The organism is Micromonospora sp. NBRC 110038 (assembly GCF_020884815.1).
Classification (GTDB): Bacteria; Actinomycetota; Actinomycetes; order Mycobacteriales; family Micromonosporaceae; genus Micromonospora; species Micromonospora haikouensis.
Genome location: NZ_BBOL01000004.1, coordinates 1 through 56,646, shown reverse-complemented (window position 1 = coordinate 56,646; position 56,646 = coordinate 1). Strand labels below are relative to the sequence as shown.

The following is a 56,646-nucleotide window of genomic DNA, read 5'->3' as shown; positions in this document are numbered from 1 at the left end:
ACACCCATCGCGACCAGGGCTACGCCGTCGCCCGCACCTTCGTCGACCTGGTCGGGCTCGACATCCCGGTGTACGCCGGTGCGGGCACCGCGCTGCTGGAGCCGAGCGGCCCCTGGCGCAGCCGGCAGGACCAGGTCACCCGCAGCGACGCGGTCCGCGCCGCGTGGTCCGCCGTGCCGCCGCCGGACCCCCACGACCCCGGCACGGCGTTCGGCGCCGCGGCGGAGATCGTCCGGCACGTCCGCGCCCACCCGGGTGAGATCACCATCGTGGCGATCGGTCCGTTGACGAACGTGGCGCAGGCCCTGCAGCTCGACCCGGGCCTGCCGGAGGTCGTCCGGGAGATCGTCGTCATGGGGGGCGCGTTCGACGTTCCCGGGTTCCTGCAGGAGCTGAACTTCGGCATCGACCCGGACGCGGCCCGGGCCGTGCTGACCTCGGGGTGCCCGGTCACGCTGCTCCCGCTGGACGCGACGTCGCAGACGCTGCTGCGCCATGAGGACCTCGACCTCGTGGATGCGGAGCGCTCCGCGCTGGCCCGCTACGTGGTCCAGACGACCCGCCCCTGGATCGACCTGGCCGCGGCCTGGCGCGGCATCGGCGGCTGCCTGCTGCACGATCCCCTCGCGGTGGCGCTGCTCGTCGATCCGGGCATCGTCACCGTCGAGGAGATGATGGTCGACGTCGAGACCCGGGGCACGCTCACCCGGGGCCGCCCGGTCGCCTGGACGCGGGAGAACCTGCGGCTGCACGTCGGGCTCGACATCTCCCGGGCCAAGCCCGTGCGGATCGTGAAGACGGTCGACAACGACCGGCTCCTGCGGACCATGTTCGCGGCGTACCGCGGCTGGTCGGACCACGGATCCCGGGCGTAGCGGTCACCGGCCCGGGGTCGACGGCGCCTGCGGTGCAGGTCCGTCGGCCCCGGGCCGGTGTGCGTCGCGGGACCCCTCAGGCCGGCGCGGGCCGGAGGCCGGGGGCGCCGGGACCGGACGGCGCGCCGGCCCGCTGCAGGGCCCGGCGCAGCTGCCCCGCGCCCCGGGGATCGTCCACGAAGAGCCCGCCCACCACCTCGCCCCGGTCGTCGAGGTAGAGGCAGTGCCGCCGGCCGTCCGTCGGGTGCCAGTTGTCCGACACGATCCGGCCCGGCCGGGCCGGGACCTCGCCGACGGTCTGGAGCTTGTGGCCGTACTGGTCGGACCACGCGTACGGCACGAAGGTCCCGGGGTCGAAGGACGCCCCCTCGACCAGGACCCGGGCGACGGTCTTGGCCTGCTCGACGGCGTGCGACCAGTGCTCCGAACGTCGGCGGCCCCGGCCGGCGGGGCCCGGCCAGGCCGCGACGTCGCCGAGGGCGAGGATCGCCGGGTCGGCCGTCTGTCCGTGCGGCGACACCGGCACGCCGTCCGGCCCGGCCAGGCCGCTGCCGGCCAGCCACTCGACGTTCGGGACGCCGCCGATGCCGACGACGACCACGTCCGCGTCGAGGGCCGTCCCGTCGGCGAGCACCACCGAGGCGGCGTCGCCGCCGGCCGGCTCGACCGAACGGACGTGCGCGTCGAGCAGCAGCCGCACCCCGGCGTCGCGGTGCAGCCGGGCCAGGTAGCTGGAGACGTCCGGGCCGAACTGCGGCAACAGGGCGGGCTCGCGGGACACCAGGGTCACGGTGGTGCCGCGGGCCACGGCGGCGCAGGTGACCTCGCAGCCGATGAAGCCGGCGCCGATGACCACCAGGCGCCGCCCCGGGCCGAGCCTGGCCGCGATCAGCCGGGCGTCGTCGAGGGTGCGCAGCGTGTGCACGTGCGGGCCGCCGTTCGGGGCGGGCAGCTCGCGGGGGCGCGAGCCGGTCGCGACGACGAGGAAGTCGTACGGGATCAGGCTGCCGTCGGCGAGCGTGACGAGCCTGCGGTCGCGGTCCAGGCCCGTGGCCGCAGCGCCGAGCCGGGCGTCGACCCGCAGCTCGGCGAGTTGCCCCTCGGTCACCAGGTGCGTGCGGCTCGCGGGCCACTCCCCCAGGAGCACCTGCTTGGACAGCGGCGGTCGGTCGTACGGCAGGTGCGGCTCCGCGCCGACCAGCGTCACCGGGCCGGCGTAGCCGAGGGCCCGAAGGTGCTGCGCGGTCCGCAGCCCGGCCAGGGAGGCGCCGACGATGACCGTTCCGCCCGTCACGGCGTGGTCCGTTCGAGTCGGATCGCGACCGCCGGGCAGGACTCGGCCGCCTCGCGCAGCTCGCCCTCGTCCGTGTCGGGGAAGGTCTCCCGCAGCGCCACCGCCTTGCCGTTGGCGTCGAGATCGACGAGGTCCGGCGCGACCATCACGCAGTTGGCGAAGCCCTGACAGAGGTCGAGGTCGACGTGCACGCGGATCATGACAGCTCCTTGCGGTCGGTGGGTGCGGCGGCGGCGATCCGGTCCCGGAGTTCGGCCTTCTTCGCCTCGGCGAGTGAATCGACCCGCAGCAGGGCGTGGGCGCCGCTGATGTCCCTGCGGTCGATGAGGATGCGGTTGGCGTCGGCGATCGAGTAGCCGTGCGGCTCGCGGGCGACGAGGCGCATGGTGTCGCCGACGCGGACGACGCCTTCGCGGAGCACCCGGTAGAGGATGCCCGTCCGGTGGCTGCGGGCGACCTCGATCGTGAACCTGGGTCGGCGGTGGCGGGCGGCCACCTTGTGGCAGGGGGACCGGGGCTGCGCCGCCTGGACGACGGCCTCGCCGACGGCGAAGACGTCGCCCACGTGCACGTCGAACTCGGTCAGGCCCGTGGTGGTGAAGTTCTCCCCGAGGGCCGCGTACTGCGGCAGGTCGAGCCCGAGGGTGTCACGCCAGAACCCGTAGTTCTCGGTGGAGTAGCTCAGGACCACCCGGTCCGGGCCGCCGTGGGTCTCGTACACCTGCTCGTCGCCCGGCAACCCGGCGCGGCACACCCGGACCTCGTCGACCGGGGTCTTCAGGTATCCCGTGCGGATCTCCTGGTCGCCGCTGCGCAGCAGGGACGCGCCGCCCACGCAGAGCCACACGATGCGTCCCGAGAGGTCTTCCACCGGGGGGTCAGGACTCTCCATCGCCGCACCCTCCTTCCATCTCATGGAAGGCATGTTTCCACAGAATCGCGCCCACGCACCAGAGGCGATGAATCCCCTTCGCCCCGATCCCGCCCCTCCTGGGCACCGATCGGGGCTGTGTCGTCCGACACCGGCGCGGCGGACCGGGCCGCTGCGGGCGTGCCGGCAGCGCGGGAGGCAGCACACCACCCGGCGGCGAGGCACGGGCGCGCGCCGCCGGCCACGACGGCCGGGAGGCGGCGAGAGGGCGGGCCGACTACTCCGCGGGGGTCCAGCCGAGGTGCGCCGACATCCGGGCGGCGGCCTCGGTCACGCTCCGGATGGTCGCGCTCCGGACGGCCTCGGTGGCGAACCGGCCGGACGAACCGGCGAGCGTCACGCTGGCGGTCGCCCGACCGGTCGAGGTGAAGACCGGGGCGGCGACCGCCCAGACGCCCTCGTCGAGCTCGTCGGCGGCGATGTCGTAGCCCCGCTCCCGGATGACCGGCAGGCGCTCCAGGACGGCGTCGACGGTGTGCGGGCTCGACGGCGTGAACTCGCCGAGCGCGCTCGCGCCGAGCAGCTCCGCGGCGACCGTCGGCGGCAGGTACGCAAGGAGCACCCGGGCCGCCGCGGCCGCGTTCAGCGGCATGACCTGCCCCAGGCGCACGAAGAGCCGGAGCGGATAGGTGCCCTCCACCAACGAGACGCAGACGGCCTCGCTGCCGTGCAACTCGGTCAGGAAGACCGTCTCACCGGTGGCCTGGGACAGCTCGCGCACGACGGTCGTGAGCGACTGCATGCCGCCGGCACCGCTCACGTTCTTCTCGGTCAGATCGCGGACGGCCGGACCGAGGAAGTAGCGCAGATCGATCGGCGAGCGGCTGACGAACCGCTGTTCGCGCAGCACGGCGAGGATGCGGTGCATGCTCCCCAGTGGGATGTCGAGCGCCAGGTGGAGTTCCTGGAGGGTCATGCCGTCAGGCCGGCCGGACAGCGCCTGGAGGACCTGGAGCGCGCGCACGACGGGTTGCATCCCCCCACCCTATGGAGCACACGGCGGCCGGCCGTGCGGGGGTGGCCGGGTCTGCGGCAGACCGGGCGGCAGACCCCGCACGGCCCAGGCGATCGGACACGGGCCGCAGGAATCCGGACGGACGCACCCGCGCCGCTCGGGTCCGGCCCGCGTCCTGCGCCACCATCGCAGCCATGGGCATCTCCGACCGCAGTGCCGCGCCCCCGACCGACACCCGGGCCGGCGCGGCACGCCGACCGGCTCTGCTCCGCCGCTGGCCGAGCCTGCTCGGCCTGGCCGTGGCCACGGCGACACTGGCGGCCGGGGCCGACCGGGAGGGGCTGTCGATCACGGTCGCCGTCGCGGCCCTGTGCTACCTGGGCGCCGCCGCGCTGGGCCGCCCCTGGGTGGCCTGGGCCGGCGTCGGCGGCGGCGGGATGGTGGTGGCGGCGAGCGAACTGGCGGGGGCGCCGTGGTGGGCCGGCGTGGGCGTCGTCGCGGCGCTGCTGGTCGTCGCCGGCCTGGCCGGCGGGGTGCCGCGTGCGCCGCTGGCCGCCCAGGCGGCGGCCCTGCTCGGCTACGGGGGGCTCGCCGTCACCGCCGTCCTCGTCGACCCGCGCGTCGGGCTGGTGCTGGCCGGGCTCGCGCTGGCCGGGCACGGGATCTGGGACGCGATCCACTACCGGCGGGCCGCGGTCGTGCCGCGGTCGCTGGCGGAGTTCTGCATGCTGCTGGACGTGCCGCTGGGCGTGGGCTTCCTCGTCCTGGCCGCCGTCGCGGGGCCGCCGCAGTGACCCGGTCCACCCGGCGGCAGCGGGCGGACCCCGACGGATCGCCCGAGATTTACCTGACTAAAGTCAGGCACATGGACACGGAGCTTGTCGCGACGGTACGGCGGTTCAACCGGACCGTGACCCAACGGGTGGGCGCGCTGGACGACGCGTACATGGCGCGCGGGCGGCCCCTCGCCCAGGCGCGCCTGCTGTGGGAGATCGGCCCGGACGGCGCCGAGGTCGCGGCGCTGCGGAGCCGACTCGGCCTGGACTCCGGGCACCTCAGCCGGCTCCTGCGCGCCCTGGAGGGCGACGGGCTCGTCACCGTCGCGCCGGCCGGCGGCGACGGCCGCGTCCGGCAGGCCACCCTCACCGACGCCGGCCGGGCCGAGTGGTCCACGCTCGACGAGCGTTCCGACGCGTTCGCCTGGTCGATCCTCGAACCGCTCACCGGGCCCCGCCGCACCCGGCTCGTCGCGGCGATGGCCGAGGTGGAGCGGTTGCTCGTCGCGTCGATGGTGACCATCGAACCGTGCCCGCCGGGCGACCCGCGGGCGCGGGTGTGCGTGCGGGCCTACGCCCGCGACGTCGCCCGGCGCTTCGACGACGGCTTCGACCCCGCGCTGAGCAGCCCGCTCGGCGACGACGAGCTGAGCCCACCCGCCGGGGTGTTCCTGCTGGCCACCCTCGACGCCGAGCCCGTCGGCTGCGGTGCGGTGAAGCTGCACCCCGGCGCGCCGGCCGAGATCAAACGCGTGTGGGTCTCCGAGGCGGTGCGCGGCCTCGGCGTCGGCCGGCGGCTGCTCGACGAGCTGGAGCGGTACGCCGCCACGCGTGGCTGGACCGCCGTCCGGTTGGACACCAACCGCAACCTCACCGAGGCGCTCGCCCTGTACCGCTCCGCCGGGTACCGCGAGGTCGAGCCGTTCAACACCGAGCGCTACGCCCACCACTGGTTCGAGAAGCGCCTCGTCCCCTGACCGGCCGGGCCGACCGCCCACGCTGTCCGGTAGCCGACCCCCGACCGCCGCGAATCCCCGTACGGTGGGCGCGGGAAACCGGCGGGTGATCCGCCGGAGGACGGGAGCACGATGACCGGCACCCCGCAGTGGCACGCCACCGCCGACGGGATCGAGGACGAGCTGGTCCGGCTGGCGATCCGGGCGGTGGCCCCCGACGAGGAGCCGCTGCTGGCCTTCCTCGCGCCCGCCTACCGACGCCGTCCGGGCCACTGGCGGCGGGACCCGGCCCGGCTGGTGCGGGTGGGCGGCGGCGAGGCCGGGGGCGGCGGCTTCGACGAGGCCGTCGCGCCGCTGCTGCCGTACGTGCTGGTCCTCACCGGCATCGCGCTGGAGGCCCTGCGCGACGGCGTGCGGGAGCACGCCACCGACGCCGTCCGCGGCGGCCTGCGCACCCTGCGCCTGCGCTGGCGGGCCCGGCGGTCCACCGCGCTCCCCCCGCCGCCGGCGGCGCTGCGGCTGCGGCCCGGGCAGTTGCTGCGCATCGAGGAGGTCGTCACCGCCGCCGCCCGCGACCCGGCCTGGGAGCTGACCGAGGACCAGGTCGCGCTGCTGCGCGACGCGGTGCGCGACGCGTTCGCCCAGCGCTTCGGCGTCGACGGTGGCGATGCCGACGGCGACTGAGGGCGCCGGCCCGCCCGCCGGGCCGGCCGGCGCGGTCGCACCCCCGCTGCCCTCGGCCACCCTCGGCCGGTTCGTCGCCGCGGTGACCGCGGTGGTGGGCACGAGCATGTTCGGTTGGCAGACCGTGCTCGTCGACAGGGAGGCCACCCGCCAGCGCGCGGAGTGCGTCGCCGGGCTCAGCGACCTTCCGGCCCCCGTCGACGTGCGCACGGGCACGGTCAACGAGGAGAGCCTGGCCGCGGTGCAGCAGTGCCTCGGCACCCTGCGGGGGGACTCGCTGCGCCAGATGGCCGTGGGGCTCGCCGTGCTCGCGGCGGCGACCGCCGCCGTCTACCTCGCCGCGCCCTGGTGCGAGCGTTGGCTGCGCGACCTGCGCCGACTCGACCGGGTCCCCGGCACCGGGGCGCTGCGGTCCGCGCTGGCCGGCCTGGTCCGGGAGGCGGGCCTACGCCGGCCGCCGGTGTTCGTGGTGTCCCGGTCCGCCCGGGTCAGCGGCAACACCTTCGGCGCCGGTCCCCTGCGGTACGTCCGGCTGGACCTCGGCCTCGTGCACGCCCACCGGACCGCGCCACCGCTGTTCCGGGCCGTCGTCCTGCATGAGCTGGCCCACGTGCGCAACGCCGACGTCCACCTCACCCGGCTGGCCATCGCCCAGTCCTGGGCGTTCCCCCTGGCCGTCCTCGTCCCGGTCGCGGTCAACTACGTCGGCTCCGTGCCCGTGCGACGGCTGCTCGACGACGGCTGGAGACTCGCCGCCTTCGCGCTGATCGTGCAGGTGTCGGTGTGGTCGGTGCTGCGCGCCCGGGAGTTCGCCGCCGACGAACGCCTCACCGGCGACGACCGGGCGGCCGCGCGGGCGCTGCTCGCCGCCGACCGCCGCCGGAGCGGCCGGTGGGCCCGCCTCGGCTCGGTGTTCCGGTTCCATCCGCTCGCCCAGGCCCGGGTCGACACGTTGGCACACCCCGGACGCCGGTTCGCCGCCCGCCCGGTGGAGGCGCTCGGCGCGGGCCTCGCCGCCGGGATCGCCGCGCCGCCCCTGGTGGACCTGATGTCCAGCCTGCCCCGGCAGCTGCCGGGGCTGGACCGGCTGACCGGCGGGGCCGTCGCCGCCGGGCTGCTGCTCGGCGTGCCGCTCGCGCTGGTCACCACCGGCGCGCTGTGGCGCTGCGCCTGGTGGGCGCGGCACACCGGCACCGCCGCCGCCACGGGCACGGCGTTCGGCGCGGCCCTGGCCTGCGGCCTGGCCGTCGGCCGCCGGCTGTCCTGGGTCACCGCGTACACCGACCAGCACCGGGCCTGGTGGATCGAGATCACCCTCGGTCTGCTGTGGATCGTCGGCGGGGCGCTGCTCGGCCGCTGGGTCGCCGGCGGCGCGCGGGCGTACCTGCGACGCGTCGCGCCGACGGACACCCGCCGGACCCGGCTGGCCTGGGCCGGCGCGGTGTCGGCCACCTCGGTGCTCACCGCCGGCTACGTGGCGTCCCTGCTCGTGCTGGACACGGCGACCCTCGACGGTGCGACCACCATGCTGCGTCTGGTCGCCGCACGCGAGGGGCATCCGGACACGGTCACCCCGCTGACCCTGGTGGACCTGTTCGGCTTCCTCCTGCGTACCGTCTCCGCCCAGGCACCGTACGTGTTCGTCCTGCCGCTGCTCGCGCTGCTGTACCCGGCGCTGGCCGCCCGCCGCGCCAGCCGGCGGGCGGTGCGCCTGGGTGTCGTGGCCGGCGGCGTCGGCGCCCTGCTGGTGCCGCTGGCGCCGCTCGGCCTCGGCCTGGTCGCGCGCGACCCGGGGCTCAGCGCCACGACCACGGCGGCCGTGGTCGACGGGCACACCCTGGTCCCGGTCACGTTCGTCGAGCTGACCATCGCCGTCGCCGCGGTCGCCACCCGACGCCTGTCGGTGCCGCACGCTTTGCTCGCCGCCCTCACGGCGGGGCTGCTGCTGGCCCCGGCCATCCTGACCGCCGACACCCTGGTGTCCTGCGTGACCGGCGCCGCGATCGGCTGCGGCCCGGTCGTCGACCGGGTCGCCGTCGACCGGATCCTCACCCACGCCCTCGTCGTCGCCCCGACGGTGGCGGTGCTCGCCGCCACCGTCGGGGCCGCCCTGGCCGCCGGGCTGGCCGGCTCCGCGCGCCGCCGGCGCGGGACGGCGGCCGGGCTCGCCGTCGGGCTCGCCGCCGCCGGCACGGTCGCGCCGGTGCTCTTCCGCCCGACGGCCACGGCGACCGTGAGCCGGGACCCCTGCCTGGTCGGGGTGTGGCGGCTCACGGACGGCCGCTACCACCTGCTCGTCCCGGCCGACTCGCTGCTCGGCGGCCTGGCCGGCCTCACCCGCGACGCCACCCTCGACCTCGCCAGCGGGGCCGAGGACGGCTTCGCCACCGCCTACCGCGCCGACGGCACGGCGACGGACCTCTACGACCTGACCGCCGCCCGCGGCACGCTCGGCGGAAACCCCGTGCGATACACGCAGCGGGGCGTGCAGACCTACCGCTGGTCGACCGCCGGCGGGCGGTACCGCCAGTACGACCAGGTCAACCCGGGCGTCGAGACGGTGGTACGGGTCGGTGACCGCGAGGCGGACCTGCCTGTGGGGCCGGAGGAGAACACGGGCACCTACCGCTGCGACGACGACCGGCTGACCGTCCGCCTGGAGTACGACGACGGGGCGTGGAGCGAGGAGTCGTTCGTGCGCAGTCCCGCCTGAGTCGGGACGGCGCTGCGCGGCGGCGGGTCGAGAGGGCGGCGCGGCCGCCGGACGCGGACCCGCATGGAGCCGTGGAGCCATGGCATCGACGTGGAGACGGCACGGAGTAGTCTGGCTCCATGTCGGACGAACCCGGGCCCCGCCGGCGAGCGCGTGGCGAGATCGAGGAGCTGCCCAGCGGGTCACTGCGGGTCCGGGTGTACGCCGGGATCGACCCCGTGTCGAAGCGACGCCGCTATCTCACCCGGACCGTGCCGGCCGGGCCGGGCGCGGCCGAGACGGCCGAGACGGTGCGGGCCGAGCTGCTCGACACGGCAGGCCGGCAGCACCGGCCGAGCGTCCGCGCGCAGGCCGGCCCGGCGGCGGTCGGTTCGCCGGCCGCCCGCCCGCCGGCCGCCGCGCCCGTGCCGCAGCGGACGGGCGGCACGGCGGGTGCCGAACGGCGCGGGCGAAGGCGGGGGGAACACACGCTCACCACCATCGCGCGCCTCGCGGACGTGTCGGTGCCGACGGTGTCGAAGGTGCTCAACGGGCGGTCGGGGGTCGCCGCCCAGACCCGGTCCCGGGTGGAGGCCCTGCTGCGGGAGCACGGCTACCGCCGGCCGGAGCTGGGCACCCCGAGCGCCATCGTGGAGGTGGTCTTCTACGGGATGCAGAGCAACCTGGCGGTGGCGATCATGCACGGGGTGGAGCAGGTCGCCGGCGAGCACCGGCTGGCCGTCGGCTTCACCGACGCCCGGCGGCAGTTGTCGCAGGGCCGCTTCTGGTCCCGCGACCTGCTGGCGCGGCGACCGACCGGGGTGATCGCGGTGCACCTCGGCTTCACCTCCGAGCAGCACGCCCTGCTGCGGGCGAGCGCGATCCCGCTGGTGGTGCTGGATCCCACGGACGAGCTGCCGTTGCACACCGTCCCCTCGGTGACGGCGACGAACTGGAGCGGCGGCTTCGAGGCCGCCCGGCACCTGCTCGACCTGGGCCATCGCCGGATCGCCGTGATCACCGGCCCGACCGAGCGGCTCTGCGCCCGGGCGAGGCTGGACGGGGCCCGGGCGGCGATGGAGGCCGCCGGGGTCGGGCTGGAGCCGAGGCTGCTGCGCACGGGCACCTGGTTCTCCTTCGAGGACGGTCTCAGCCTCGGCCAGGACCTGCTGCGCCTCAACCCGACCCCGACGGCGGTGCTGTGCGGCAACGACCTGCAGGCGCTGGGGGTCTACGAGGCCGCCCGCCTGACCGGCCGACGCATCCCGCAGGATCTCAGCGTCGTGGGCTTCGACGACATCCCGCACACCAGGCTGTGCGGCCCGACGATGACGTCGGTGCAGCAGCCGCTGACGGACATGGGGGCCGCCGCGGCCCGGATGGTGCTGGCCCTGGCCACCAACCAGCGCCTCCCCCAGACCCGCGTCGAGCTGGCGACCACGCTCGTCGTACGCGACAGCACCGCCGCTCCCGGCACCTGGTAACCGACGCCCCGGCGGTTCCTCGGAAACCTCTCCTTGTCGTCGCCGACTTGTTTCGGTAGCATCCGAACCGATCGATACCACCCGTCCCATACGCACAGGCCGCCGAGCACGGCGGCACGGCGAAGAAGGAAGGTGCCTCTCCAGGCCACCCGCCACCGGCTCGGCGCCCGTCCGCGATCCGTGATGACGAACATCACGGTTTGCCGCCGTAGTCCGGCCGTTTTCTCCAGCCCACCCGACACCACCGCCGCGTAGACTCTCGCTGATTTGGCGTTGTCCACGGCGGTATGTCTGCGTGCCCCGAGGTCGATGCCCGACGAAGCATCGGTCCGGCCAACCGGCCCCCACGGGCCGGACGGGCGCACGGAGAGGTGGGTGGGATGACCGCACGCGGTCCTGCGATGAGGGACGTGGCCCGCCTCGCCGGGGTGTCGCACCAGACCGTGTCGCGCGTCCTCAACGGGCACCCCAACGTCCGGGAACAGACCCGGCTGCGGGTGCAGGCCGCGATCAGCCAGCTCGGCTACCGCCCCAACCGGGCGGCCCGCGCGCTGGTCACCGGGCGGTCCCAGGTGCTGGGCGTCGTGGCGCTCAACACCACGCTCTACGGCCCGGCGTCCCTGCTGTCGGCCTTCGAGCTCGCCGCGGCCGAGGCGGGCTTCGCCGTCAGCGTGGGCAGCGTGCGCAACCTGGACCGCGATTCCATCACCGCTGTCGTCGAACGACACCTGGCGCACCGGGTCGCCGGGATCGTGGTGATCGCGCCCGTGGAGTCCGCCGCCGAGGCGTTGGACTGCCTGCCCACCGACATCCCGCTGGTCACCGTCGACGGCGACCCCCGCCGGCCGGAGCCGCTGGTCACCATCGACCAGGTGGAGGGGGGCCGGCTGGCCACCCAGCATCTGCTCGACGCGGGCCACCGGACGGTCTGGCACGTCTCCGGTCCGGGCGACTGGTTCGACAGCGCCGGCCGGATCGCGGGGTGGCGGGAGACGTTGCGGGCGGCGGGGGCGGAGGCGCCCCCCGTGTTGCAGGCGGACTGGTCGGCGGCGTCGGGGTACCGCTGCGGGCAGATGCTGGCGCGGACGCCGGGAGTGACCGCCATCTTCACCGCCAACGACGATCTCGCCCTGGGCGTGCTGCACGCGCTGCACGAGCACGGCCGACGGGTGCCGGAGGAGGTCAGCGTCGTCGGCTTCGACGACGTGCCGGACGCGGCCTACTTCATCCCGCCGCTGACCACCGTCCGGCCCGACTTCGACACCGTGGCGAAGGCCAGCCTCACCCTGCTGCTGGCACAGATCGAGTCCGGCGTCGACCGCACGCTGCGGCAGACCGTCTCCCCGACGCTGATCACGCGCAGCAGCGTGGCCCCGCCGCCCGAGTGACCCCGACGCCGGCCGTGCCGCGGCGGCGCCCCTCCACCACGGGTTGATAGCGGTAACATGCCGGCCCGCCCGACGGCGAGCCCCCAGCGGCCTGGCCCGCGTCGGCGGCGTCAGCCCTCACAGCCGCGCAAGGTGGCCTTCTACCCGCGCAAACGCGCCCACATCGTAGCCGTAAGAACCTCGATATAGTCATCACCTTGAATCAATCCAGGCGTCGAACGTAATATGCCTGTCGTCGCATGTGAACGTTAACGCGAGCTGTTCCAGTCGGGCCCGGCGGCGTGCCGGCCCGACAACCTGTCCTCGGGCCGCAGTCCCCCGTCCCTGGCCCGGCACCCCTTGGAGGTCCGATGTCCCTGTCCATCAACCGACGACGGCTGTTGCAGGCCGCCGGCGCGACCGCGGTCGCCTCCGCGGCCGGCACCACGTTCGCCGACGCGCAACCGGCCGCCGCGGCGCTGGTGGTCCCGCCCGCCCGACCGGACACCGGCGTCTCGGCGTACCCGTTCGAGCTGGGCCAGGTGCGGCTGACCGCCGGCCGCTGGCTGGACAACCAGAACCGGACGCTGAGCTACCTGCGGTTCGTCGACGTCGACCGGCTGCTGTACAACTTCCGCGCCAACCACCGGCTGTCCACCAACGGCGCCGCGTCCAACGGCGGCTGGGACGCCCCGTCGTTCCCGTTCCGCACGCACATGCAGGGGCACTTCCTGACCGCCTGGGCCCAGGCGTACGCGGTCCTCGGCGACACCACCTGCCGCGACAAGGCGAACTACATGGTCGCCGAGCTGGCCAAGTGCCAGGCGAACAACGGCGCGGCCGGGTTCACCGCGGGCTACCTGTCCGGGTTCCCCGAGTCGGACTTCGCGGCGCTGGAGGCGCGCACGCTGTCCAACGGCAACGTGCCCTACTACTGCATCCACAAGACCCTCATCGGGCTGCTGGACGTCTGGCGCTACATCGGCAACACCCAGGCCCGCACCGTCCTGCTGGCCCTGGCCGGCTGGGTCGACACCCGCACGTCCCGGCTGAGCTCCAGCCAGATGCAGAACATGCTGGGCACCGAGTTCGGCGGCATGAACGAGGCGCTGGCCGACCTCTACCAGTACACCGGCGACGGCCGCTGGCTCACCGTCGCCCAGCGGTTCGACCACGCCGCCGTGTTCAACCCGCTCGCCAGCAACTCCGACCAGCTCAACGGGCTGCACGCCAACACGCAGGTGCCCAAGTGGATCGGCGCGGCGCGCGAGTTCAAGGCGACCGGCACCACGCGGTACCGCGACATCGCCAGCAACGCGTGGAACATGACCGTCAACGCGCACACGTACGTCATCGGCGGCAACAGCCAGGCCGAGCACTTCCGCCCGCCCAACGCGATCTCCGGCTATCTCACCAACGACACGTGCGAGCACTGCAACACGGTCAACATGCTGAAGCTGACCCGGGAGCTGTGGCTGATCGACCCCAACCGGGCGGCGTACTTCGACTTCTTCGAGCGCGCGCTGGCCAACCACGTCATCGGCGCCCAGAACCCGGCCGACGGCCACGGCCACGTCACCTACTTCACCCCGCTCAAGCCGGGTGGCCGGCGGGGCGTGGGCCCCGCGTGGGGCGGCGGCACCTGGAGCACCGACTACAACTCGTTCTGGTGCTGCCAGGGCACCGGCCTGGAGGTCAACACCAGGCTGATGGACTCGATCTACTTCTACAACGGCACCACGCTCACCGTGAACCTGTTCGCGCCGTCGACGCTGAACTGGTCCCAGCGCGGCATCACGGTCACCCAGAGCACCAACTACCCGGTCGGTGACACCACCACCCTGAGCCTTTCCGGCACCATGAGCGGCTCGTGGAGCATCCGGGTGCGCATCCCGGCGTGGGCCACCGGCGCGACGGTCGCCGTCAACGGCGCGACGCAGAGCGTGGACACCACGCCCGGCAGCTACGCCACGGTCACCCGCACCTGGGCCGCGGGCGACACCGTCACCGTACGGCTGCCGATGCGGGTCGCGCTCTCGCCCGCCAACGACAACGCCGCCGTGGCCGCCGTCACCTACGGCCCGATGGTGCTGGCCGGCAACTACGGCAACACCACCCTGAACGCCCTGCCCTCGCTCAACGCCACGTCGGTCACCCGGACCAGCACCAGCTCGCTCGCGTTCACCGCGACCGCCAACGGCGCCACGGTCAACCTCGCGCCGTTCCAGGACGCGCACGGCTACAACTACACCGTCTACTGGAGCGTCAGCGGCGGCACCGGCACCACCACCCACAAGCTGGTCAACGTCGGCAGCGGCCTGGTGCTCGGCATCCAGAACATGTCCACCGCCGACGGCGGGCTCGCCCTCCAGTGGGGCGACACCGGCACCGCCGACCACAACTGGGTCGTCGTGACCGAGGGCGGCAACGTCAAGTTCCGCAACGTCAACAGCGGCAAGGTCCTCGGCGTCGAGAACATGTCCACCGCCGACAACGCCCGCGTCCTGCAGTGGGCCGACAACGGCACCGCCGACCACCTCTGGACCCTGCTGAGCCAGGGCGACGGCACCTACAAGATCCGCAACGTCAACAGCGGCAAGCTGCTCGGCATCCTCAATGGCTCCACGGCCCAGGGGGCGCAGGCCGTACAGGATTCCGACAACGGCAGCGCCGACAACCGCTGGCGGCTCGTCGCCAACGGCTAGGTCCCGCCCGCGGATCGTGAGCGGGTCGCGCCGGTGGCGTCGTAGCCGGCGTGGCCCGCTCCCCCACGCGCGGTGCGGGCCGGTCGGACCTCGCCGGCCCGACGGTGCGCCCCGGCGCTGACGGTCCGCTTCCTGTCGGCCTGCGCCGCTACGATGGCCGCCGTGCAGTTCGGGGTGCTCGGGCCGCTCGCCGTCACCACCGACGCCGGCGAGCCGGTCCTCGTTCCCGGCGCGAAGGTCCGGGTGCTGCTGGCCGTGCTGCTGACCAACCGCAACCGGGTGGTGTCGGCGGACCGCCTCATCGACGACGTCTGGGGCGCCGACGCGCCGGCCAACCCGGGCGGCGCGCTGCAGGTACGGGTGTCCCAGTTGCGCCGGGCGCTCAACGACGCCGAGCCGGGCGCCCGCGGCCTGGTCGAGTCCCGCCCGCCCGGCTACCTGCTGCGCACCCGGGCGGTGGACGCCGACCGGTTCGCCGGGCTGGCCGGGTCGACCGACGTCGAACGGCTGGCCGCCGCGCTCGCGCTGTGGCGCGGCGACGCGTACGCCGACGTGGCCGACGCCGGGTTCGTCCACGCCGAGGCGACCCGGCTGGCCGAGCAGCGCCTCGCCGTGCACGAGCGGCTCGCCGCCGCCCGCCTGGCCCGGGGCGAGCACGACCTCGTCGCCGCCGACCTCGCGGAGCTGGTGACCCGGCACCCGCTGCGGGAGGGCCTGCGGGCGCTGCACCTGCGCGCGTTGTACGCGGCGGGCCGGCAGTCCGAAGCCCTGGACAGCTACGCCGACCTGCGCGACCGGCTCGCCACGGAGCTGGGGCTCGACCCGGGGCCGGAGCTGGTCGCCCTGCACCGCCGGATCCTCGCCCAGGATTCCGGCCTGAGCGCGCCGCCGCGCGCCGCGATCGTGCGCGACAGCCTGCCGGCTCGGCTCGACGAGCTGGTCGGGCGGGCCGGGGCCCTGGCGGAGCTGCGCGCCGTGCTGCCGGGGCGGCGCCTGGTCACGCTGGTCGGGCCGGGTGGCGTCGGCAAGACCCGGCTGGCCACCGAGGTGGCCCGCGAGCCGGCGGGGCCCGACGGCGGCTGCCTGGTCGAGCTGGCCCCGCTGCCGGCCGGTGACCCGCGCGTCGCCGACCGGGTGCTCGACGCGCTGGGCCTGCGGGAGCCGCCGGGCGCCGCCGTCCCCGCCGCCGACCGGCTCTGCGCCGCGCTGCGGCACCGGCGGGTGCTGCTCGTGCTCGACAACTGTGAGCACGTGGTCGACGCGGTCGCCACGCTGGTGGCCCGGCTGCTGCGGGACGCGCCCGCGGTCACCGTGCTGGCCACCAGCAGGGAACCCCTCGGCCTGACCGGCGAGCTGCTGTGGGAGGTGCCGCCGCTGGCCCTGCCCGAGGACGACGGCGACGTCGACGCGGTCCGGCGCTCGGCGGCGGCCCGGCTGTTCGCCGTCCGGGCCGCCGCGCGGCAGCGCGGATTCCGCCTCGACGAGCGGACCGCACCCGCCGTGGCCCAGCTCTGTCGTCGGCTGGACGGCCTGCCGTTGGCCCTCGAGCTGGCCGCGACCCGGGTGCGCGCGCTCGGCCTGTGGGGCGTCGTGGACCGCCTCGACGACCGGTTCCGGCTGCTCACCACGCAGCAGCGCGACGTGCCGGCGCGGCAGCGCACGCTGGCGGCGGTGATCGGCTGGAGCTGGGACCTGCTGGCCGAGGCCGACCGGCACGTGCTGGCCCGGCTCGTCGTGTTCCGCGACGGCTGCCCGGCGGAGGCGGCCGAACGGGTGTGCGGGGCCGACGTCGACACGCTGACCCGGCTGGTGGACCGTTCGCTGGTGGTGCTGGACGAGACGCCCGACGGCCCGCGCTACCGGCTGCTCGAGTCCGTCGCCGCGTTCTGCGCCGAGCGGCTCACGGACGCCGACGACGTCCGGGCACGGCACGCGGCGTACTACACGGAGTTGACCGAACGCGCGGACCCGCAGCTGCGCGGCGCCGACCAGCGGCGGTGGCTGTCCCGGCTCGACGCTGAGGCCGGCAACCTGGCGGTGGCGCTGACGCACGGCGGCGGGCTGCGCCTGGCCACGGCCTTGAGCTGGTACTGGTTCCTGCGGGGCAGGCTGACCGAGGCGGGGCGGGCGCTGGCGGCGCGCGGCGAGCCGGCGGAGGAGGCCCGCGCCGCGCCGTGGCGGGTCGGCTTCGCGCTGTTGCGGGGCGAGCCGATCGTGCCGGGCGAGGTCCGCGCCGCGCTGGCCGGCGCGGTCGACGGCCGGGCGGCGTGGTTCGTCGCGCACGCGCTGATCGACCGCGGCGAGCTGGCGTTGGCGGCGGAGTTGCTGCCCGTCGCCTGCGCCGACCCCTGGGTCGAGGCCGCGGTGCTCTGCTCCCGGGCCAAGCTGGCGCACGCCACCGGAGATCTCGCCGGGCTGGAAGGCGCCGGGGGCCGCAGCGCGGCGCTGTTCGCCGCGATCGGCGACCGATGGGGCCGGTTGCAGGCCACCGACTGGGTGGGTGGCCTGGCCGAGATGCGCGGCGAGCACGAGCGCGCGGCTGCCCTGCACCGGGAGGGGCTGCGCTGGGCCGAGGAGCTGTCCCTGCGGCCGGAGGTGGGCAGCAAGCTGTCCTGGCTCGCGTGGCTCGCGGTGCAGACCGGCGACCACGGGCGCGCCCGGGAGCTGGCCGGGCGCGCGTACGCGCTGGCGGCGGAGCAGGACGCCCCGGCCGCGCTGGTCTTCGCGGAGACCAGCCTCGGCATCGCCGCCCGCCGGGCGGGCGACCTGGGCGTGGCCACCGGTCACCTGACGCGCGTCGCCGAGCGGGGTCGCCGCGAGGCGCGGCCCGCGCTCTACCTGCCGATGGTGCTCGTCGAGCTGGGCTACGCCGCCGAGCAGGGCGGTGACCGGGCCGCCGGGCTGGCCCTGCACCTGGAGGCGTTCGACGCCGCGCGGGCGATGGGTTCACCCCGGGATGCCGCCGCCGCCCTGGAGGGGATGGCGTCGGCGGCGGGGCCGCCCGAGGTCGCCGCCGCGCTGCTGGGGGCCGCCGCCGCTGCCCGGCTGGCCGCGCAGGCCCCGGCCGCGCCGGCGGAGCGCGCCGAGACCGACCGGGTGGCCGGGCGCCTCGCCGCCACGCTCGGGCGGGAGCGCTTCGACGCGCTGTTCGCCGAGGGTGGGCGGCTGGGCACGGACGAGGCCCGGGCACGGACGGCCGTCACCCGACCGGCCCTGGCCGGTACGAGGCGATGACCACGCCGCTCTTCATGACCCTGGTGTCGATCAGCTCGAACGACGCCGTGAAGTCGGCCAGGGGCGTCGTCATGCTGGCACCGCCGGTGAGGACGGGGTGGATCCAGAACCGCACCTCGTCCACCAGGCCCGCCCTGACCAGCTGCGCGGTGACCGAGCCGAAGCCGTACTGGATGATGTCCCTGCCCTCCTGGGCCTTGAGCTTGCGGACCTCCGCCACCAGGTCGCCCCGGAGCACCCGGGTGTTGTTCCAGGTGGGGTCGGTCAGCGTGGTCGAGGCGACATACTTGCGGACGTTGTTGAAGTAGGCCGCGCCCGTGGTCGGGTCGCTCTCGTCCTGGGCCGGCCAGGCGACGGACATGCCGTCGTACGTGACGCGGCCCATCAGCACCGCGTCGGCGGCGTCGGTCTGCGCCCCGGCGAAGGCGCTGGCCTCGTCGTCGAAGTACGGCATGGTCCACATGGGATTCTCGATCACGCCGTCGAGGGTGACGTACGTCGAGTTGATCAGCTTACGCATCGGGGCTCCCGTGTCGGTGGCGCTCGTGGTGACACCCCACACCCTGCCGGATCCCGCTTACGGTTCGCTTCAGGTCCGCGCGCGGGGGCGACGCGTTCATTGACAGGCATGAGAACCCGGGCTACGGTGCGCCAGGAAAGCGCTTTCACGCACGGCATCCGCCGACCTCCCCACCCCGTCCCCCGGAGGTTCCTCCACCATGCGCAGAAGCCGCCGACGGTCCCTGCTCGCCGTCGCCACCGCCGCCCTCACCACCGCCCTGCTCGGCCTGACCCAGCTCGGCGGCGCCCAGTCCGCGTACGCCGCCACGCTGTTCAGCGACGACTTCGCCGACGGCGACACCGCCGGCTGGTCGAAGTCCGGCGGGACCTGGTCGGTCGTCGCCGACGACAGCCCCGCCCTGCAACAGGCCAAGGCCGACACCGACAACGCGCGCCTGTTCGCCGGCACGTCGTCCTGGGCCGACTACACCGTCCAGGCCCGGGTCAAGGCCCTGACCCTGCCAGCCGACGGGGCCGTGGCCCTGCTCGCCCGGGCCTCCGGCTCGACCACCTACTACCGGCTGGCCCTGCTGCCCGGCAACCAGGTCCGGCTGGAGGCGGTACGCAGCGGCGCGGCGACCACCCTGGGCACGCTCTCCCGGACCGTCGCCACCGACACCTGGTACACGCTGCGCATCGAGGCCGCCGGGTCGACCGTGCGCGGGTGGGTCGACGGCGTCCAGGTCGGCTCCGGCAGCGGCAGCATCGCCACCGGCCGCATCGGCGTGCAGACCCGCTACGCGACCGCCCGCTACGACGACGTGACGGTCACCAGCGGCACCACCACCCCCACCACGCCACCGACGGCCACCCCCACCGCGACGCCGACGACCACACCCCCCGCCTCGCCGACCCCGACGCCCACCGGCACCCCGCCGGCCACCGGCACGGTGGTCGTCGCCAAGGACGGCAGCGGCACCTACACCAGCGTGCAGGCGGCGGTGGACGCCGTGCCCGCCGGCAACACCATCCCGCGCACCATCGTCATCCGGCCCGGCACCTACCGGGAACTGGTCACCATCCCCGCCGACAAGCCCCACCTCACCTTCGTCGGCTCCACCGGCGACGCCCGCGACGTGGTCATCACCTACGACAACGCCTCGGGCACCCCGAAGCCGGACGGCGGCACCTACGGCACCTCGGGCAGCGCCTCGGTGACCATCGACGGCAGCGACTTCACCGCCCGGCACCTGACCTTCGCCAACAGCTTCGACGAGGCCGCGCACGACTACAGCGCCGAGCAGGCCGTCGCCGTGCTCACCCGCGCCGACCGGCTGGTCTTCGACAACGTCCGGTTCCTCGGCAACCAGGACACCCTCTACCACAACAGCGCCAACAGCAGCACCATCGGCCGCGCGTACTTCCGCAACTGCTACGTCGAGGGCGACGTCGACTTCATCTTCGGCCGGGGCACCGGGGTCTTCGACCGCTGCGAGATCAGGTCGCTCGACCGTGGGTCGTCGAGCAACAACGGGTACGTCACCGCGCCGTCCACTATGATCGGCAACCCGTACGGCTTCCTGTTCGTCGGCTGCACCCTGACCACCGACTCGGCCGCCGCCCAGAGCGTGCACCTCGGCCGGCCGTGGCACCCCAGCGGCGACGTCAACGCGATCGGCCAGGTCGTGTTCCGCGACAGCGTCCTCGGGGCGCACGTCAAGGACTCCCCATGGACCGACATGTCCGGGTTCTCGTGGCGCGACGCCCGGTTCTTCGAGTACCGCAACAGCGGCCCCGGCGCGACGGTCACCGCCGACCGCCCGCAGCTGACCGACGCCCAGGCGCCCACCTACACGGCGCAGCAGTACCTGGCCGGCTCGGACGGCTGGAACCCGATCCACTGACCGGCCCCGGTACGCGGGGGCGGCGGGACCACGCACCACCCCCGCGTACCGGCGGGTAACCTCCCGCCATGACGCACGAACGCGAGATCACCGCCCCCGTCGACCTCTGCCTGCCCGACGGGCGGCTCGACCCGGCGGCGGTCGGCTGGACCCGCCGCCCCCTGCACCGGGCGAACCTGCGGGGCTGGGGGCGGACCAAGCGCTGGGAGTACTGGGGCGTCGTCACCCCCGCCCACGTGATCGGGGTCGTCGTGTCGTCGCTGGACTACGCCGGCGTACACAGCGTCTACGTGCTCGACCGCGCCACCGGCGAGGAGGTCGTCACCGAAGCGGTGGTGCCGCTGGCCCGCGGGGTGACGCTGCCCGAGCGCAGCGGCGTCGGCCCCGTCACCGCGCGCGGGCCGGTGACCGTCGACGTCGACCAGCGCCCCGACGGGACCACCCTGCGCGCCACCGCCGGCGACGTCGAGGTCGACCTGGCCATGCCGCTGCCCGCCGGCCACGAGTCGCTCGGGGTGGTCGTGCCGTGGGGCCAACGACGGTTCCAGTACACCGTCAAGGACGTCGGACGGCCCGTGCACGGCCGGCTGCGCGTCGGCGGCACGTGGCACGACGTCCCCGCCGACGGCTCGTTCGCCGTGCTCGACCACGGCCGCGGACGGTGGCCGTACTCGATCGCCTGGAACTGGGCGGCGGGCAGCGGGCCCGGCCGGGCCGTCCAGCTCGGCGGGAAGTGGACCGACGGCACCGGCAGCACCGAGAACGGGCTGTTCGTCGCCGGCCGGCTCCACAAGATCGGCGACGAGCTGCGCTGGACGTACGACCGGTCCGACTGGCTACGCCCGTGGCGGATCACCGGCGACCGGGTGGACGTGACACTGCACCCGTTCCACGAGCGGGCCGCCCGCACCAACCTCGGCGTGGTGGCCAACGAGACGCACCAGTGCTTCGGGCACTTCACCGGCTGGGCGGCCACCGACGACGGCGAGCGGGTCGACCTCGACGGGCTGGTCGGGTGGGCCGAGGAGGCCCGCAACCGCTGGTAGCCGCGCCGCCCCACACCGCACCCACGTCCCGTTCAGCGCAGCAGGCACACCGCGCCCGGCACGGCGGTCACCGTCACCGGCAGGTCGAGGCACCGCTCCCCGTCGGCGTACGTGGTGATCCCCTCGGCGGCCAACTCCACCGTGCGGGCCCGGTGGGTGCTCACCAGCGGATGCCGCACGTGGGTGCCCCGGTAGATGCGCGGCTTCACCCGGATCAGGGTGCGCCGGTCGAACCGGCCGCCGACCACCACGTCCAGCAGGCCGTCCGTCGGGTCCGCGTCGGGGCAGATCCGCATGCCGCCGCCGTAGCTGGCGCAGTTGCCGACCGCCACCAGCACCGCGTCGCACTCCAGCGGCTCGCCGTCGAGCCGCAGGGTGTAGCGGCGCGGGCGCAACCGGGCCAGCTCCACCAGGATCGCCAGGTCGTAGCGGCGGGGGCCGCGCGGGCGGCGCATCCGGTTGGCCCGCTCGTTGACGATCGCGTCGAAGCCGGCGGCGAGCACCGCCCCGTACCACCGGGTGTCGCCGCCGGGGCCGGTCAGCCGGGCCAGGTCCACCGGCCGCGTCCGGCCCTCGCGCAGCGCGGCGGCGACGGTCTCGACGGCGGCGAGCGGATCGGCGGGGAAGCCGGTGTCGGCGGCGAAGTCGTTGCCGGTGCCGGCCGGCACCGGAGCGAACGGCACCCCCGTGCCGGCCACCGCCTGCAGGCCCCGGTGCACCGTGCCGTCGCCGCCGACGGTGACCAGGGCGCCGGCCCCGTCGGCGACGGCGGCCCGGCACGCCGCCTCGGCCTGCGCGCCCGTGCCCGCCTCCAGCAGCCGCACCGGCCGGCCGGCCGTCGCGAGCCGGTCCAGCAGGCGCGGCAGCAGGCCCCGGTGCCGCCCGCGCCCGGCCGTGGGGTTGGCGAGCACGGCGACGGGACCGTCGGGACGCGGCCCGGGGGCGGAGTGGTCGGCTGCGGTCACGGCGAGCACCGTACCGCCTGCTCGCCCGCCCCGGCACCGGCCTGCCGGCCCGCCCAGCGCGGCCCTCGCGTCGGGTCGGAAGGAATCGTCGCCGAAGCAATCTGCCGTCACGTTGAACGACCGGCGGGCCAACCCCGTACGTTCCGGTGAAGGGAGCTGCCCCATGAAGCGCATGACCCCGCTGCTGACGCTGGTGACCGGAGCCGGAATGGCGGCCGTGCTGTTCGCGATGAGCGCGCAGGCGGCACCGACGGCCGCACCGCCGAAGGTGGACGCCGCGCCCCCGGCCAGCGCCGCCGACGCACCGCCGGCACCGTCCGGGAGCCAACCGCCCGAGCTGTCCCCGGGTGCCTCGGCGCCCCCGGCGGCGGCCCCCGGCGCGACGGACGTCCCGGCCGCCGGAACGCCCGAACAGAAGGTGGACGCGAGCTGGACCGGCCGCCTGAACAACGGCGCCACCATCGCCATCACCTCCCGCGACGGCGCCGCCGAGGCGTACGTCTGCGACGGCAAGGACATGGAGCTGTGGCTGCGCGGCACGGCCACCGACGGCAAGCTCGCCCTCGACGGCAAGGACGCCACGCTCACCGGGACGTTCGACGGCTCCGAGGCGACCGGCAAGCTGACCATCGGCGGCGACACGACCACGTTCACCGCGAAGGCCACGGCGGGAACCGCCCCCGTGGTCTACCGGGCGACCCCGCAGCTGCGGGACGCCGGGGTCGACGGCGGCTGGATCCTGCGGCCCGACGGCACCCAGATCGGCGTGCTCACCTGGAACGGCCGGCCGATCCCGGCGCCGCCGCTGGACCCCGCGTTCGGCACCACGATCGTCGAGGGGCTGACCGTCACCGCCCGGCCGGTGATCCCCGCGCCGGAGCCCGGCCGGTGACCAGCGGCGACTGGCGCGCCGGCACGGACGTCGCCCCGGCCGGCGACGCCTGGGACAGCGGCACGAAGGCCCCGCCCCGCGTCGACTGGGACACCCCGCCCGAAGTCGACGTGTGGGGCGGCGACGCAGACAGCGCGCCCCGGGCCGGCGCCTGGGACGGCGGGAACGACGACGGCCCCCGGGCCGGCGGGTGGATCGGCGACGGCGGCGACGCGCCCCGGGCCGGCAGGCCGGGCCGCGACGACGCCCCCCGGGCCGGGGCGTGGGGCGACGGCCCGGACACGGGGCCCGAGGTCGACGTGTGGGGCACCGGGACGGGTGCCCGCCCCGGTGGCGACCGGTGGGACGCCGGCCGCAAGAAGGCCCGGCCCGAGGTCGACACCTGGCGCGCCGGCCGCGACGGCGGGCCGGACGCCGACCGGTCCCGCGACGACCGGGGCCCCGACGACGATCGGGGCCTGCGGGTGCTGCCCGATCCCGCCGCGTTCGCGGCGCGGCTCGCCGCCGAGACCGAGCCGGCCCGGACGGCCTCGCTGCTGCTGCCGGTGCTCGCCGGCGCGGCGGTCGCCGTGGCCACCGGCGTCTACGCCAAACTGCACCAGCCCACCGGCATCGCCGTCAACGTCGCCGGCTTCACCGGGCCGATGCAGGTCAAGGTGTGGCTGGGCAGCGGCGCGATGGCGCTCGCCGTGGTGCAGGTGCTGTCGGCGCTGGCGATGTGGGGGCGGCTCGGCGGCTTCCGCCCGTCCTGGGCGGGCGTTGCCCACCGTTGGTCCGGCCGGGTGGCGTTCCTGCTCGCCGTGCCCGTGGCCGTGCACTGCCTGTACGCCCTCGGCTTCGCCGCCTACGACCTGCGCACCCTGGCGCACTCCCTGTTCGGCTGCTTCTTCTTCGGCATGTTCACCACGAAGATGCTGGCCCTGCCGAAACCGGGACTGGCCGGCTGGGTCCTGCCCGTCACCGGCGGGGCGGTCTTCGTCGCCCTCACGGCGATCTGGCTGACCTCGTCGCTGTGGTACTTCACCACCTTCGGGATCACCCGGTGACGCCGCCCGCCGGCACTGGCAGCAGGCCGCCGGTCGGCACCGACCGCAGCGAGGAGAGCAGCGCGATGACCGACGAGCACCGGCCGTGCCCGTCCCGCCGGGCCGTCCTGTGCGCCACCGGCGCGGCGGGCGTCACCGCCCTGCTGACCGGCTGCCAGACGTACGGGGAGCCCGTCGCCGCCCCGGTGGCGGCCGACCCGCCCGGCGGCGAGGCGCCGGCCAGCGGGGACCCGGTGGCCGAGCCCGCCGGCAGCGGCGACCCGGCCGACGCCGACGCCGACGCCCCCGCCGATCCCGCCGGTGGGCAGGCGGCGGCGCTGGCCGCCGTGGCCGACCTGCCCGTCGGCGGCGGCCGGATCCTCGCCGACCGGGGCGTGGTGCTGACCCGGCCGACGCAGGAGACCGTCAAGGCGTACTCCGCCACCTGCACCCACGCCGGCTGCACCGTCACCCGCGTCGACGGCGGCACCATCGTCTGCGGCTGCCACAACAGCAGGTTCGACATCGCCGACGGGTCGGTGCGCGGCGGGCCGGCCGGCTCGCCGCTGCCACCGGTCGCGGTGTCGGTGCGCGACGGTCAGGTCCTGCTCGCCTGACGGCGGTCCCCACGACGCCACCGCCGGCCCGACTGGCCGCACCCCCGGCACCACGAAGGCCCGCCCCGAACTTCTCGGGGCGGGCCTTCGCGTCGTCAGCCTCGTCAGGTCATGTCGTCGTAGCGCCGGTCGATCGGCGCCGGCGCGGCCACCGGCTCCGGGACGCCGATCGGGTCGACGGCCTCGATCCGCTGGCTGGGTGGCACCCGGTCGTCGTTGAGCTCCAACGGCGACACCTCGTCGTCGGCGATCCCGGCGTAGATCTCCTTGCCCCGCCCGCGCCGCTTGTCGTTGAGGAACGCCACGCCGACGGCGACGAAGTAGAGCAGGGACAGCGCCGCCGCCAGCAGGGTCATGCCGAACGGCCCCGGGTCGGGCGTGGCGATCGCGGCGAAGGCGAACGAAATGAAGATCACCGCACGCCACCAGCTGAGCAGCCGCTTCGCGCTGGCCACTCCGGTGAAGTTGAGCATCAGCAGGATCAGCGGGAACTCGAACGCCACCCCGAACAGCAGGATCATGTTGGTGACGAAGGAGATGTACCGGGTGACCTCAAGCTGGGTGGACAAACCCGTGACGCCCGACTCCATCAGAAACGCCAGGCCCTTGTCCACCACCAGGAACGCCAACAGCGCGCCGCCCGCGAACAGCGGCGCGGCGATGGAGACGAACACGTACGCCCACTTGCGCTCGTGCCGGTGCAGGCCGGGGGCGATGAACGCCCACAGCTGGTAGAGCCAGACGGGCGCGCCGATGATCAGGCCGATCCACAGCGCCAGCTTCAGCTTGAGGATGAAGCCGTCCGCCGGGGAGAGCTGGAGGAACTGCTGGCAGTTGCCGAGCGCGTCGGTGGCACCCGGCAGCCGGCAGTAGGGCTGCTTCAGCAGGTCGAACGCCGGCTGGGCGAGCAGGAAGCCGCCGATCAGGCCGACCACGATCGCCAGCGACGCCCGGAACAGCCGGGAGCGCAGCTCACGGATGTGGTCCATGAGCGTCATGGAGCCGTCGGCGGCCTGCTCGAACTTGCTCGGTCCGCGTTTACGAAGGGCGAAGGCCACGGTGGTCGGGCCCCTCGGTCAGTGGTCGCGGACGCGCTGCACCGGGTCGATGACCGGCTGCTGCGGAGCCTGCGGCGGGGCGTACGGCTGCTGCTGCGGCTGCGCGTACGACTGCTGCGGCTGCGCGGCGTTCGGGGGCAGCGGCTGGTAGCCGGCCTGGGCGTCGGCCTTCTCGGCCAGATCGCGGTCGTCGTCGTGCAGGCTCTTCGTCTCGGCCTTGATGATCCGCAGCGAACGGCCCAGCGAGCGGGCCGCGTCGGGAAGCCGCTTCGCGCCGAAGAGCAGGATCATCACGACCACGAGTACGGCGATGTGCCACGGCTTGAGGGCACCCATGGGAAGCTCCAGTCGCTCTGTGTCGTCGTGGGGGTGTTACCGGAGCCCATCGTACGTCCGTCGAGGGCCGTTGCCACCCGCCGGACGCTGGTGGTTTCGACCGGCTGGTGAAGTGTTGACCAACTCCGCGCGTCCCGTCAACCACCCGAACCCGGGATCCCACCTGCGGATACCCGCCCCGCGCCGGCCGCCGGGCGCACGCGCAGCGGCCCGGGTCGATCTAGTGGCCGCGCTTCGCCTTGATCACGGCCAGGCGACGCTGGGTGAGCTCCACCTGCCCCTGCATCGCCTCCGCGCGCTCCTGCAACGCCTCGGCCGACACCCGCAGCGCCTCCGCCTCCGCCTGGCGGCCCTGCAACGCCATCGCCGCCCGCCGCAGCCGGGGCAGCCGGACCAGCACCGGCCGCACGGCCAGCCCCAGCACCACGAACGCGAACAGCACCACCGCGACCACGATCCACTTCACCACGGCGGCCAGCCTACCGGGGCGACGCGGACCCCGCCGGGTCACCCGACGGCGCGCCGTCCGGGCTGGCGTACGCCTCCAGCGCCGCGACCGCCTGGGCCCGGACCTGATCGGCCAGCTCCGCCGGGGCGACCACGGCCACCCCGGGGCCCAGCCCCAGCACGAACCGGCGGGCCCAGCCCAGGTCGGTCACCCGCAGCGACACCAGCCACTGGTCGCCGTCGCCGCGCTCGACCCGCTCGCACGGATAGTATTCCGTGATCCACCGCTCGCCCCGACCGATCCGTAACGTGATCAACGGCAGGTCCGGCGACGGGCGGAACACCCCCTCGGTGAGGTCGTGCGGCCGGGCCTGCGGCGGCACCACCGCCGGCTCGTCCAGCTCGACGACCGCGTCGATCCGGTCGGCCCGGAACAACCGGACCTCCTCCGCGCGGCGGCACCACGCCTCCACGTACGCCCGGCCGCCCACCATCAGCATCCGCAGCGGGTCGATGACCCGCTCGGTCGTCTCGTCCCGGGCCGGCGTGTAGTAGGTGATCCGCAGCGCCCGGCCCCGCCCCACGGCGGCCCGCAGTTGCTCCACCCGCCGGCCGTCCGCCTGCAGGCGCACCTCCACCGGGGCGCCGACCAGGTCGCCCGCCGCGTTCTCGATCTTTGCGAGGGCCCGCTCCACCGCCTCCCGGTTGGCCACCCCCGGCGTCTCGGCGAGCATCCGCAACGCCACCACCAGCGCCAGCGCCTCGTCGGGGGTCAACCGCAGCGGCCGGTCGATCCCCGCGTCGTAGGTGATGGTCACCCGGTCGCCGTCGAACGCCATGTCGATCAGGTCACCCGGGCCGTAACCGGGCAGCCCGCACACCCACAGCAGCTCCAGATCCTCCCGCAGCTGCCGCTCGGTCACCCCCAGGTCGCCGGCCGCCTCGGCGATCTCGATCCCCGGCCGGGCCAGCAGATAGGGCACCAGGTTGAGCAGCCGGGCCAGCCGGTCGGCCGACGCCCGGTTGCCGGCGGCGCGCGGGCCGGTCGGGCGGGCGGCGGGACGGGTCGCCGGGCGGGTCATCGGGCACCTCCGGTCACGGTCAGCTCGTCGTGCCGGGCGGCGATCTCCTTGAGCCGCTGGATGACCGCCTCGCGCACCTCCGGCGGGTCGAGCACCCGCACGTCCGGGCCGTACCCCACCAACTTGGCGGCCAGGGACTCCGCGTCCGCGTACGGCAGGACCAGCCGGTCCCCCGCGGGCCCGGAGCCGCTGTCGACCGCCCAGCGACGCAGCCCCGCCGCGCGGCCCGGACGGACCAGGACCGTCGCCCGGCCCGTGCGCTCCACCGGCCCCGACCAGCGCGCCACATGGCTGATCAGATCCAGCCCCGGCGGCGGCTCGAAGCCGCCCGGGGCGCCGGCCACCCGGACCGCGCCCACCACCCGCGACAGCCGGAAACAGCGGGTCGCCGCCCGGTCCAGGTCGTGCCCCACCACATACCACCGGCCCCGCCAGCAGACCACGCCCCACGGCTGCACACGGCGGCGGGTCGGGTCGTCACGGTCGGGCGCCCGGTAGTCGAAGCTCACCTCGCGGCGGTCCCGCGCGGCGGCCGTCAACGGCGCGAACGCCGGATCGACCGTCACCATCGGCTCCAGGCCCAGGGTCGCCTGCGGGTCCACGTCCACCCCGGCGGCACGCAGCTTCGCCAGCCCCGACGACGCGGCGGCCGCCAGCCCCGCGTGCTGCCACAACCGGGCGGCGATGCCGACCGCCGCGGCCTCGTCCGGCTCCAGCGGGATGTCCGGCAGCGCGTATTCCCGGTGGGCGATGCGGTAACCCGGCTCCGAGTCGAAGACGCTCGCCGTGCCCGTCTCCAGCGGCACCCCCAGCTCACGCAGCTCGGCCTTGTCCCGCTCGAACTTGCGCTGGAACGCTTCGTGATCCTTCGCGTCGTCCGGATCGTGCTCGTAACCGGGCACGGTCGCGGCGATCTGCGCGGCGGTCAGGAACCGTCGCGTCGACAACAGGCAGATCACCAGGTTGACCAGGCGTTCGGTGCGGGTCCGCGACACGTGTGCACGCTAGCAGCCCGCGCCGCGCGGGCGTGCACCCAATCCGGGCGCGTCGCGGCAACGCCACAACACTCACCCTGGGTGACCGCAACGGCACCGCTGCGGGCCCCGCCGGGCGGCCATAGGGTGGCCCCATGCCCGAAGCGGACGTCAAGACCGAGAGCGTGGGCACCGTCGTCGTGGCCGGCGCGGCCAACCTCGCCATCGCCGTGGCCAAGCTCGTCGCCGGGCTGATCTCCGGCTCCGCGGCGATGCTCTCCGAGGCCGCGCACTCCGTCGCCGACACCACCACCGAGGCGCTGCTCTACCTCGCGCTGCGCCGCGGCGCACGGCCCGCCGACGTCCGCCACCCCTTCGGGTACGGCAAGGAGAGCTACGTCTGGGCGTTCCTCGCCGCGCTGTTCACCTTCGTCGCCGGGGCCGGCTTCGCCATCACCCACGGCGTCACCACCATCCTCGTGCACGAACACAGCGGCAACTACCTCGTCGCGTACGTCGTGCTGGCCGTGTCGTTCGCCGTCGAGTCGGTCTCCCTGGCCCGGGCGACCCGGCAGATCCGCGCCGAGTCACGCCGCTGGAACACCACGCCGCGGCGCTTCCTGCGGCTCACCGCCGACACCACCGTCAAGGCCGTCTTCCTGGAGGACAGCGCCGCCCTGATCGGCCTGCTGCTCGCCGCCGTCGGCCTCGGCCTGTCCCACCTCACCGGCGACGAACTCTACGACGGCCTCGCCTCCATCGCCATCGGCCTGCTGCTGCTGGTCGTCGCGATCACCCTCGCCAAGGCCAACATCTCGCTGCTCGTCGGGCGCTCCGTGCCCGAGCGGCTGCGCCACGAGATCGCGGCGGAACTCGACGGGCTGCCCGCCGTCGAACGCATCGACACCCTGCTCACCATGCAGCTCGGCCCCGAGGACATGCTGGTCGCCGCCAAGGTCGACTTCCGCGACGACGCCACCGGCGCCGACATCGAGGCCGCCGCCGACGAGGCCGAGCGCCGCCTCACCGCCCGCTACCCCGAGATCGGGTACGTCTTCCTCGACCCCACCCCGTCGCGCCCCGAGACCCGCAACCGGCGCACCCGACACATCCAGGACGAGCCGCCACGCTGACCCCGCCGCCGCGCCCCGCGCCCGGCAACCGCTAGCGTGCACCGCATGGTGCGATGGCGGGCGGGAACCGTGACGGCGCTGCGGCGGGAGTGGACCGGCGCGATCGAGCTGGACGTCACACTCGCCGACGGCACCACCATGCGGGCCCTGGCCTACCCGCACCTCGTCGGCCGCCCCGCGCCCGGCGACCGGGTGCTGCTCAACGCCGGGGCGCTGCTCATGGGCCTCGGCACCGGCGGGTACGCGCTCGTCGTGGCCCTGCCCGACCGGCTGCCGCCCGACCCGCCGCAGGCCGGCGACACCCGCGACGCCGGGCACCTCGTCAAGGCCCGCTACACGCCCCTGCAACCCATCCTGCTCGGCGTCGACGAGGAGGCCAGCCCCCACCGCGAGGTGCTCGCCGCCGCCGAGGACGTCGCCGGCCTGCCCGTCGTCACCGCCGACCTGCACTCCGCCCTGCCCGCCATCCTCGCCGGCATCCACGCCGACGCCCCCGACGCCCGCGTCGCCTACCTGCTCACCGACGGCGGCGCGCTGCCCGCCTGGTTCTCCCGCGCCCTCGACGGGCTGCGCGGCCGGCTCGCCGGCACCGTCAGCGTCGGGCAGGCGTTCGGCGGCGACCTGGAGGCCACCACGGTGCACAGCGGCCTGCTCGCCGCCCGGCACGTGCTCGCCGCCGACGTGGTCATCTGCGCCCAAGGCCCCGGCAACCTCGGCACCGGCACCCGGTGGGGCTACTCCGGCGTGGCCGTCGGCGAGGCCGTCAACGCCGTCGCCGCCCTCAACGGGAAACCCGTCGGCTCCCTGCGCATCTCCGACGCCGACCCCCGCCCCCGGCACCGTGGCGTGTCCCACCACAGCCTCACCGCGTACGGCCGGGTCGCGCTCGCCCCCGCCGACCTCGTCGTGCCCGACGGCCTGCCCGCCGCCCTGGCCGACGACGTCGACACCGCGCTCGCCCCCCTCGCCGGGCGGCACCGCATCGTCCGGGTCCCCACCGACGGGCTCGACGCCGCGCTGCGCGCCAGCCCCGTGCCCCTGTCCACCATGGGCCGCGGCCTCGACGCCGACCACGCCTACTTCCTCGCCGCCGCAGCCGCCGGCCGGCACGCCGCCGCCCTGGCCCGCTGAGCCACCGCCGCGTCCCGGTCACGGCCGGGCGGCGCGGCTACGGCCGGGCGGCGCGGGTGCCCCTCAGGCCAGGAAGATCAACGCCAGCCAGCCGCCGACGATCACCACCAGCGCCACGGCCAACACCCACGTCGGCACCGTGTACTCGCCGCGCCGGTTCCGCTCCACCTCCGCGCGGATCTTCTCCCGGCGGCGGTCGATCCAGTTCAACTTCTCGGCGCCGCGCTCGCGCCCCGGAGGTTCAGACATCATGGCAGCGCCAGCCTACCCGGACGGCCCCCTCCCGCCGCGACCAGCGCCGCACGAGGGGGCCCACCGGATCACATGCTCGCGATCAACCGCTCCACCCGCTCGTCGTACGCCCGGAACGGGTCCTTGCACAGCACGGTGCGCTGCGCCTGGTCGTTGAGCTTCAGGTGCACCCAGTCGACCGTGAAGTCACGCCGCTTCTCCTGCGCGTGCCGGATGAACTCCCCCCGCAGCCGCGCCCGCGTCGTCTGCGGCGGCGTCTCCTTCGCCTCGAAGATCTCCGGATCCGTCGCCACCCGGTCCACCTCCCCGCGCCGCTCCAGCAGCCCGTACAGGCCCCGCCCACGCCGCAGGTCGTGATACGCCAGGTCCATCTGCGCCACCCGGGGATGCGACAACGGCAGGTCGTGCTTGCGCTGGTACCGCTCGATCAGCCGCAGTTTCGACACCCAGTCGATCTCCCTCGACACCGGCTCCAGGTCACCGGTCTCCACCGCCCGCAGCACCCGGCCCCACAGCTCCACCACCCGCTTGGCCGTCTGGTCCCCGCCCCGGCGCTCCACGAACTCCGTCGCCTTCGCCAGGTATTCCTGCTGGATCTCCAGCGCGCTGACCTCCTTGCCGGAGGCCAGCCGCACCTTCCGCCGGCCGGTGATGTCGTGCGACACCTCGCGGATCGCCCGGATCGGGTTCTCCAGCGACAGGTCCCGCATCACCACCCCCGCCTCGATCATCCGCAGCACGATGTCCGCGGAACCGACCTTCAGCAGCGTGGTGACCTCGTTCATGTTCGAGTCACCCACGATGACGTGCAGCCGCCGGTACCGCTCCGCGTCCGCGTGCGGCTCGTCGCGGGTGTTGATGATCGGCCGGCTCCGGGTCGTCGCCGACGACACCCCCTCCCAGATGTGCTCCGCCCGCTGCGACAGGCAGTAGACCGCACCCCGGGGCGTCTGCAACACCTTGCCCGCCCCACAGATCAACTGCCGCGTCACCAGGAACGGAATCAGCACGTCCGCCAGCCGGCCGAACTCGCCGTGCCGGGAGACCAGGTAGTTCTCGTGACAGCCGTACGAGTTCCCCGCCGAATCCGTGTTGTTCTTGAACAGGTAGATCTCACCCGCGATGCCCTCGTCGTGCAGCCGCTTCTCCGCGTCGATGAGCAGCCCCTCCAGGATCCGCTCCCCCGCCCGGTCATGGGCCACCAGGTCCACCACCGAGTCACACTCCGGCGTCGCGTACTCCGGGTGGGACCCCACGTCCAGGTAGAGCCGGGCACCGTTGCGCAGGAACACGTTGCTCGACCGGCCCCACGACACCACCCGACGGAACAGGTACCGCGCGACCTCGTCGGGGGACAGCCGCCGCTGCCCACGGTAGGTACAGGTGACGCCGTACTCGGTCTCAAGGCCGAAGATTCGCCGCTCCATGAGTTGACATTAGTCCTCTCCGGCCCCGAATGGGCAGGGCTGACCACCCGGACACACGCGACCGGCCACCCATCTGGGTGGCCGGCCAGGTGATCACTGTTGCCGAACGGTCACGCCCCGGGCGTGTCGGACCCGCGCTACCCCTCCAGGTCCGCCGAGCCCGCCGACGTCGTCGGCTTCCCCGCCTCCTGCGTCGGCGTCGCCGGGGTCTCCGGACGCTCCTCGGTCGCCGGCTCCTTCGACTCCTCCGCCTCGGCGTCCAGCAGCGCGGTCAGGGCCGCACCGGTGATCCGCCGGAACGTCCGGCCCTTACGGTGCCGGTCCAGGACCGCCACCTCCAGCTGGTTCGCCGCGATCGTCCGCGCCGCCCCGCCCTCACCGCCGACGCTGCCCAACGCCGCCACGGCCACCCGGACCGCCTCACCGAGCGACATGTCCGGCCGGTGCTGAGACTTGAGCACACCGGAGATCGCCTCGGCCTGCCCACCCATCGCCATCCGGCCCGGCTCGTCGTTGACCGAACCGTCGTAGGTCAACCGGTAGAGCGCGTCGGCCTCCGGCGTCGCCCCCACCTCCGCCACGCAGATCTCCACCTCGAACGGCTTCGACTGCTCGGTGAAGATGGCGCCGAGGGTCTGCGCGTACGCGTTGGCCAACGCCAGACCCGTCACGTCCCGCCGGTCGTAGCTCAGGCCGTTCAGGTCGGCCATCCGGACCCCGGCGCGACGCAGATTCTCGAACTCGTTGTACCGACCCACGGCGGCGAAGCCGATCCGGTCGTAGATCTCACTGACCTTGTGCAGGGTGCTGGAGAGGTTCTCCGCGACGAAGAGCACCCCGCCGGAGTAGCTCACGACCACCGCGCTGCGGCCCCGGGCGATGCCCTTGCGGGCCAGCTCGGAGCGGTCGCGCATGATCTGCTCGGGCGAGGCGTAGAACTGCATGGCCACGGCGGCGGTTCTCCTTTGGGCGCTGTGCTGACGACGACTGCTGACTGGGGGGTGGAGGCGGGGCTCAGCCGCCCGGGTTCTCCATCCGGCCGGCCACCACGGCCTCGGCGATCGCGGCCGTCTCGGCGTCGGTGAGCCGGTGCGTGCCCTCCGCCGTCGCGGTCATCACCACCGGGTAGATCCGGCGGGTCAGGTCCGGGCCGCCGGTGGCCGTGTCGTCGTCGGCCGCGTCGTAGAGCGCCTCCACCGCGAGCCGCACCGCGTCGTCGACCGACAGGCCCGCCCGGAACCGCTTCTTCAACGCCGACCGCGCGAAGATCGAACCGGAGCCGATCGCGTCGTAGCCGGTCTCCTCGTAGGGGCCGCCGGTCACGTCGAAGCTGAAGATGCGCCCCGCCCGCGCCGGGTCGGCGGCGGCCAGGTCGAACCCGGCGAACAGCGGGATCACCGCGAGGCCCTGCATGGCCGCGCCCAGGTTGCCCCGGATCATCGACGCCAGCCGGTTGGCCTTGCCGTCGAGCGAGAGCATCGCGCCCTCGATCTTCTCGTAGTGCTCCAGCTCCACCTGGAACAGTCGCATCAGCTCGATGCCGATGCCCGCGGTGCCCGCGATGCCGACCAGCGAGTACGCGTCGGCCGGGTGCACCTTCTCGATGTCCCGCTGGGCGATCAGGTTGCCCATGGTGGCCCGTCGGTCGCCCGCCATCACCACGCCACCGGCGGCCGAGATGGCCACGATGGTGGTCGCGTGCGGCGCCAGGTCGGCGGCCATGCCGGGCGGCAACGGCCGACGGCCGGGCAGCATCTCGGGGGCCACCCTGCTCAGGAAAGACGTGAAGGACGACGTCCCCGCGTTGGTGAACGCATCTGGTAGACGCCCGGATGGATCAAAGCCCGCTGCCACGTGGTTCCTCTCAGGTACGTGATCGCCCTGGCCAGTCTCGTAGGACTGTCACGGAACTGGCCAAGACCGCCGTTGCAGTTGAAGCAGAGTATCCCGCGCACCCAGCCGGTGCGATGATCGTGGTCCAGATGTTGCGGGTCCGCGCCGCCGCAGATCGCGCAGACCCCGCCCTGCTCGGCCAGGAGCTCGTCGAACTCCTTCTGTCCCACCCCGTAGCGGCGACGGAGGTGGTATTCGCGGGTGCCGCCGTAGAGCCGCTGCACCGTTTCCCTGCCACGGGCGTTGTGGCACGGTTTGCAGTACGTGTGCCGCCCGCCGGCCTTCCTGGTGCGCGGAAAGTCCTCAAGCGGCTTGATGTCTCCGCAGTCGGGACACCATTTCAGCCCGACGGGGACCGGAACCGGAGCCCTCTTCGGCGCGCTGATCCCGCGCTTGCGGCGGCTCGCCTCCGAGCGGGCCGCCGCGCAGCTCTTGCAGTAGAAAGCCAGCCCGTCCGCGCGCCGCCGGTTGCGGTGGAACTCGGTCGTGGGCAGCAGGCGCTCACACTGGGGACACCTCTTGTCCGATGCGCTGGGCAAATCGGACATATAGTGTCATTCACCCCCTTTCTGGACGTATCCCCTCACGAACTCTTCTGCGTTCTCCTCCAGGACGGAGTCGATTTCGTCGAGCAGGTCGTCGACGTCCTCGGTGATCTCGGCGTGCCGCTCGGCGACCTCCGGGTTCGCCTCGGTGGTGACGTCCTCGATCTCCTCGCCCTGCCGGGCCTTGCCCGACTGCGACTGCCCGCCGCTGTCACGAGTGGCCATTGCTGCCTCCTCCACGATCGTCTCCGATGAACTTACCTCGCGGAGGCGACGAAAAGCCCGCCGCGCGCCGGCTTGGCGCGGGGCGGGCTTTCGGGCCTACGGCAGGGTCAGCCGCCGGTCAGCGTCTCCAGCAGGTCCTTCGCGCTGACGCACCGGTCGAACAGGGCGCCGACGTGCTTGCGGGTGCCCCGCTCCGGCTCCATCATCGGCACCCGCACCAGCGACTCCCGGCCCACGTCGAAGATCACCGAGTCCCAGCTCGCGGCGACCACCTCGGAGGCGTACTGGGCCAGGCAGCGGCCCCGGAAGTAGGCCCGGGTGTCCTCCGGCGGCTCGGTCATCGCCGTGCGGGTCTGCTCGTCGGTCAGCAGCGTCTTCATCGACCCGCGCTGCACGAGGCGGTGGTAGAGGCCCTTCTCCGGCCGCACGTCGGAGTACTGGAGGTCGACCAACTGGAGCTTGTGCGAGCCCCAGCCGAGCTTCTCCCGCTCCCGGTAGCCCTCCAGCAGCCGCAGCTTCGCCACCCAGTCCAGCTCGTCGGCGCATTCGAACGCGTCGCGGCCGAGCCGGTCGAGCACGCTCTCCCAGCGGTCGAGCACGTCGGCGGTCTGCTCGTCGACGTCGGCGCCGTACCGGTCGTCCACGAAGGAGCTGACCCGCTCGAAGTAGGCCCACTGCACGTCCAGGGCGGTCAGCCGACGCCCGTCGCGCAGCCGCATCAGGTGCTTCAGCGACGGGTCGTGGCTGACGGCGCGCAGCTCGCTCACCGGGTCGGCGATGCCCAGGTCCGGCCCGAGGGCCTTCTGCTCGATCATGGTGAGGATCAGGGCGGTGGTGCCGACCTTGAGGTACGTGGAGATCTCCGACAGGTTGGCGTCGCCGATGATGACGTGCAGCCGGCGGTACTTGTCGGCGTCGGCGTGCGGCTCGTCGCGGGTGTTGATGATGGGCCGCTTGAGCGTCGTCTCCAGGCCGACCTCGACCTCGAAGAAGTCGGCGCGCTGGGAGATCTGGAAGCCGCTGGCGCCGCCGTCCTGGCCGATGCCGACGCGGCCGGCGCCGCAGACGATCTGCCGGGTGACGAAGAACGGCGTCAGGTAGGCGACGATGTCGGCGAACGGCGTCTGCCGGCGCATCAGGTAGTTCTCGTGCGCGCCGTAGCTGGCGCCCTTGTTGTCGGTGTTGTTCTTGTAGAGGTGGATGGGCTGGGTGCCCGGGATGGTGGCGGCCCGGCGGGCGGCCTCGGCCATCACCCGCTCGCCGGCCTTGTCCCACTTCACCACGTCGAGGGGGTTGGTGACCTCGGGGGTGGAGTATTCGGGGTGGGCGTGGTCGACGTAGAGGCGGGCGCCGTTGGTGAGTATGACGTTGGCCAGCCCGAGGTCCTCGTCGGCGAGGGCCTCGGCGGGGTCGTACGCGGCGCCGGAGTAGGTGAAGCCGCGGGCGTCGCGCAGCGGCGACTCCTCCTCGTAGTCCCAGCGGGCCCGGCCGCCCCGGTTGAGTTCGGGGCGTGCCCCGTAGGCGTTGACCACCTGGGAGGAGGTGACCATCGGGTTGGCCCCCGCCTGGCCGGGCACGGAGATGCCGTACTCGACCTCGGTGCCCATGATCCGTCTTACGCTCATCAACCTACCCGCTTCGCTCGCCGACCCGGTCCCCCGTCACGTCGAGCGTAGTCCGCGTTGCGCGGTGCGGGGGCGCGGCGGGCGGCCGCGGCGGGGCGGTGTCGTGCCGGATGCGGGGACGCGGCGGGGCCCGCGACGTCGCTGTCGCGGGCCCCGGTCGTGTCGTCGGGGGTGGTTACAGGTACTGGCCGGTGTTGCTGGCGGTCTCGATCGACCGGCCGGCCTCGGTGCCCTTGCCGCCGGAGACGAGCGTGCGGATGTAGACGATCCGTTCGCCCTTCTTGCCGGAGATGCGGGCCCAGTCGTCGGGGTTGGTGGTGTTGGGGAGGTCCTCGTTCTCGCGGAACTCGTCGACGCAGGCGTCGAGGAGGTGCTGCAGGCGCAGGCCCTTGCGGCCGGAGGTGAGGAACTCCTTGATCGCCATCTTCTTGCCCCGGTCGACGATGTTCTGGATCATCGCGCCGGAGTTGAAGTCCTTGAAGTAGAGGACTTCCTTGTCGCCGTTGGCGTAGGTCACCTCGAGGAAGCGGTTCTCCTCGGTCTCGGAGTACATCCGCAGCACGACCGCGTCGATCATGGCGGCGACGGTGGCCTGGGCGTCGCCTCCGTGTTCGGCCAGGTCGTCCGGGTGCAGCGGCAGCCCGGAGAGGATGTACTTGGAGAAGATGTCCTTGGCCGCCTCGGCGTCCGGCCGCTCGATCTTGATCTTCACGTCGAGCCGGCCGGGGCGCAGGATGGCCGGGTCGATCATGTCCTCCCGGTTGGAGGCGCCGATGACGATGACGTTCTCCAGCCCCTCCACGCCGTCGATCTCGCTGAGCAGCTGGGGGACGATCGTGTTCTCCACGTCGGAGGAGACGCCGGAGCCGCGGGTGCGGAAGATGGAGTCCATCTCGTCGAAGAACACGATGACCGGCGTGCCCTCGCCGGCCTTCTCGCGGGCCCGCTGGAAGATCAACCGGATGTGCCGCTCGGTTTCGCCGACGTACTTGTTGAGCAGCTCGGGGCCCTTGATGTTGAGGAAGAAGCTGGTGTGCCTCTCCTTGCCGAGCCGCTCGGCGATCTTCTTGGCCAGCGAGTTCGCCACCGCCTTGGCGATGAGCGTCTTGCCGCAGCCGGGCGGGCCGTAGAGCAGGATGCCCTTGGGCGGGCGGAGCTGGTGCTCACGGAACAGGTCCGCGTGCAGGAAGGGCAGCTCCACCGCGTCGCGGATCTGCTCGATCTGCGACTGGAGGCCACCGATGTCGGTGTAGTCGACGTCGGGCACCTCCTCCAGGACCAGCTCCTCGACCTCGCTCTTCGGGATCCGCTCGTACGCGTACGCCGAGCGGGGCTCGATCATGAGCGAGTCGCCGGCCCGGATCGGCGAGCCGATCAGGGTCTCGGCGAGGTGCACGATGCGCTCCTCGTCGGAGTGCGAGACCACCAGCGCCCGGTCGCCCGGAGCGCCCTCGGGACCCGCGAGGATCTCCTTGAGCATCACCACCTCGCCGACCCGCTCGAAACCGAACGCGTCGACGATGTTGAGCGCGTCGTTGAGCAGGACCTCCTGGCCACGTCGCAGCTCCGCGACGTCCAGCGAGGGTGAGACGGCCACCCGGAGCTTGCGCCCACCGGTGAACACGTCCACCGTGCCGTCCTCGTGCGCTGCCAGGAAGACACCGTAGCCACTCGGCGGTTGCGCGAGGCGGTCGATCTCCTCCTTGAGCGTCACGATCTGCGCTCGGGCCTCCTTGAGAGTGCTCACGAGCCGTTCGTTGTTCTCGGTCAGCCGCGCCAACTGTGCCTGGGTGGCCGCCAGCCGCTCTTCGAGCTGCCGGACGTGTCGGGGGCTTTCGGTCAACTTGCGCCGCACCAGAGCGAGTTCCTCTTGAAGGAACGCGACCTGCGTGGAGAGATCGTGGGCCTCCTTCTCCCACCGTGCGGCGCGCGAGTCCGCGTCGTCGCTGCGTGCCACGTCCCACCTCCCCGGGGGGCTTGAACGTTCTGCCCTAACACTAGCCGCTATGAGGCCGATTCGGTCCCACGCAACGCCCTCGTCACTGAACCTTGATCGCCAAGGGTGGCCGCGGGGGCGGGTCGGGGCGTTCGGGTACCGTCGTGTCGTGGGACGGGAGAGCATGGGGGTACGCCGGTGAGCGAGGTCGCGACCGACCAGTTGCAGGTCTGGGTGGACCAGGATCTGTGCACGGGCGACGGCCTGTGCGTGCAGTACGCGCCGGAGGTCTTCGAGTTCGACGTCGACGGGCTGGCCTACGTCAAGGGCGCCGACGGCGAGTTGCAGCTCGCCCCGGGCAGCCGGGTGGGGGTGCCCGAGCACCTGCGCCTTGAGGTGATCGACTCGGCGAAGGAGTGCCCGGGCGAGTGCATCCACGTGGTGCGGGGCGACGGCGTCGAGGTCGCCGGCCCGGACGCCGAGGACGACTGAGCCCGGACGCCGCGGACGACCGACCGCCGACCGGGCACCCGCCGGGCCGCCCCGGGCGGGGCGACCCTGGCGGTGGCGCCCGGCGGGCCGGGCTCAGAGCAGCGGCCGGCCCACCACGGCGGCGACCGTCCGGGCGAACTCCTCCAGCCGGGCGATCTGCCCCGCCCCGCCGTCGTCGAGGGTCTTGCCGAAGCGCAGCGCGTCGTGCCGGGGCACCCCGCCGATCTCGTCGCCGGGCGGTGCCTCGTCGAGCGAGGTGAGCAGCAGGTAGACGTCGATGCTGTCGACCCGGATCCGGCCGTCGTCGGTGCGGGTGAGCCGCCGCCGGCAGCCGACCTCGGTGACGGTGGAGACCGGCACCACCCGCAGCGACGAGGTCATCGAGCCGGGCGGCCCCTCCCCCGGCGGCACGTCCTCGCCGTGCCAGAGCACGAGGCGGCTGCCGTCGCAGACCACCACCTCCTGCCACACGCCGTTGACCTCGTTGACGAACCGTTCGAGGGTGAAGCCGAGCACGGACGCGCCGCGCAGCACCCCGCCCAGGGCCTCCAGGGCGACGTCCGGGTCCCGCAGGTAGGCCCGCGCCGCCGATTCGAGGTCGGGGTAGGGCGACCAGTCGGGGAAGACCGCCGGCACGTCCTGACCGCCGAAGCCCGGCTGGCTCATTCGGCCACCCCACGCTCCTCCGCCGTGTCGGGCAGCGCCCCGGCGGCCTGGGCGGCGGCGGCCTGGCGGGCCTCGGCGGCCGCGCGCAGCGCCTGCTTGCGTTCGGCGTACGCCTCGGCGCCCTTGCTGGGTTTGCGCCGCCGCGGCGGGGCGGTGACGCCGGGGGCGAGCCGGCGGGCAGAGACGAGGAACGCGGTGTGCGCGATCATCCGGTGGTCGGGGCGCACGGCGAGCCCTTCGGCGTGCCAGTCGCGCACCAGGGACTCCCAGGCGCGCGGCTCGGTCCAGCCGCCGCGCTCGCGCAGCGCCTCCACCAGCTCCGACAGCTGGGGGGTGGTGGCGACGTAGCCGATGAACACCCCGCCGGGCACGAGGGCCCGCTCGACCATGTCGAGGGCCTCCCAGGGGGTGAGCATGTCCAGGATGATCCGGTCGAAGCCGGTCTCGGTGCAGTCGGCGACGTCGCCGACGTGCAGCCGCCACGCCGGGTGCGGGCCGTGGAAGAACGCCTCGACGTTGCGGCGGGCGATCTGGGCGAAGTCGTCGCGCAGTTCGTAGGAGTGCAGTTCGCCGGTGGTGCCGACGGCCCGCAGCAGGGAGCAGCTCAGCGCGCCGGAGCCGGCGCCGGCCTCGAGGACCTTCGCGCCGGGGAAGATGTCGCCCATGGCGACGATCTGCGCCGAGTCCTTCGGGTAGATCACCTGGGCGCCGCGCGGCATGGACAGGACGTAGTCCGACAGCAGGGGGCGCAGCGCGAGGAACGCGGTGCCGCCGCCGGAGGTGGTGACCACGCTGCCGTCGGGCAGCCCGATCAGCGCGTCGTGGGCGAGGATCCCGCGGTGGGTGTGGAACTCCTTGCCGTGCTCCAGGGTGACCGTGTGCATCCGCCCCTTCGGGTCGGTCAGCTGCACCCGGTCGCCGGGGCGGAAGGGCCCCCTGGCGTGGCGGAGGCCCGGCGCGTCGCTGCCGTGGGCCGCCGGCACGGGCGGCGACGCCCCGGTGTCGGCGGTCGCCGGCGCGTCGGGGTCGGCCGGGAGGGTGGGGGGATGTGCGGTCACGTGTTCATCTTCCGTTTGGGTTCCAGGAGCTGCGCCAGGTCCGCGATGTGCAGAACGCCGACGACATCTTCGCCTGCCGTCACGACGTACTGTGCGCCCGGGTGGGTCCGCACGGCCTCCATGACCCGTTCCCCGTCGAGGCCGGCCGGCAGGACGGGCAGGCCGGCGAGGGCGCGGGCGACGGCGTCGACGGCGATCCAGGGCCGGCGGGCCGGCGGCACGGCGTCGGCGGCGACGGGGTCGACGAGCGCGACGGGCCGGCCGGCGCCGTCGGTGACGGCGAGCGCGGCGTCGGGGCGGTCGGCCTCGGCGCGGCGGCGCTGCGCCTCGGCCAGCGGTGTGCCGGTGGGTACGGCGAGGACGGGGCGGGCCAGTCGGCGCAGGTCGATCAGCGGGAACCGGCGGCTGATCCGGGCCAGCCGGATGGACTGGCCCGCCCCGCGCCACAGGGTGACCGCGACGAGCAGCATCAGCGGCAGGGCCAGGGGCGCCAGCAGCCGGTTGACGGTCAGCACGAGCGTCACCGCGGCGGTGCCGACGGCGACGGCCCGGCCGACCCAGCCGGCGACCTCCGTGCCGGTGTGCCGGTCGCGGGTGAGCGCCCACACGGCGGCCCGCAGGGCCCGGCCGCCGTCGAGCGGCAGGCCGGGCAGCAGGTTGAACAGCGCGACGATGACGTTGCTGACCGCGAGCTGGAAGGCGAGCTGGTTGGTCAGGGTGCCGTCGGGCAGCGCGAGGGTGGCGGCGACGGCGGCGGCGCCGAGCACCGCGGAGACGGCCGGGCCGGCCAGCGACACCAGCAGGTCGACGCGGGGGCTGGGGGCGTCACGGTCCATCTCCGTGTATCCGCCGAGCAGCTCCAGGGTGATGCCCCGCACGCCGATGCCGTAGCGGCGGGCGGTGAGGGCGTGGCCGAGCTCGTGCAGCAGCACCGAGCCGAGCAGCGACACGACGAACCCGACGCCGATCAGGTACGCGCCGAGCTGGGACAGGTCGAGCTGGCGGCGGGCGAACTCGGCGTAGGTCACGGTGACCAGGAGGGCCAGCAGCAGCATCGACCCGTTGAGGTGCAGGGGCACGCCGAAGACCCGGCCGACGGTGAGGCCGGGGCGGGTGGGGCGGCGCGGCGGTCGGTCGGTCTGCGGCTGCTCCATCGTCCCGATGCTACGGACCCGCCGCCGACGGGCACCTGCCGGAGCGGCGCGGTGGGCTTGTCGGACCGGTGGCCTAACCTTCCGGACATGACGGCGGAACCGGTGATCGACCAGCAGCAGGCGCGGGCCACGGCGGAGGTGCCGGCGACGGTCCGGGCGTCGCTGTCGCCGTCGCGGGCGGCCGACTTCAAGACGTGTCCGCTGCTCTACCGGTTCCGCAGCATCGACCGGCTGCCCGAGCGGCCGAGCGTGGAGCAGGCCCGGGGCACTCTGGTGCACGCGGTGCTGGAGCGGCTGTTCGACCTGCCGGCGGCCGGGCGCACCCCGGAGGCGGCCGGTGACCTGGTGGCCCCGCAGTGGGACCGGCTGGTCACCGAGCAGCCGGAGCTGGCGGCCCTGTTCGACGCCGACGATCCCGACGGCACGGCGGAGTTCCTGCGGTCGGCGTCCGGGCTGCTGGGGGGCTACTTCGCGGTGGAGGACCCGCGCCGATTGGAGCCGGCCGAGCGGGAGGCGTTGATCTCGGCGGTGGTCGACGACGAGCTGCTGATCCGGGGTTATCTCGACCGTCTGGACGTGGCCCCCGACGGGGCGCTGCGGGTGGTCGACTACAAGACCGGCGGCGCGCCCCGGGAGGCGTTCGAGGCGCGGGCGTTGTTCCAGCTGAAGTTCTACGCGCTGGTGCTGTGGCGCACCCGCGGGGTGGTGCCGCGGGTGCTTCGGCTGCTCTACCTCAAGGACGCGGAGGTCTGCGACTACACCCCCGACGCGGAGGAGCTGGCGCGGTTCGAGCGCACCGTGGTGGCGTTGTGGCAGGCGATCGAGGCGGCGACGGCGCGGCAGGATTTCCGGCCCCGGCCGAGCCGGCTGTGTGACTGGTGCAACCACCGGGCGCTGTGCCCGAGTTTCGGCGGGACCCCGCCGCCGTTCCCGGCGGCGGCCGCCTCGGCGGATCCGCTGGTCGACGCCCGGTCGCGGCCCAGCCCGCCCGGCGCGGACGAGTGAGCGTCCTCCCTGAGGAGGAGACCGGGTTCACCGTCGGCGACGATCGATCGCGTGTGGCGGCGGCTAGCGTTCCCCTATGACCGCAGGGTTGAGGGCGTGGCTGCGCCGCCACCGGCTGGCCGCCGACGCGCTGCTCGCCGTCGCCGTGGTGCTGGTGGACGCCGTCTTCGTCCTGCTCACCCCGGTCGACTTCCGGCCCGGTCCGCTGCCGGCGGCGCTGGGCTGGAGCGTGCTGTGCGCCGCCCCGGTGGCGCTGCGCCGGGCGGCGCCGTGGCCGGCGGTGGCCGCCGCCGTGGCGACCCTGGCGGTGCCGGTGGTGTTCGGGCACGCCCCGACCACGCAGAGCCTCACCTTCATGGCGTTGACGTACACGATGGCGGCGCACCACCGGGCCCGCCCGGCGGTGCTGGCCACCGTGGTGCTGTGGGTGCCGGTGGCGGCGGTCAACGTCCTCGCCCCGATCGCCGACACGGTCTTCGAGGTGGGCCCGGCCTACCTGGTGCTCAACAACCTGCTCGTCGCCGTGGTGGCGTACGCGGTGGGCCGGGCGGTGCATGCCCGCCGCGCCTCCACCGAGGCGCTGCGGGAGCGGGCCCGGGTGGCCGAGCAGAACCAGCGGTCCCTGGCCGAGCAGGCGGTGGCCGACGAGCGGCGGCGCATCGCCCGGGAGCTGCACGACGTGGTGGCCCACCACGTGAGCGTGATGGGGGTCCTCGCCACCGGGGCCCGGCGGGTGCTGCGCCGCGACCCGGACGCCGCCGACGAGGCGATCGCCACGATCGAGGACACCGGCCGGGCGACGCTGCGGGAGCTGCGCCGGCTGCTGGACGTGCTGCGCACCGACGCGGAGCCGGCGGCCGACCTGGCCCCGCAGCCGGGGCTGGCGGGCATCGAGCCGCTGGTGGAGCAGGTGCGCGAGGCGGGGCTGCCGGTGACGTTGCGGGTCGAGGGCGAGCCGGGGTCGTTGGAGGAGGGGGTGGCGTTGACGGTCTACCGGATCGTGCAGGAGGCCCTGACCAACGCCCTCAAGCACGCCGGGGAGGCGACGGCGGTGGTGCGGTTGACGTTCGGCGCGGCGTACCTGGCGGTGGAGGTAACCGACACCGGTCGGGGGCCGGCGCCGGGCGCGGTCCGGGTCGGGCACGGGCTGGTGGGCATGCGGGAGCGGGTGGGTCTCTACGGCGGGACGCTGCGCACCGGGGCCCGGCCCGGCGGCGGCTACCGGGTGTACGCGAGGATTCCGGTGGAGCAGCTCGGGGCGGTGCCGGTGTGACCGGGCCGCGTCACGACCAGCCGGCCGGGCCGGCGCGACGGGGGGACCCCAGATGACCGAAGAGGGCGCGACGCCGCCGCGGCCGGTGCGGATCCTGCTCGCCGACGACCAGCCGCTGCTGCGCACCGGGTTCCGGATGGTGTTGGGCTCCGAGGAGGGGCTGGACATCGTGGCCGAGGCCGGCGACGGCGTGGAGGCGGTGGACCTGTCCCGCCGGCTGCTGCCGGACGTGGTGCTGATGGACATCCGGATGCCCCGGATGGACGGGGTGGCCGCGACCCGGGCCATCGTCGAGGCCCGGCTGCCGGTGCGGGTGCTGATCCTGACGACGTTCGACCTCGACGAGTACGTGGTGGGGGCGTTGCGCGCCGGGGCCAGCGGTTTCCTGGCCAAGGACGTGCCGGCGGAGGACCTGGTGACCGCGATCCGCACGGTCGCCGCCGGGGAGGCGGTGGTCGCCCCACGGATCCTCAAGCGGCTGCTGGACCGCTTCGCCGACTCGCTGCCTGATCCGGCAGCGACGCCGCCGCGGGCGCTCAGCACGCTCACCGAGCGCGAGCGGGAGGTGCTGGTGCAGGTGGCGCGGGGGCTGTCCAACGCGGAGATCGCCCGGGAGTTGACGGTCAGCGAGACGACGGTGAAGACCCACGTCGGGCACGTGCTGACGAAGTTGGGGCTGCGCGACCGGGTGCAGGCCGTGGTGCTCGCGTACGAGTCGGGTCTGGTGCGGCCCCGGGGGTAGCCGGGCCGTCGCCGGGGGGCGGCGCGGGCACGGCGTAGCGGTCAGGGGCAACCCTGAGCCGGCATCGGGGCCCACCCGCAGCGGGAAATCCGCCGTGGGTCCGCCCGAAGTCGGAGGGTCCGGCGCCGCGGGGGCCTGAGGATGGGCACATGCCCGCACCGGGCCAGCGGGGGCCGGTGCGGCCCACCCGACGGAAGAGGTAGATGACGTGACCGCGACGACAGGCCGCCAGGCGCAGGCCGCGGCCCGCGCAAGCGACGTGTGGAAGGTGTACGGCAGCGGCGAGGCGCAGGTCGTCGCGCTGCGGGGGGTGAGCGCCGAGTTCGAGCGGGGCAGGTTCACCGCGATCATGGGCCCGTCGGGGTCGGGCAAGTCGACGCTGATGCACTGCCTGGCGGGCCTGGACTCGGTGACCCGGGGCACGGTGGCGATCGGCGACACGACGGTGACGGGGCTCGGCGACGCGGGGCTGACGAAGCTGCGCCGCGACAAGGTGGGCTTCATCTTCCAGCAGTTCAACCTGCTGCCGACGCTGACGGCGAAGGAGAACATCCTGCTGCCGTTGTCGATCGCCGGGCGCAAGCCGGATCCGGCCTGGTACGACGTGGTGATCGGGACGGTGGGGTTGCGCGACCGGCTCGACCACCGCCCGGCGCAGCTCTCCGGCGGTCAGCAGCAGCGGGTGGCGTGCGCGCGGGCGCTGGTCGCCCGCCCCGAGGTGATCTTCGCCGACGAGCCGACGGGCAACCTGGACTCCCGCTCCGGCGCGGAGGTGCTGAGCTTCCTGCGCAACTCGGTGCGCGAGCACGGCCAGACGATCGTCATGGTGACCCACGACCCGACGGCCGCCGCGTACGCCGACCGGGTGGTGTTCCTCGCCGACGGGGAGATCGTGTCGGAGCTGATCGAGCCGACGGCCGACACGGTGCTGGACACGATGAAGAAGCTGGACGTCCCCGCCGCGACCGAGGTGGGCAACTGATGTTCCGGGCGACCATGAAGAGCCTGCTGGCGCGCAAGGTGCGCCTGGTCCTGTCCGGCCTGGCGGTGGTGCTCGGCGTCATGTTCGTCTCCGGCGCGTTCGTGCTCACCGACACCCTCGGCCGGTCCTTCGACGCGGTGTTCGCCGACGCGTTCGCCGGCGTCGACGTCAACGTGGCCGCGAAGCCGAAGCTGGAGGTGGGCGAGGGTGAGGGCGAGCAGGTGGCCCTGCCGTTCCCCACGGACGTGGTGGACCGGGTGCGGGCGGTGCCCGGGGTGGCATCGGCCACGGGCCTGGTCAACGCCGACGGGGCCCGGCTGATCGGCAGCAACGGCAAGGTGGTCACCTCGTTCGGTCCGCCGCAGCTCGGCGTGAACTGGACGGGCGAGTCCGACCTGGTGCGGCTGCGCGAGGGGCGCGGCCCGCAGGCCGACGACGAGATCGCGGTGAATGCGGCGCTGGCGAAGGCCGCGAAGGTGAAGGTGGGTGACCGGGTCGGCGCGCTGACCGCGTTCGAGTCGAAGCGGCGCGAGTTCACCCTGGTGGGGGTCTTCGGCTACAGCAGCGGCCGGGACACCATCGGCGGCGCGAACGAGGTCGCGTTCACCACGCCCGCCGCCCAGCGGCTGATGCTCGGCGCACCCGGCACGTTCAACAACGTGACCGTGCGGGTCGCCGACGGGGTACGCCCGGAGACGGTGCGCGACGACGTGGCCCGCACGCTGGGCGCCGGCTTTGACGTGAAGACCGGCGAGGAGCTCTCCGCCGCCTCGTCGGCCAGCCTGAAGGAGGGGCTGTCGTTCTTCAACAAGGTGCTGCTCGGCTTCGCCGCGGTGGCGCTGCTGGTGGGCACGTTCCTGATCCTCAACACGTTCTCGATCATCGTGGCGCAGCGGACCCGGGAGTTGGCGCTGATGCGGGCGATCGGCGCGAGCGGGCGGCAGATCATCGGTTCGGTGGTGCTGGAGGCCCTCGCAATCGGCCTGGTCGCCTCGGTCCTCGGGCTGGGCGCGGGCGTCGGGGTGGGCGCGCTGCTGGCCTGGGCGTTCGGCAGGTTCGCCGGGGGGCTGGAGCTGGCCGGGATCGGGGTGCCCCCGCAGGCGGTGGTCGGCGCGTTCGCCGTCGGCATGCTGATCACGGTCGTCGCGGCGCTGCTGCCGGCGCTGCGGGCGGCGCGGATCCCGCCGATCGCGGCGATGCAGGACGTGGCCACGCCGGACCGGCCGCTGACGAAGGTCACGGTGTCCGGGGCGGTGGTCACCGCCCTCGGCGGCGGGCTGCTGGCGGTCGGGCTGACCGGCAACGCGGGCGGGGCCACGCTGACGGTGATCCTGGCCGGGGTGCTGTTCACGTTCATCGGGGTGGCGCTGCTGACCCCGCTGATCAGCCGCCCGGTGGTGTCGCTGCTCGGAGCCTTGTTCGCCTGGTCGGTGCCGGGCCGGCTGGGCCGGCTGAACTCGGGGCGCAACCCGCGCCGCACGGCGATCACCGCCGCCGCGCTGATGGTCGGCATCGCCCTGGTGACCGGGGTGACGGTGATCCTGGACTCGGCGAAGTCGAGCATCTCCGCCTCGGCGGCACGCACCGTCGACGCGCAGCTGGTGATCTCCGGGGAGCAGACGGGGCCCCGGCCGCCCACGTTCGACGCGTCGGTGGTGGACAAGGCCGCCGCGCTGCCGGGGGTGGACGCGGTGCTGGGCGTCTACAACGACAACGCGATCGTCGACGGCGACCGGACGTACGTGGTGGCGCTGACCGACCTGGCCGCGATGGCCCGCATCTACGGCACCGTGCCGCAGTCGGGCACGGCCGCCACCCTCAAGCCGGACCAGGTGGCGCTGAGCGTGTCCGGGGCGAAGGAGCTGGGCAAGTCGGTGGGTGACCGGCTGACCGCGCAGTTCGCCCGGAGCGAGTCGCCGCACACCTACACGGTGGCGGCGGTGCTGCCCGACGAGCGGTCCATCGGGTCGATCATCCTGCCCAGGCAGGCGGGGCCGGAGTTCACCAATCCGGAGCCGTTCTCGGCCCTGGTGCGGCTGACCCCGGGCACGCCGGTGTCGCAGGTGCAGCCGCAGCTCGACGCGCTGGTGGCCGACAACCCGGAGGTGTCGGTGGCCGACCGGGCCAGCTACATCGAGCAGCAGACCAGCGGCTTCGACACCCTGCTCACGATGATCCAGATCCTGTTGGCGCTGGCCATCGTGATCGCCGTGCTGGGCATCGTCAACACCCTGGCGCTGTCGGTGCTGGAACGCACCCGGGAGCTGGGGCTGCTGCGGGCGATCGGGCTGCGCCGGGCGCAGACCATGCGGATGATCACCGTGGAGGCCGTGGTGATCTCCGTGTTCGGCGCGCTGCTCGGCGTCGCGGTCGGCACCGGCCTCGGCGCGGCGGTGGTCCGGGCGCTGAAGGACGAGGGGATCACCGACCTGGTGCTGCCGTGGTCGCAGATGGGGATCTTCCTCGGCCTGGCCGCGCTGATCGGGGTGGTCGCGGCGGCGCTGCCGGCGGTCCGCGCCGCCCGGATCAACGTCCTGGGCGCGATCGCCCACGACTGACGTGGTGCAAGGAAGGGCCCCCTGTCAACGCCTTCGGCCTGGCAGGGGGCCCTTCTTGACGCCGGGCACCGGGTCGGGTCGCCCTCGGCGGGCCGAGGCGGCGGGCGACGAACCGAGGCGACGGGCGACGGGCCGGGCCCGCCCGGGTTACGACGGGACCGGCTGCCCCGGGGCGTCCGCGCGGCCCCGACGCCGCAGCGCCGGGACCAGTCCCACCGTGAGGGCCAGCGCCACCAGCAGCGCGCTGACCCACAGCGGGGACCGGTAGCCGAGGCCCGCGCCGATCGCGGCACCGCCCAGCAGGGGGCCGGCGGCCGCGCCCACGTTGAGGGCGGCGGTCGCGAAGGAGCCACCCAGCGACGGCGCGTCGGCGGCCCGGTAGAGCACCAGCGTGATCAGCGTGGCCCCGACGGCGAACGACAGCGTCCCCTGGACGAGGACGAGCAGCAACGCCACCGGGGCGATCGCTGCGGTCGCCGCGAACAGCAGCCAGCCGGCGAGCAGGGCCAGGCCGCCGGGCACCAGGATCCGCATCGGCCGGGTGTCCGACAGCCGGCCGGCGACGGTGACGCCAACGAAGGATCCCAGGCCGAAGACCGCGAGCAGCGCCGGCACCCACGCCCTGTCGTACCCGCTGACGTCGGTGGCCAGCGGGGCCAGGTAGGTGAAGGTGCAGAAGGTCGCGCCGTTGACCAGCGCGGCCAGGACCAGGGTCACAGCCAGTCGGGGACGGCGCAGCGCGCGCAGTTCCCGCCGCGCGTCGGGCACGGGCGCGCCCAGGGGCGTGGGCGGCACGGAGCGCAGGATCGCGACGGCGGCGGGCACCGAGACGGCGGCCACCGCCCAGAACGCCGACCGCCAGCCCCACAGGTTTCCGAGCACGGCGCCGGCGGGCACCCCCGCGACGCAGGCGAGGGTGACGCCACCGAGCAGCACGGAGGCGGCCCGGCCCTTGGCGTGTGGCCCGGCCAGGCCGACCGCCGTGGCGAGCCCCACGGCCAGGAACCCGGCGTTGGCCACGGCACCGACGACGCGGGTGGCCAACAGGACACCGAAGCTGCCGGTGACCGCCCCGACGACGTGGGCGGCGATGAAGGCGGTCAGGAAGACCAGCAGCGCCCATCGTCTGGGCCAGCGCAGGCTGAGCACGGCCATCAGCGGCGCCCCGATGATCATTCCGGCGGCGAAGGTCGAGGTGAGCGTGCCGGCTGCCGGGACGGAGACCCGCAGGTCGGCGGCGATGTCCGGGATCAGGCCGGCCAGCATGAACTCGGAGGTTCCCTGGGCGAAGACGGCGAGCCCGAGAATGTAGATCACGATTGGCATGACGACTCCACAACCGCGTCGTGGGTGGATGGCGGGGACGCGGCGGGCCACGGGGCGGCGGATTCGTCCAGCCGGCCGCGCGGGTGCCACCGCGAGAGGACTTCCGGGCGGGCAGCGCTACGGGCCCCGCCACTGCGTGGCGACGGCGGGCAGGCGCGCCCCGGGAAACCGTGGAGTCGGTGGCGACGCGGCGACGGGTGTGCCGCCTCAGCGTGGGCTGAGGCTCAGCGCGACATCATCAGGGGCCAGCCACCGGACAACGGTGGCTGGCGTCTGGACGCCTCGGGGCCGGACACGCAGCGAAGGCTAGTCGCCACGTGCGGCAGCGTCAATCGCCGCGCGGGGCGGGCCCACGGCGGCCGGATCCGCCGGCGTTCAGGCGCGCGCGGGCGGCTCGCCGAGCAGGGCGGCGAGCAGTTCCAGGTCCGCGCCGGTCAGGCTGTCGAGCTGGTGTACGCCGTCGGTCGGCGCGATCGGCACCTCCGCCGGCACCGCCAGCACGGCCGCGCCGGCGGCGAGGGCACTGGCCACCCCGGTCGGGGAGTCCTCGATCGCCACGCACCGGGCGATCGGCACGCCGAGCAGCCGGGCGGCCGTCAGGTACGGCTCCGGGTGCGGCTTCGCCGCGTCCACCTCGTCGCCGCAGACGACCGCGTCGAAGCTGTCCCGGCCCAGGGTGTCCAGCGCCACCTCCACGAGCGGGCGGCCGCTGGAGGTGACCAGGGCGGTGGGGATGCCCGCCGCGCGGACCGCGCGCAGCAGCGCCAGCGCGCCGGGCCGCCAGCGCAGCCCGGTGCGGAACAGCTCCAGGATCCGGGCGTCGATCCACGCCGCGCTGACCTGCGGGTCGCGGTACGGCTGGCCGAGGTCGTCGTGCAGGATCCGCATCGCGTCGGCCATGCTGGTGCCGATGAGCGCCTTGCGGCCGGCGTCGGAGAGGGTGGCGCCGTATTCGGCGGCGAGCTCGCGCAGCGCGACGTCCCACAGTTTCTCGCTGTCGACCAGGGTGCCGTCCATGTCGAAGAGCACGGCGGCGGGGTGGTGGCTGCTCAGGGGGTCCTCCAGGCGTCGCGGGGTCGACCCGATCCTCGCAGCCGGCCCGCCCCGGCCGGGACCCGGTCCCCGCCCCTGTCCACGCCCGGCGGTCCCGTTGCCACCCGGCGGCGCGCCGTCGGCCGGCCCGCCGGGTTCGCCGTCAGCCGAGGTTGCAGGCCGCGAGGCCCTGTTCGTACCCGCGGAAGAAGTGGTCGGTGCGTTGCTCGGCGGTGCCGTGCGCCCCCTCGGCGAACCACGGCTGGTCGGGGTCGTCGCCGACGGCGAGCAGCCCTTCCCGGAACTCGTCGAGGTCGCCGTCCTCCAGCCGCAGGTGACCGGCCTCGATCGAGCCGCCGATGTACGCCCCGGCCATGCAGTCGGCCTGCAGCTCCTGCTGGATGGTGAACTGGGCGCGGATGCCGAGGCGCACCTGGATGCCGTGGGCGTACTCGTGGCCGAGCAGGTAGTAGAGGAACGCGTCGCCGACCTGCCGGAACGCCGCCACAGACCAGCGGACGTCGTAGGCGATGAAGTCGCCCGCCGAGCAGTACACGGCGTTGTTGCGGGGCAGGGCCTGCCCGGCGCAGGAGACCTCGCCCTCCCGCTGGTAGGGCACGACCCGACGCACCGGCTGGAACCGCCGGCCCGACGCCCGGAACTGCGCGGTCCAGTAGATCTCGGCCTTGTCCACCGCGACGGCCATGTCCTCCTGGAACTCGGCCACGCTGGTGGTGCCGTCGGCGCGGGTCTGCTCCCCCTGCGGCGAGCTGGGCTGGCGGGTCGACCGGGGCAGGGGTTGCTGCGGCGCGCCCTCGTTCACCCCGCCGACCACGCAGCCGCTGGCCAGCACCAACGCGGCCAGCAGCCCGGCCAGCGGGCCGCCGGGCCGACGTCCCGACCGTGCCGTCACAGTGCCTCCCCGGCTCGTCCGACCGGTCCACTACCCCGGCTCCCTGTCGATCATGCCCGGCCGGCGACACGGTGACCATCCCCGATCGCGGTCGACCGGACCGCACCCGTGGGCCGCACCGGGCCGGGCCGGCGCGCGGCCGTCAGGAGCCGGCGGCGAGGGATCAGGGGCTGGCGGCGAGGAAGACGAACGCGGCCAGCAGGACCAGGTGCACGCCGCCCTGCAGCAGGGTGGCCCGGCCCGGCACCACGGTCAGCACGCCGGTGACGACGGTCAGCGCCAGCAGGGTCAACTGGGTGCCGCCGAGCCCGAGCAGCAGCGGCCCGTCGAGCCAGATGGAGGCGATCGCGATGGCGGGGATGGTCAGGCCGATGCTGGCCATGGCCGAGCCGAGGGCCAGGTTGAGGCTGATCTGCACCCGGTCGCGGCGCGCGGCGCGGGCGGCGGCGAGGGTCTCGGGCAGCAGCACCAGCAGCGCGATCACCACACCGACGAACGCCTGCGGCAGGTTCGCCGCCGACACCCCGGCCTCGATGGCCGGGGACACCATCTTCGCGAGGCCCACCACGGCGATCAGCGCCACCAGCAGCATGATCAGGCTGGCCAGGGCGGCGCCGGCCGACGGCGGGTCGGCGTGCCCGTCGCCGTCGGCGTCGGCGACGGTCCCGTCGGAGGTGACCGGCAGGAAGTAGTCGCGGTGCCGGCCGGTCTGCACGAGCACGAACAGCCCGTACAGGGCGAGCGAGGCCACGGCGGCGAAGACGAGCTGCGGCGGGGAGAACTCGGGGCCGGGCCGGCTGGTGGTGAAGGTCGGCACGACCAGGCTGAGGGTGGCCAGGGTGGCCACGGTGGCCAGGGCACCGCCGGTGCCCTCGGGGTTGAACACCGCCACCCGGCGACGCAGCGCCGCGAGCAGCAGGGACAGGCCGAGGATGCCGTTGCAGGTGATCATGACGGCGGCGAAGACCGTGTCCCGGGCCAGCGAGACCGTCTTGTCGCCGCCGCTGATCATCAGGGTGACGATCAGGGCCACCTCGATCACCGTGACCGCGACGGCGAGGACCAGCGAGCCGAACGGCTCCCCCACCTTGTGGGCGACCACCTCCGCGTGGTGCACGGCGGCGAGCACCGCCCCGGCGAGGAACGTCGCGACCACCCCCACGACCAGCGGGGGCAGCTCCCTGCCCCAGGTCAGAGCCAGGATCACCACGGCCAGCACGGGCACGGTGAGGGTCCAGTCGGTGACGCGGGAGCGCAGGAGGGCGAGCATGGGGTCAACCCTGCCAGAAATCGCGATCATCGCCCACAGTTCGGGACGCGGCCCGGCCCCGTGCCGCGCCGCCGCAGCTGGGCTGTTTCGGTCACCCTGGATACCCGGCAATGATGCCCGACAATACGGGAATGTCCCTCGGGTCGGGGCTTCCCGCATTCCGGAAGCAGGAGATGAACAAGCCTCACGACTGATGTACGGCACCGCCGCCGGTCGATAGGTTGTGACGCCCCCGAGTACCGGAGTCACACCATGTCATCTGGCGCCGCAACGCCACTGATCTCCGTCATCGTCCCCACCTACAACCGTTCGCCCCTGCTGCGCGGCACCCTGACCGCGCTCGCCGACCAGCGGATGCCCGCCGAGCGGTACGAGGTCGTCGTCGCCGACGACGGCTCCACCGACGACACCCGGCAGACCGTCGACGCGTTCGCCGACCGGCTACGCCTGCGCTACCACTTCCAGCCCGACCTCGGCTTCCGCGCCGCCGCCGCCCGCAACGCCGGCGCCCGGCTGGCCACCGGCGACGTCCTCGCGTTCGTCGACACCGGCGTGCTGCCCGGCCCCGACTTCCTGGCCGCCCATCTCGCCGCCCACGCCCGCCCCGGGCCGCCCCGCGCCGTCCTCGGCTACACCTTCGGCTACCAGCCCGGCGACCCCGTCCCCGGGCTGGAGGCCGCGACCCGCGACCGCACCCCCGAGGAGATCGTCCGCACGTTCGGCGCGCTGCCCTCCTTCCAGGACGGCCGGCACGCCACCTTCGCCAGCACCGCCTTCGACCTGTCCCGCGTCCCCCTGGCCTGGCAGCTGTTCTGGTCGCTCAACTGCTCCGTGCCGGCCGCCGACTTCCACACCGTCGGCGGCTTCGACGAGGACTTCCGCTCGTGGGGCGGCGAGGACATCGAACTCGGGCTGCGCCTGGACCGCCACGGGCTCGCCTTCGAGGTCAGCCGCGAGGCGTGGGCGGTGGACAGCCCCCACCCCCGGGAGGCCACCGTCGACACCGGCGACGACCCCAGCAACGTCCTGACCATCCTGCGCAAGCACCCCGAACCGGTGCTGGAGCTGCTCTGGGCCTGGTTCGCCCGGCACCTGCCCCAGCTGGAGGACACCCGCGCCTGGCACCTGCGCCAGGAACTGCCCGCCATCCGCCGGGCCGTCAACCGGGTCCGCGCCCTCGACGTCACCGCCGAACTGGCCCGGCTGCGCGACACCGTGCCGCCCGGCGCCCGCATCGCCGTGTTCGGCTGCGGGGGCGAACTACCGCCCGGCTTCCCGCCCGCCCACCTGTTCGACTACGACGAGACGCTGATCGCCAGGCTCCCCGAGGATCCGACGCGCCCCGCCCACCACGCCCTCGGCATCCGCACCGTCCTGCCCGACGACGCCGTCGACGTCGTCTGGCTGACCTCCCGGATGACCCCGCTGTGGCGGCGCTGGCGCGCCCACCTCCTCGCCGAGGCCCGCCGCATCGGCGGCTCCGTGCAGGGCCCACTGGTGCAGGGGCCGCTGGTGCAGGTGGCCGCCGCCGCGTCCATCGCGGCCGGCTGACCGCCGCGTGCCGCCGGCCGGCCCCGCGCCGGCCGGCGGCACGCCACCCGGCCACGCCCGCCCTCAACCCCGGGGCGTACGCCAGATCCGCAGCTCCGTGTCCGGCACCCGCTCGGCGAACCATCCTCCGGACGACGCCGCCGAGAGCAGGGCCCGTAGGTCGGCGTCGAACTCCCCCAGCCGCGACCCGAACAGGTGCGGGGCCCCGTCCGAGCGCGAGTGCACCCACGCCACCACGTCGTCGACCGACCGCCGCACCACCGCGCCGGAGGGCACCCGCAGCCGCGTGGGGCCCGCGAACCCCGCCCCGGCCAGGACCCGCTCCTCGCCGCCGGGCGTCCCGTCCGGCAGGACCCCCCGACCGGCCCGCCGTACCGGCCCGAGCCAGTGGCGCACCAGCTCGGCGACCGCCGCGTACGGGGGCACCGGATGCGGCAACCCCTCCGCCGACGGCAGCTCCTTGACCTCGGCGACGTGCACGAACGCCCCGCCCGGCGGCAGCATCCCCCGCACCGCCGCGGCGACGGTGTCCTGCACCGTCCAGTGGAACGACTGCGCGAACACCACCACCCGGAACACGCCCAGCCCGGCGGGCAGGTCCTCGGCCCGCGCGCGTACCCATTGGAGGTTGCCCACGCCGTCGCGCGCGGCCCGCAGCCGCGCCCGGGCCAGCATCCCGGCGTCGGGGTCCACGCCCACCGCCTCGGCGAAGCAGCCCGCCAGCGGCACGGTCACCGTCCCCGGGCCGCACCCCACGTCCAGCAGCCGGCCCGACCCATCGAGCCCCAGCTCGTCGGCCAGCGCCGCCACGAATCCCGCCGCGTAGGGCAGGCGGCCCCGCTCGTAGTGCGCGGCGGCACCCTCGAACAGCGACTCGTCCCACGTCCACCCGTCCGTCACGGCCGCACCCTACCGGCCGCCGAGACGACCAGCGGCACGCTCACCGGATCGCACGTGGCGGCCTCAGCACGACGCCTTGCGCACCCCGGGCAGCTCGCCGCGCAGGGCAAGCTCGCGGAACCGCACCCGGGAGAGCCCGAACCGGGTCAGCACTCCGCGGGGGCGGCCGTCGATCTGGTCGCGCGACCGCAGCCGCACCGGGCTGGAGTCGCGCGGAAGCCGGCTGAGCCGGCGGACCGCCTCGCCCCGCACGCCGGGGTCGGTCCCCGGGTGGGCGACCAGCCGCTTCAGCTCCGCCCGCGTCCGGGCGTGTCGGGTCACCAGCTCCTGTCGACGCGCCTGCCGGTCGACCATGCTCTTCTTGGCCATCAGCGCGCCTCGCGGAACTCGACGTGCCGGCGCACGACGGGGTCGTACTTGCGCAGGACCAGGCGGTCCGGGTCGTTGCGACGGTTCTTGCGGGTCACGTACGTGTAGCCGGTGCCGGCGGTGCTGCGCAGCCGCACGATCGGACGGACGTCGGTCTGGCGGGCCATCAGACCTTCACCCCCCGGTTACGCAGCTCGGCGACGACCTTCTCGATGCCCTTGCGGTCCACGGTCCGCAGGGCCCTGGCCGTCAGGGTGAGGCTGATCCAGCGCCGCTCCGACGGGAGCCAGTAGCGGTGGTGCTGCAGGTTGGGGTTCCACCGGCGGCGGGTGCGCCGGTGGGAGTGGGACACGGCGTTGCCGAAGCTCGGCTTCGCGCCGGTGACGTC

General features: G+C 74.3%; 53 protein-coding genes (1 of these 53 only partly in view). 23 read left to right on the top strand and 30 right to left on the bottom strand.

Annotation, left to right across the window (positions count from 1 at the left end):
* A protein-coding gene (locus LPU61_RS15905; RefSeq protein WP_229405338.1) for a nucleoside hydrolase crosses the window boundary here: on the top strand, window positions 1-875 show its 3' portion. Its footprint begins 157 nt before the window's first position; the window shows 875 of its 1,032 coding nt (coding positions 158-1,032); its start codon lies beyond the left edge, outside the window; the stop codon is at window positions 873-875.
* Window positions 876-951: 76 nt separating this feature from the next.
* Here LPU61_RS15905 and LPU61_RS15900 read toward each other — a convergent pair whose 3' ends face one another.
* The 4 genes from LPU61_RS15900 to LPU61_RS15885 form a co-directional block, all read right to left on the bottom strand.
* Window positions 952-2,169: an NAD(P)/FAD-dependent oxidoreductase gene (locus tag LPU61_RS15900; RefSeq protein ID WP_229405337.1), complete on the bottom strand. Its 1,218-nt coding sequence runs from the start codon at window positions 2,167-2,169 to the stop codon at window positions 952-954.
* The gene (locus LPU61_RS15895) at window positions 2,166-2,369 is read right to left on the bottom strand and encodes a ferredoxin (RefSeq protein WP_043968847.1); all 204 of its coding nucleotides are present in this window, start codon (window positions 2,367-2,369) and stop codon (window positions 2,166-2,168) included. Before LPU61_RS15895 ends, LPU61_RS15900 begins: the two co-directional genes overlap by 4 nt.
* Window positions 2,366-3,061 carry an MOSC domain-containing protein gene (locus tag LPU61_RS15890; protein ID WP_229405336.1) on the bottom strand — a complete coding sequence of 232 codons (696 nt, stop codon included), beginning with the start codon at window positions 3,059-3,061 and terminating at the stop codon, window positions 2,366-2,368. The genes LPU61_RS15895 and LPU61_RS15890 overlap by 4 nt, the downstream gene beginning before the upstream one ends.
* Before the next feature lie 256 nt (window positions 3,062-3,317).
* Window positions 3,318-4,076: an IclR family transcriptional regulator gene (locus tag LPU61_RS15885; protein ID WP_229405335.1), complete on the bottom strand. Its 759-nt coding sequence runs from the start codon at window positions 4,074-4,076 to the stop codon at window positions 3,318-3,320.
* A gap of 173 nt (window positions 4,077-4,249) precedes the next feature.
* Between LPU61_RS15885 and LPU61_RS15880 the strand changes: the two genes are divergently transcribed.
* The 8 genes from LPU61_RS15880 (at window position 4,250) to LPU61_RS15845 (ending at window position 17,953) form a co-directional block, all read left to right on the top strand.
* Window positions 4,250-4,849, top strand: a complete 600-nt coding sequence (locus tag LPU61_RS15880; RefSeq protein WP_043968845.1) for a hypothetical protein — start codon at window positions 4,250-4,252, stop codon at window positions 4,847-4,849.
* A gap of 71 nt (window positions 4,850-4,920) precedes the next feature.
* Complete coding sequence (locus tag LPU61_RS15875; protein ID WP_043968844.1) at window positions 4,921-5,808, top strand: bifunctional helix-turn-helix transcriptional regulator/GNAT family N-acetyltransferase; 888 nt, start codon at window positions 4,921-4,923, stop codon at window positions 5,806-5,808.
* A gap of 111 nt (window positions 5,809-5,919) precedes the next feature.
* Complete coding sequence (locus LPU61_RS15870; RefSeq protein WP_043968843.1) at window positions 5,920-6,471, top strand: hypothetical protein; 552 nt, start codon at window positions 5,920-5,922, stop codon at window positions 6,469-6,471.
* Window positions 6,455-9,184 carry a M48 family metalloprotease gene (locus LPU61_RS15865; protein ID WP_229405334.1) on the top strand — a complete coding sequence of 910 codons (2,730 nt, stop codon included), beginning with the start codon at window positions 6,455-6,457 and terminating at the stop codon, window positions 9,182-9,184. Before LPU61_RS15870 ends, LPU61_RS15865 begins: the two co-directional genes overlap by 17 nt.
* A gap of 119 nt (window positions 9,185-9,303) precedes the next feature.
* A complete protein-coding gene (locus tag LPU61_RS15860; protein ID WP_082106747.1) occupies window positions 9,304-10,647 on the top strand; it encodes a LacI family DNA-binding transcriptional regulator in 1,344 nt (447 codons plus the stop codon).
* 380 nt (window positions 10,648-11,027) lie between these two features.
* Entirely contained in the window at window positions 11,028-12,035 is a 1,008-nt protein-coding gene (locus tag LPU61_RS15855) for a LacI family DNA-binding transcriptional regulator (protein WP_043968841.1), read from the top strand.
* A 350-nt stretch (window positions 12,036-12,385) separates the two neighbouring features.
* Window positions 12,386-14,719, top strand: coding sequence for a beta-L-arabinofuranosidase domain-containing protein (locus LPU61_RS15850; RefSeq protein WP_229405333.1), 2,334 nt, complete (start codon window positions 12,386-12,388; stop codon window positions 14,717-14,719).
* 162 nt (window positions 14,720-14,881) lie between these two features.
* Window positions 14,882-17,953 (top strand): BTAD domain-containing putative transcriptional regulator, encoded by a 3,072-nt coding sequence (locus LPU61_RS15845; RefSeq protein ID WP_229405332.1) that lies wholly within the window; start codon window positions 14,882-14,884, stop codon window positions 17,951-17,953.
* Here the strand turns inward: LPU61_RS15845 and LPU61_RS15840 are convergent.
* Window positions 17,919-18,473: a dihydrofolate reductase family protein gene (locus LPU61_RS15840; protein ID WP_229405331.1), complete on the bottom strand. Its 555-nt coding sequence runs from the start codon at window positions 18,471-18,473 to the stop codon at window positions 17,919-17,921. The two genes, LPU61_RS15845 and LPU61_RS15840, sit on opposite strands and share 35 nt — an antisense overlap.
* 199 nt (window positions 18,474-18,672) lie before the next feature.
* On the opposite strand from LPU61_RS15840, the gene LPU61_RS15835 reads away from it, so the two are divergent.
* A complete protein-coding gene (locus LPU61_RS15835) occupies window positions 18,673-20,358 on the top strand; it encodes a pectinesterase family protein (protein WP_229405329.1) in 1,686 nt (561 codons plus the stop codon).
* Window positions 20,359-20,426: 68 nt separating this feature from the next.
* The gene (locus LPU61_RS15830; RefSeq protein WP_043968837.1) at window positions 20,427-21,404 is read left to right on the top strand and encodes a DUF2804 domain-containing protein; all 978 of its coding nucleotides are present in this window, start codon (window positions 20,427-20,429) and stop codon (window positions 21,402-21,404) included.
* Window positions 21,405-21,436: 32 nt separating this feature from the next.
* Here LPU61_RS15830 and LPU61_RS15825 read toward each other — a convergent pair whose 3' ends face one another.
* On the bottom strand, window positions 21,437-22,378 hold the full coding sequence (locus LPU61_RS15825) for a diacylglycerol kinase family protein (protein WP_229405328.1): 942 nt from the start codon (window positions 22,376-22,378) through the stop codon (window positions 21,437-21,439).
* A gap of 154 nt (window positions 22,379-22,532) precedes the next feature.
* On the opposite strand from LPU61_RS15825, the gene LPU61_RS15820 reads away from it, so the two are divergent.
* From LPU61_RS15820 to LPU61_RS15810, 3 genes are all read left to right on the top strand, one after another.
* Window positions 22,533-23,261 (top strand): hypothetical protein, encoded by a 729-nt coding sequence (locus LPU61_RS15820; RefSeq protein ID WP_077939996.1) that lies wholly within the window; start codon window positions 22,533-22,535, stop codon window positions 23,259-23,261.
* Between the two features lie 533 nt (window positions 23,262-23,794).
* Window positions 23,795-24,307: a DUF6529 family protein gene (locus LPU61_RS15815; protein WP_228986843.1), complete on the top strand. Its 513-nt coding sequence runs from the start codon at window positions 23,795-23,797 to the stop codon at window positions 24,305-24,307.
* A complete protein-coding gene (locus LPU61_RS15810) occupies window positions 24,304-24,903 on the top strand; it encodes a Rieske (2Fe-2S) protein (protein ID WP_229405326.1) in 600 nt (199 codons plus the stop codon). Before LPU61_RS15815 ends, LPU61_RS15810 begins: the two co-directional genes overlap by 4 nt.
* A gap of 104 nt (window positions 24,904-25,007) precedes the next feature.
* On the opposite strand, the gene tatC is transcribed toward LPU61_RS15810, so the two are convergent.
* The 5 genes from tatC to LPU61_RS15785 form a co-directional block, all read right to left on the bottom strand.
* On the bottom strand, window positions 25,008-25,961 hold the full coding sequence (tatC, locus tag LPU61_RS15805) for a twin-arginine translocase subunit TatC (RefSeq protein WP_229405325.1): 954 nt from the start codon (window positions 25,959-25,961) through the stop codon (window positions 25,008-25,010).
* An 18-nt stretch (window positions 25,962-25,979) separates the two neighbouring features.
* Window positions 25,980-26,297 (bottom strand): Sec-independent protein translocase subunit TatA, encoded by a 318-nt coding sequence (gene tatA, locus LPU61_RS15800; RefSeq protein ID WP_074477176.1) that lies wholly within the window; start codon window positions 26,295-26,297, stop codon window positions 25,980-25,982.
* 220 nt (window positions 26,298-26,517) lie between these two features.
* A complete protein-coding gene (locus LPU61_RS15795; RefSeq protein ID WP_043969546.1) occupies window positions 26,518-26,766 on the bottom strand; it encodes a hypothetical protein in 249 nt (82 codons plus the stop codon).
* A 10-nt stretch (window positions 26,767-26,776) separates the two neighbouring features.
* Entirely contained in the window at window positions 26,777-27,826 is a 1,050-nt protein-coding gene (locus tag LPU61_RS15790; RefSeq protein ID WP_229405324.1) for a YafY family protein, read from the bottom strand.
* A complete protein-coding gene (locus LPU61_RS15785) occupies window positions 27,823-28,821 on the bottom strand; it encodes a YafY family protein (RefSeq protein ID WP_043968830.1) in 999 nt (332 codons plus the stop codon). Before LPU61_RS15785 ends, LPU61_RS15790 begins: the two co-directional genes overlap by 4 nt.
* 134 nt (window positions 28,822-28,955) lie before the next feature.
* Between LPU61_RS15785 and LPU61_RS15780 the strand changes: the two genes are divergently transcribed.
* Together LPU61_RS15780 and LPU61_RS15775 are read left to right on the top strand one after the other, a co-directional pair.
* Window positions 28,956-29,933, top strand: a complete 978-nt coding sequence (locus LPU61_RS15780; RefSeq protein ID WP_043968829.1) for a cation diffusion facilitator family transporter — start codon at window positions 28,956-28,958, stop codon at window positions 29,931-29,933.
* A gap of 45 nt (window positions 29,934-29,978) precedes the next feature.
* Window positions 29,979-31,064 carry a DUF3866 family protein gene (locus tag LPU61_RS15775; RefSeq protein ID WP_229405323.1) on the top strand — a complete coding sequence of 362 codons (1,086 nt, stop codon included), beginning with the start codon at window positions 29,979-29,981 and terminating at the stop codon, window positions 31,062-31,064.
* Between the two features lie 63 nt (window positions 31,065-31,127).
* On the opposite strand, the gene LPU61_RS15770 is transcribed toward LPU61_RS15775, so the two are convergent.
* The 8 genes from LPU61_RS15770 to arc form a co-directional block, all read right to left on the bottom strand.
* Window positions 31,128-31,316: a hypothetical protein gene (locus LPU61_RS15770; protein ID WP_043968826.1), complete on the bottom strand. Its 189-nt coding sequence runs from the start codon at window positions 31,314-31,316 to the stop codon at window positions 31,128-31,130.
* Window positions 31,317-31,384: 68 nt separating this feature from the next.
* Window positions 31,385-32,743, bottom strand: coding sequence for a Pup--protein ligase (pafA, locus tag LPU61_RS15765; RefSeq protein ID WP_043968825.1), 1,359 nt, complete (start codon window positions 32,741-32,743; stop codon window positions 31,385-31,387).
* A gap of 137 nt (window positions 32,744-32,880) precedes the next feature.
* Window positions 32,881-33,693 carry a proteasome subunit alpha gene (gene prcA / locus LPU61_RS15760; RefSeq protein ID WP_043968824.1) on the bottom strand — a complete coding sequence of 271 codons (813 nt, stop codon included), beginning with the start codon at window positions 33,691-33,693 and terminating at the stop codon, window positions 32,881-32,883.
* 64 nt (window positions 33,694-33,757) lie between these two features.
* The gene (gene prcB, locus LPU61_RS15755; protein WP_043968823.1) at window positions 33,758-34,597 is read right to left on the bottom strand and encodes a proteasome subunit beta; all 840 of its coding nucleotides are present in this window, start codon (window positions 34,595-34,597) and stop codon (window positions 33,758-33,760) included.
* A complete protein-coding gene (locus tag LPU61_RS15750; protein WP_077939989.1) occupies window positions 34,516-35,184 on the bottom strand; it encodes an endonuclease VII domain-containing protein in 669 nt (222 codons plus the stop codon). The genes prcB and LPU61_RS15750 overlap by 82 nt, the downstream gene beginning before the upstream one ends.
* Before the next feature lie 6 nt (window positions 35,185-35,190).
* Window positions 35,191-35,406, bottom strand: a complete 216-nt coding sequence (locus LPU61_RS15745) for a ubiquitin-like protein Pup (RefSeq protein WP_036375672.1) — start codon at window positions 35,404-35,406, stop codon at window positions 35,191-35,193.
* Window positions 35,407-35,513: 107 nt separating this feature from the next.
* Window positions 35,514-37,031, bottom strand: coding sequence for a depupylase/deamidase Dop (dop, locus tag LPU61_RS15740; RefSeq protein ID WP_043968818.1), 1,518 nt, complete (start codon window positions 37,029-37,031; stop codon window positions 35,514-35,516).
* A gap of 175 nt (window positions 37,032-37,206) precedes the next feature.
* Window positions 37,207-38,988: a proteasome ATPase gene (gene arc / locus LPU61_RS15735; RefSeq protein ID WP_043968817.1), complete on the bottom strand. Its 1,782-nt coding sequence runs from the start codon at window positions 38,986-38,988 to the stop codon at window positions 37,207-37,209.
* A 177-nt stretch (window positions 38,989-39,165) separates the two neighbouring features.
* On the opposite strand from arc, the gene LPU61_RS15730 reads away from it, so the two are divergent.
* Window positions 39,166-39,459: a ferredoxin gene (locus LPU61_RS15730; RefSeq protein WP_043968816.1), complete on the top strand. Its 294-nt coding sequence runs from the start codon at window positions 39,166-39,168 to the stop codon at window positions 39,457-39,459.
* Between the two features lie 93 nt (window positions 39,460-39,552).
* Here the strand turns inward: LPU61_RS15730 and LPU61_RS15725 are convergent, their stop codons facing one another.
* The 3 genes from LPU61_RS15725 to LPU61_RS15715 are packed head-to-tail and all read right to left on the bottom strand — an operon-like array spanning window position 39,553 to window position 42,337.
* Window positions 39,553-40,125: a hypothetical protein gene (locus LPU61_RS15725; protein ID WP_043968814.1), complete on the bottom strand. Its 573-nt coding sequence runs from the start codon at window positions 40,123-40,125 to the stop codon at window positions 39,553-39,555.
* A complete protein-coding gene (locus tag LPU61_RS15720) occupies window positions 40,122-41,183 on the bottom strand; it encodes a tRNA (adenine-N1)-methyltransferase (RefSeq protein ID WP_374199684.1) in 1,062 nt (353 codons plus the stop codon). The genes LPU61_RS15725 and LPU61_RS15720 overlap by 4 nt, the downstream gene beginning before the upstream one ends.
* Entirely contained in the window at window positions 41,180-42,337 is a 1,158-nt protein-coding gene (locus tag LPU61_RS15715) for a M50 family metallopeptidase (protein ID WP_229405322.1), read from the bottom strand. The genes LPU61_RS15720 and LPU61_RS15715 overlap by 4 nt, the downstream gene beginning before the upstream one ends.
* 87 nt (window positions 42,338-42,424) lie before the next feature.
* Here LPU61_RS15715 and LPU61_RS15710 point away from each other — a divergent pair, with 87 nt between their 5' ends.
* The 5 genes from LPU61_RS15710 (at window position 42,425) to LPU61_RS15685 (ending at window position 48,897) form a co-directional block, all read left to right on the top strand.
* Window positions 42,425-43,342: a PD-(D/E)XK nuclease family protein gene (locus LPU61_RS15710; RefSeq protein WP_043968812.1), complete on the top strand. Its 918-nt coding sequence runs from the start codon at window positions 42,425-42,427 to the stop codon at window positions 43,340-43,342.
* 76 nt (window positions 43,343-43,418) lie between these two features.
* Entirely contained in the window at window positions 43,419-44,615 is a 1,197-nt protein-coding gene (locus LPU61_RS31605) for a sensor histidine kinase (RefSeq protein WP_043968810.1), read from the top strand.
* 52 nt (window positions 44,616-44,667) lie between these two features.
* Window positions 44,668-45,357 (top strand): response regulator transcription factor, encoded by a 690-nt coding sequence (locus LPU61_RS15695; RefSeq protein ID WP_043968808.1) that lies wholly within the window; start codon window positions 44,668-44,670, stop codon window positions 45,355-45,357.
* A 208-nt stretch (window positions 45,358-45,565) separates the two neighbouring features.
* Window positions 45,566-46,339 carry an ABC transporter ATP-binding protein gene (locus LPU61_RS15690; protein ID WP_043968807.1) on the top strand — a complete coding sequence of 258 codons (774 nt, stop codon included), beginning with the start codon at window positions 45,566-45,568 and terminating at the stop codon, window positions 46,337-46,339.
* Window positions 46,339-48,897 (top strand): ABC transporter permease, encoded by a 2,559-nt coding sequence (locus tag LPU61_RS15685; RefSeq protein WP_043968806.1) that lies wholly within the window; start codon window positions 46,339-46,341, stop codon window positions 48,895-48,897. Before LPU61_RS15690 ends, LPU61_RS15685 begins: the two co-directional genes overlap by 1 nt.
* A gap of 147 nt (window positions 48,898-49,044) precedes the next feature.
* Here LPU61_RS15685 and LPU61_RS15680 read toward each other — a convergent pair whose 3' ends face one another.
* The 4 genes from LPU61_RS15680 to LPU61_RS15665 all read right to left on the bottom strand — a co-directional run bounded on the left by LPU61_RS15680 (window position 49,045) and on the right by LPU61_RS15665 (window position 53,438).
* Window positions 49,045-50,223 (bottom strand): Cmx/CmrA family chloramphenicol efflux MFS transporter, encoded by a 1,179-nt coding sequence (locus tag LPU61_RS15680; protein WP_229405321.1) that lies wholly within the window; start codon window positions 50,221-50,223, stop codon window positions 49,045-49,047.
* A gap of 375 nt (window positions 50,224-50,598) precedes the next feature.
* Window positions 50,599-51,252, bottom strand: coding sequence for an HAD family phosphatase (locus LPU61_RS15675; protein ID WP_043968803.1), 654 nt, complete (start codon window positions 51,250-51,252; stop codon window positions 50,599-50,601).
* Between the two features lie 166 nt (window positions 51,253-51,418).
* Window positions 51,419-52,168, bottom strand: coding sequence for a neutral zinc metallopeptidase (locus LPU61_RS15670; protein ID WP_043968802.1), 750 nt, complete (start codon window positions 52,166-52,168; stop codon window positions 51,419-51,421).
* A 163-nt stretch (window positions 52,169-52,331) separates the two neighbouring features.
* Window positions 52,332-53,438, bottom strand: coding sequence for a calcium:proton antiporter (locus tag LPU61_RS15665; RefSeq protein WP_043968801.1), 1,107 nt, complete (start codon window positions 53,436-53,438; stop codon window positions 52,332-52,334).
* A 252-nt stretch (window positions 53,439-53,690) separates the two neighbouring features.
* On the opposite strand from LPU61_RS15665, the gene LPU61_RS15660 reads away from it, so the two are divergent.
* The gene (locus LPU61_RS15660; RefSeq protein WP_229405320.1) at window positions 53,691-54,989 is read left to right on the top strand and encodes a glycosyltransferase; all 1,299 of its coding nucleotides are present in this window, start codon (window positions 53,691-53,693) and stop codon (window positions 54,987-54,989) included.
* 63 nt (window positions 54,990-55,052) lie between these two features.
* Here the strand turns inward: LPU61_RS15660 and LPU61_RS15655 are convergent, their stop codons facing one another.
* The 4 genes from LPU61_RS15655 to rpmB all read right to left on the bottom strand — a co-directional run.
* The gene (locus LPU61_RS15655) at window positions 55,053-55,889 is read right to left on the bottom strand and encodes a class I SAM-dependent methyltransferase (RefSeq protein ID WP_229405318.1); all 837 of its coding nucleotides are present in this window, start codon (window positions 55,887-55,889) and stop codon (window positions 55,053-55,055) included.
* A 63-nt stretch (window positions 55,890-55,952) separates the two neighbouring features.
* Window positions 55,953-56,258: a 30S ribosomal protein S14 gene (gene rpsN / locus LPU61_RS15650; protein ID WP_229405317.1), complete on the bottom strand. Its 306-nt coding sequence runs from the start codon at window positions 56,256-56,258 to the stop codon at window positions 55,953-55,955.
* Window positions 56,258-56,425: a 50S ribosomal protein L33 gene (gene rpmG / locus LPU61_RS15645; protein WP_013287204.1), complete on the bottom strand. Its 168-nt coding sequence runs from the start codon at window positions 56,423-56,425 to the stop codon at window positions 56,258-56,260. Before rpmG ends, rpsN begins: the two co-directional genes overlap by 1 nt.
* Window positions 56,425-56,646: 50S ribosomal protein L28 (rpmB, locus tag LPU61_RS15640; RefSeq protein WP_229405315.1), on the bottom strand; the 222-nt coding region annotated here is incomplete at its 5' end. The genes rpmG and rpmB, both read right to left, overlap by 1 nt.

Coding starts and splice junctions, on each gene's coding strand:
- LPU61_RS15890 (WP_229405336.1), bottom strand. CDS start 3,061: ATGGAGAGTCCTGACCCCCCGGTGGAAGACCTCTCGGGACGCATCGTG.
- LPU61_RS15770 (WP_043968826.1), bottom strand. CDS start 31,316: ATGATGTCTGAACCTCCGGGGCGCGAGCGCGGCGCCGAGAAGTTGAAC.
- tatA (WP_074477176.1), bottom strand. CDS start 26,297: ATGGGTGCCCTCAAGCCGTGGCACATCGCCGTACTCGTGGTCGTGATG.
- LPU61_RS15680 (WP_229405321.1), bottom strand. CDS start 50,223: ATGCCAATCGTGATCTACATTCTCGGGCTCGCCGTCTTCGCCCAGGGA.
- LPU61_RS15865 (WP_229405334.1), top strand. CDS start 6,455: ATGCCGACGGCGACTGAGGGCGCCGGCCCGCCCGCCGGGCCGGCCGGC.
- LPU61_RS15830 (WP_043968837.1), top strand. CDS start 20,427: ATGACGCACGAACGCGAGATCACCGCCCCCGTCGACCTCTGCCTGCCC.
- rpsN (WP_229405317.1), bottom strand. CDS start 56,258: ATGGCCAAGAAGAGCATGGTCGACCGGCAGGCGCGTCGACAGGAGCTG.
- LPU61_RS15715 (WP_229405322.1), bottom strand. CDS start 42,337: ATGGAGCAGCCGCAGACCGACCGACCGCCGCGCCGCCCCACCCGCCCC.
- LPU61_RS15750 (WP_077939989.1), bottom strand. CDS start 35,184: ATGTCCGATTTGCCCAGCGCATCGGACAAGAGGTGTCCCCAGTGTGAG.
- LPU61_RS15880 (WP_043968845.1), top strand. CDS start 4,250: ATGGGCATCTCCGACCGCAGTGCCGCGCCCCCGACCGACACCCGGGCC.
- LPU61_RS15850 (WP_229405333.1), top strand. CDS start 12,386: ATGTCCCTGTCCATCAACCGACGACGGCTGTTGCAGGCCGCCGGCGCG.
- LPU61_RS15745 (WP_036375672.1), bottom strand. CDS start 35,406: ATGGCCACTCGTGACAGCGGCGGGCAGTCGCAGTCGGGCAAGGCCCGG.
- LPU61_RS15780 (WP_043968829.1), top strand. CDS start 28,956: ATGCCCGAAGCGGACGTCAAGACCGAGAGCGTGGGCACCGTCGTCGTG.
- LPU61_RS15840 (WP_229405331.1), bottom strand. CDS start 18,473: ATGCGTAAGCTGATCAACTCGACGTACGTCACCCTCGACGGCGTGATC.
- dop (WP_043968818.1), bottom strand. CDS start 37,031: ATGAGCGTAAGACGGATCATGGGCACCGAGGTCGAGTACGGCATCTCC.
- LPU61_RS15835 (WP_229405329.1), top strand. CDS start 18,673: ATGCGCAGAAGCCGCCGACGGTCCCTGCTCGCCGTCGCCACCGCCGCC.
- LPU61_RS15820 (WP_077939996.1), top strand. CDS start 22,533: ATGAAGCGCATGACCCCGCTGCTGACGCTGGTGACCGGAGCCGGAATG.
- LPU61_RS15855 (WP_043968841.1), top strand. CDS start 11,028: ATGACCGCACGCGGTCCTGCGATGAGGGACGTGGCCCGCCTCGCCGGG.
- LPU61_RS15685 (WP_043968806.1), top strand. CDS start 46,339: ATGTTCCGGGCGACCATGAAGAGCCTGCTGGCGCGCAAGGTGCGCCTG.
- LPU61_RS15790 (WP_229405324.1), bottom strand. CDS start 27,826: ATGACCCGCCCGGCGACCCGTCCCGCCGCCCGCCCGACCGGCCCGCGC.
- LPU61_RS15875 (WP_043968844.1), top strand. CDS start 4,921: ATGGACACGGAGCTTGTCGCGACGGTACGGCGGTTCAACCGGACCGTG.
- LPU61_RS15870 (WP_043968843.1), top strand. CDS start 5,920: ATGACCGGCACCCCGCAGTGGCACGCCACCGCCGACGGGATCGAGGAC.
- LPU61_RS31605 (WP_043968810.1), top strand. CDS start 43,419: ATGACCGCAGGGTTGAGGGCGTGGCTGCGCCGCCACCGGCTGGCCGCC.
- LPU61_RS15695 (WP_043968808.1), top strand. CDS start 44,668: ATGACCGAAGAGGGCGCGACGCCGCCGCGGCCGGTGCGGATCCTGCTC.
- pafA (WP_043968825.1), bottom strand. CDS start 32,743: ATGGAGCGGCGAATCTTCGGCCTTGAGACCGAGTACGGCGTCACCTGT.
- LPU61_RS15710 (WP_043968812.1), top strand. CDS start 42,425: ATGACGGCGGAACCGGTGATCGACCAGCAGCAGGCGCGGGCCACGGCG.
- LPU61_RS15885 (WP_229405335.1), bottom strand. CDS start 4,076: ATGCAACCCGTCGTGCGCGCGCTCCAGGTCCTCCAGGCGCTGTCCGGC.
- LPU61_RS15860 (WP_082106747.1), top strand. CDS start 9,304: ATGTCGGACGAACCCGGGCCCCGCCGGCGAGCGCGTGGCGAGATCGAG.
- LPU61_RS15895 (WP_043968847.1), bottom strand. CDS start 2,369: ATGATCCGCGTGCACGTCGACCTCGACCTCTGTCAGGGCTTCGCCAAC.
- LPU61_RS15775 (WP_229405323.1), top strand. CDS start 29,979: ATGGTGCGATGGCGGGCGGGAACCGTGACGGCGCTGCGGCGGGAGTGG.
- LPU61_RS15665 (WP_043968801.1), bottom strand. CDS start 53,438: ATGCTCGCCCTCCTGCGCTCCCGCGTCACCGACTGGACCCTCACCGTG.
- LPU61_RS15725 (WP_043968814.1), bottom strand. CDS start 40,125: ATGAGCCAGCCGGGCTTCGGCGGTCAGGACGTGCCGGCGGTCTTCCCC.
- LPU61_RS15660 (WP_229405320.1), top strand. CDS start 53,691: ATGTCATCTGGCGCCGCAACGCCACTGATCTCCGTCATCGTCCCCACC.
- rpmG (WP_013287204.1), bottom strand. CDS start 56,425: ATGGCCCGCCAGACCGACGTCCGTCCGATCGTGCGGCTGCGCAGCACC.